This window comes from Agrobacterium vitis, assembly GCF_013337045.2.
Classification (GTDB): Bacteria; Pseudomonadota; Alphaproteobacteria; order Rhizobiales; family Rhizobiaceae; genus Allorhizobium; species Allorhizobium vitis_B.
Map to the genome: position 1 here is coordinate 576,715 of NZ_CP118261.1, position 57,671 is coordinate 634,385.

A 57,671-nucleotide genomic window follows, 5' to 3' on the forward strand; every position below is an offset into this window, starting at 1 on the left:
CGAGACCATCGAGGAGATCGCCTGCGATGAGGTAAGTGGCCCCCGCCGTGAGAGCCGGAACATCGGCTGGCTCCGGCAAGGGCGTCGGCACATGGCTCTCGACCCAGCAATAGCCATTGCGCAGCGCCATCACGGTCCTGTCGTCGCGCCAAGGGTGTGATAGCGCCTCAGCGAGGCCGTGCACAGTGGCACCTTCTGCCGATGGAAGATCGATGCTTCGGCAGGAAATGCCGGGAATGTCCTGCGGCAAGACGCGGAGCATGCCAAGCACCTTGGCCGCCTGCGCATCAACAACCTCCGCGCCAGTCACACCATGCAGGCCACATGCCAGAACGGTCAGAAGCGGCGGGCGGCTCTCGGTCGTGGTCAGGGCTTTCGCGAGCGCAAAACTGCTGGTGAAAGCTGTGTCCGGGGCCGCATTGGCATCAAGGGAGAAGCCATTGACGATCTGGGTCAGTGTTGCACCGTTCGCTGCAAGATCGGCAAGAACTGCGCTGTAGTGCTGCGGCTCAGCGGGGTCGATGTGATACGCCCCCCCGGCATTCTCATAGGCTATCCCAGACCGTACCCGTGTGACCTTGATCTGATCCGAAACCGGACCGATTGCCGCAAGGGTCTCATCGCCGCCAAGAATCAGCCAATGCTCGTGGCCGCTCGTTGTGAGATGCTCAAACGGCGCACGTTGCCAGACCGGCTGGTTGAACCAGTTCTCGATTGACGTGCGCCGGGCGGCTTTGTCGGGCATGGATTCGGTGGGTGCAATCCGCGCAATCGCGTAGGAACTGCGCTGGAAAGGGTAGGTTGGAAGTGGCACGCGGCGACGCGGACCTGCCTCTTTTTCGGCAACAAGCTCGACATCGATACCCGCAATCCAAAGCTCCGCCAATGCCAGCAGCGCGTGGTCGCAGGCATCCAGCGGTGCCTTCGCATCGGGCAGCGAAGTGGCAACGCGAAGCAGCGCTTTTCCCTGTTGGCGTGCAAGCCGGGTCAGTGTCGAGCCGGGTCCAACTTCGAGAAGAAACGGGGCCGGCAATTCAAGCGCCCGCGCAAGGCAGGGGCCAAACAGAACTGTTTGGCGCAGATGGGCCACCCAATAGGCCGGGTCGGTTGCCTCCTGCGCCGTCAGCCAATTGCCTGTCAGGTTCGAGACAATGTCAATCTGCGGCGGGTTGAGTGTCACCGTGGCGAGCACCTGCGCAAACGCTTCAAGCGCAGGCTCCATCATGAAACTGTGAAAGGCATGGGAGGTTTTAAGCTCATGCCTGCCGATACCGCTGCGATCAAACCGCTCCGCGAGTTCTGCAATCGCCTCTGCCGTGCCCGCCAGAACCGTGCTGCGCGGACCGTTGACGGCGGCAAGTTCCACGTATGGCGAAAGCGAAGCGCGCGCCTCCTGTTCCGAGAGCATAACGGAGAGCATGGCACCGGGAGGGCAGGCCTGCATCAGCCGCCCGCGGGCAACAACCAGCTTCACCGCGTCTTGCAGCGAGAAGACCCCGGCAAGGCAGGCCGCAACATATTCCCCGAGACTGTGACCGACCATGGCCCGTGGCTTGATGCCCTTGGCAAGCCACATCTGCGCCAGCGCGAATTCGACGGCGAACAGTGCTGGCTGCGTTATCTCTGTGCGGGAAAGTTGCTCTGTCGTTGTGCCATCGCCAAAGATGATGGCCGCGAGGTCAAGTTCGGTCGGCATCAAGCGCAGGCAGGCATCGAAGGCGGCGCGGAACGTGGCATCCGTCTCGTACAGCGCCCGCGCCATTCCCGGATATTGTGCACCCTGTCCGGGAAACAGCAGGATCAAACTTGCATCGCCAGCCAGCGGCTCACCCGCGACACAATCGGGGCCTTCACCGCTGCGGATGATATGCGCGGCCGCGTCTCGCTCCCTTGCGAGGGCGACAAAGCGATGCTCCATCTTTCGGCGGCCCTGCCGGAGGGTGTAGGCAATATCGGCAAGCTGTGCGCCATCATCGGTGCCAAGATGATCGGCCAGCGCGTTTCGCATCGCCGCCAGCGCGTCCGGCGTCTTGGCCGAGAGTGGCAAAAGATAAGGCCCGGTGGTGTCCACTTCGCGGTCCCGAACCGGAGGCTCCTCAAGGATCACATGCGCATTCATCCCGCCCATGCCAAAGGCGCTTATGGCCGCGCGACGCTTGCGCAACTCTGTCACCGGCCATGCCCGCTGCTGTGCCACGATGTCGAAAGGGCTTGACGCCAGATCAAGGGCCGGGTTCGCGCTGGTAAAATTGATGCTGGCGGGCAGAATCTGGTGCTTCAGCGCAAGAATGGTCTTGATCAGCCCTCCCATTCCGGCGGCCACATCCATATGCCCGAGATTGCCCTTCACAGAACCCAGACCGCAGCGGCGGCCCTGCTGTTTCAGCGCATCGCCATACACACTGGACAGGGCACGGATTTCGATGGGATCGCCGAGAGCCGTGGCGGTTCCATGTGCTTCGACATAGTCCACCTCAGAGGCTTCAAGGCGGGCGTCGGCAAGGGCTGCCTGAAGCACCGCCGTTTGCCCGGCAACGCTGGGTGCCGTCAGCCCGACCTTGGCGGAACCATCGTTGCCGATGGCCGATCCGCTGAGAACCGCATGAATTGTATCGCCGTCAGCAATCGCGTCGCTCAACCGTTTGAGAACGAGGACGCCGACGCCATTGGTGAAGACGGTGCCCTTGGCATTGGCATCAAACGGACGGCATGCCCCGTCCGGGGAGGCGATGCCTTCGCTCTTGTAGAGATAGCCTTCCGGGCGCGGCTGCCCGATGGCAACGGCACCGGCCAGCGCCATATCCGCCTCGCGTGCCAGAAGGCCGCGTGCTGCGAGATGAAGTGCCACGAGCGCCGTGGCACAAGTCGCCTGTACCCCAACCGTTGGCCCGGTGAGATCGAGGTGATAAGCGACACGCGAAGCAATCATGCCAAGCACATTGCCAAGGCCAGCATGGATCGGGTCCGTTGCCTCCCGGAGCGCCGGATTGGCCTGTATCTGGCTGAAATGATAGTTCAGTGCACCACCGGCATAGACGCCGATACGACCACCATACGTGGCGCTGTTATAGCCCGCATGGTCGAGAGCATTCGCTGCGCATTCGAGGAAGACACGATGTTGGGGATCAAGCAATTCCGCATCGCGCGGCGAATAGCCGAAGAAACCGGCATCGAAAGCCGTTGGATCATCGAAGCCACCCCAGACCCGGACATAATCCGACCGGGCCGCCATCTTGGGATCGACGCCAGCCTGTTGCAGTTCGTCATCCGTGACAGAGCGAAGGCCACTTTGACCTTGCTTCAGAAGGCCCCAGAACGCGTCGAGATCATTGGCTCCGGGAAAGCGCCCGGCCATGCCGACGATTGCCACGCGCTCGTCCTTCTCCCTTTGCGCCGCCTCCAGACGCGCGCGCGCGTCCTTCAAAATCGAGAGGATTTCATCCTGTTCAACGATGTCCGGTGTCGGGGTTTCAACGTCAGTCATAGGGTTTCTCTCGTTCAAATTGCGGATGCTGTGCTCAACGAAGCAATGCCTTCAGGGCAGCAAGTTCCGAGGTAATAGTGGAGCTGGCGACAGAGGAAGACGCGGGCGGGTTCTGAACCACAGGCCCATTGCTCTGGAGCTTTGCGTCCTCAAGAGACACGGTCTCCGATTGATCGTCTTCAATGAGGCCATAGAGATGGTCCGAAAGGGCCAGGATGGTGGGATGTTCGAAAATCAGTGTTGGGCGGACCGGCACGCCGAGTTCCCGCTCAACCGTCGCGCCGATATTGACGAGCGCCACAGAATCGAGACCAAGATCGAAGAAGCCAGCGGAATTTCCGGGCAAGTCGCCTTCGCCCAGCCGGGCAAGCATAGCCACTTCCTGCCGCAGCAGATGCCGGAGCGCTTCCTTGCGAAGCGCTTTGGGCGATTGCTGAAGCTGGTCGCGCCAGCTTCGTTGCTCGACAATTGCCGGGGCATTGAGCACGCTCTCCGGCTTTGCATCCCAGCGGGCAACGATGCGCAGATCACCCGTTGCGATCCCCTGTCGGCAAGCGAACCGGCGGACTTTTCCGCTCGGCGTGCGTGGCAGGCTGCTTGGCCGCAACAGCGCGATGACGGCGGCCCTGACATGGTGATTGCGCGAGACGGCACCGCGCACGGCGCGGATGACATCATCGCTATCAAGATCGCGCAGGCCCTCGCGGGTCAGCTCACAGACCACGCCCAATTGCTCCTCGCCATCGACCTCGATGGCAAAGACCCCTGCCCGGCCTTGTGCAAGCGCCGGATGGCTGGAGAAAACGGATTGCTCAATATCTTCCGGGTGATGGTTCTGCCCACGGATGATCACCAGATCTTTCAGCCGACCCGTGATATAGAGCTGCCCGTCACGGCGAAAGCCCAGATCGCCGGTCCGGCGCCAGCCGCGCGATCCATCCAGCATCTGATCAAAAGTCTCTGCGTTCAGCTTGGTGCGGCCCCAATAACCGGGCGTGACATTCGGACCCCGGATCCAGATTTCGCCGACCGTGCCATCATCCACACGCCTGCCCGCTTCGGGATCAACAAGCGCAAGGTCAAGCCCCTCCGCAGGGCGGCCGCAGGCGGCGAGGGCGAGCCTATCATGCTCGTCGCTAGCATCTGCTTCAACAGCGGCCCCGGCTTCGACAAGCGCCTTGCGGCTGACGGACAGGATCAACGGTGGATCGTCGGGACTGTTGCCCGTCTGGAACAGCGTGGCTTCTGCCTGCCCATAGCAACAATAAAAGGCCTTGCCACGGAAACCATGGGGAGCAAAGGCGGCTGTGAAGCGCTCGAGCGTTTTCGGGCGGATCGGCTCTGCCCCGTTATAGGCGATGCGGACGTTGGAGAGATCAAGTCCGGCGGCAGCCTCTGGTGAATATTTATCGACGCAGTGCTCGTAGGAAAAATTCGGACCGCCAATAACCGTAGCACGCACATGGCTTGCCAGCTCCAGAAAACGCAGGGGCCGACGCAGGAACGAGGCAGGTGCCATCAGCGCCACTGGAAAGCCGTTGAACACAGGCGACAGGATGCCGTCGATCAGCCCCATATCGTGATAGTGCGGCAGCCAGCAGGCGGATATGTCGGATGGGCCGTATTCGAAGGCAGTGCTGATCTGCCGCAGATTGACGATCAGGTTGCCGTGCGTGACCATCACGCCCTTCGGATCGCTCGTCGAACCCGACGTATATTGCAAGAAAGCGACATGCTTTGCCTCCGGCGCATGGAATGGCGCACCGTCATCTTCAAAGACAACCGGGGTTGCCGGATCGGCGGCCTTCGGGGCAAGCGCAAAGCCATGGCCGACCGCCTGTTGCAGAGGGCGAAGAACATCCAGAAGCTCAACAGCGCAGAGAATTCCGCTTATCCCGGCGTCTCGCGCAATATGCAACGATCGATTGATTCCATCGTTCCGCCGTGGGGCCGGGACAGGGACGGGAACGGCACCTGCGTAAAGGCATCCAAGGAAAGCCGCGATGAAGCCAAGGCCTGGCGGATAGACCACGAGAATGCGCGCGCCGGGGGTGATAGACCCCGTCTGCGCAATCTCGCCACCAACAAGCCGCGCCCGATCACGAAGCATGCGCCAGGTCCAGCAATCCGGCTTTGCCTTTGCCGTTGAGACGGCATCATCATGAAAGAAGCGCATGGCAACATCATCCGCCATATTCCGAGAACGATTCTCAAGCATATGAATTATTGACGTAAATTCCGTCACTCTTTCCGAGATTCGTTGCGTCCGTGACGTATCGTGCACTGCCATCCACTCCTTGCTGAAGAGCGCCGCGGAAAATCCGCCCATTGCCGAACCACACCCTTTTGCGTTCACCAAAGGGCATTCAGCCGCTTGAAATTTCGGTGATGGCAATCTGCGTTCGCCATCGAATTGGCACTTGCATATAATTCTTGAATATCTTAGTCAACAATATAAACACCCTTTTGACGACTGCTTAATCAAAATTCACAATCCAATCTGAGGTTGTAATGACTCTCAAAATAGCTCCGGACAAAGTCTTCCCAAAGACGGCCGTTTCCACACAGAAATCGTGTGGGCAACAGGTCCGGTGCGCGCTGCCGGAGGCATGCCGATGACTGCTCCCGAAACGGTGGAAGCGCTGCTGTCGCGCCTGTCGGAAAAAGGCATCCGCATCACATGCGTGGATGGGCGTCTGCGACTGTCCGGCTCCGAGAGCGTGCTCACGCAGGATATCACCGACGCGATCCGCGCCCGCAAGGCGGAGATTATTGCGAACCTCTCCCTGGACGCAGCGAGCCAAGACGCGACACATAACGAGACGATCCCGGCCCGTCATGCGGACGCACCGCCACTTTCTTTTGCCCAGCAGCGCTTGTGGTTTGTGGAACAGATGATGCCGGATGCTGGCCTTCACCACATATCGCTCGCTGTTGAGGCGCTCGGCAGCATCGATCTTTCCGCATTGCAGGCAGCGCTTCAGGCCGTCGCAGAGCGCCATGCAATCCTGCGCACCCGCATCAATATGCGGGATGGCATGCCCTCTCAACGCATCATCGCCGACAGCGATATTCCGCTGCAATTGATCGATCGGCAGGACGATATGCCCGATGAGGCGGAAATCGACAGGATACGGCAAGAGGAAGCGCGGCGACCCTTCGATCTTGCCTGCGAGCCACCGCTGCGTCTCACGGCAATCCGCCTTGGCTCCGAGCGAACCCTTTTGCTGCTGACGCTGCACCACATTGCCGGGGACGGTTGGTCGATGGATGTGCTGCTTGGCGATCTCTCAGTGATCTATCAGGCCAAGGTGTCGGGCGTTGATCTTGATTTGCCAGCGCTTCCCATCCAGTACGGCGACTTCGCTGCATGGCAGAGCGACCATCTGGCAGGCCCGGCGCTTGAGCGGTCCCTCGCCTTCTGGACCGATCATCTCGAAGCTCCGCTTCCCGCCACGCAATTGCCGGGGGATTTCACCCGGCCACCTGTTCAGGCCAATGCCGGAGCCTTGCATTCTATCGCTTTCGATGCTGGCACGACGGCCCGGTTGAAAGCGCTTGCGAAAGCGGAAGGTGCCACGCTGTTCGCCACGCTGTTTACGGCCTTCAACACCCTCGTCTATCGCTATACCGGGCAAAGAGATCTGGTGATTGGCACACCCGTCGCCAACCGCCGTCAACGGGAAACGGAAGGGTTGATTGGCCTCTTCGTCAATCCGCTGCCGGTCCGCTCACGGCTTACGCCCGCAGCGAGTTTCCGCGAGACGCTGCGCCAAAGCCAAGCGACCCTCTGGTCGGTGCTTGACCATCAAGACCTGCCTTTTGAGCAATTGGTGGAAGCACTGAAGCCGGAGCGCGATCCCAGCGTCCATCCGCTTTTCCAGCTGAAATTCCAGCTCGATACTGAGCCGCAGCAGAGGGTCGGACTTTCGGGCCTCACGCTGACCCGCCTGCCACGGCGCGACGGTGTTGCGAAACTCGATCTCAGCCTCAACCTGATCGATGCCGGAAGCACGATCCATGGCACTTTCGAATATGACACAGCCCTTTCCCGCCCTGAGACAATCGCGTCTCTTGCCGCCCATTTCGGTGTGCTGATCGAGGCGATTGCCATTGAGCCGGACACGGCCCTCGCTGTTCTCCCCTTGCTGGAAGCCGAGGAGCGTCAGCGCCAGATCGTCAGCTGGAATGCAACGGCAACGCCTTTTGATGAGAAGGCCTTTTTCCACACGGTTTTCGAGGCTCATGCGGCCCGCACACCAGACGCAATCGCGCTTGTTCATATCATTGATGGCGAGCGACACACACTGACCTATGACGACCTGAACCGACGCGCCAACCAGATCGCACACCACTTGCGTGGACTCGGTGCGGGTCCAGAGACCATTGTTGCCATCGCGCTTGAGCGTGGCTTCGATATGATTGCCGCATGGTTCGGCGTGCTCAAGTCTGGTGCTGCCTATCTGCCGCTTGATCCGGCCTATCCGCCGGAACGCCTCGCCATGATGCTCTCAGATTCGCAAGCCCGTTTGGTTCTCACCGAGAGCCGCCGGACATTGCCGGAGACGGTAACCCGCATTGATCTCGATACAGATTGGCCACGGGATGCGGCGACGGACAATCCTGATCTCGTCAACAGGCCCGATCACCTTGCCTATATCATCTACACCTCAGGATCGACCGGGCGGCCAAAAGGCGTGCTCGTCGAGCACAGGGGTCTCGTCAACCTGACGCAACACAAGATCCGTATTGGCGGGGTGAAGCCGGGCGATTGTGTGCTCCAGTTCTTCTCCTTCTCGTTTGATGCCTCGATTCCAGAACTCGTCATGGCCCTCGGCGCGGGCGCGTCACTGCTGCTGCTGCCCGCCAGCGAGCTTCTGCCCGGACCGGCGCTTGCCGAACACCTGAAAACGCAAGCCGTGACGCATGTGACAATGACACCCTCCGCGCTTATCGCGCTGCCAGCGGGCGATTATCCAGCACTGCGCATGGTGCTGACCGGCGGCGAAGCGCCAACGCCCGAATTGATCGAACGTTGGGGAACGGGGCGGCTGTTTATCAACGCCTATGGCCCGACGGAAACCACGGTTAATGCGAGCATGGTTCCCTGCGGCAACGGTCATCCCATTGAGGCGACCTTGCTGCCCGCTGCCAACAAGCAACTCTATGTGCTCGACGCCAACCTAGAGCCGGTTCCAGTCGGTCAACCGGGTGAACTCCATATCGGCGGGCTTGGCATTGCCCGTGGCTATCACGGTCGCCCGGCATTGACAGCCGAGCGCTTCGTGCCCGATCCATTTTCGCCAACAGGCGGCGTGCTCTATCGAACAGGCGACCGTGCCTGCCAACTCGTGGATGGCCGCATCCGGGTGCTTGGCCGCCTCGACGATCAGGTGAAAATCCGCGGCTATCGCATTGAGCCGGGTGAAATCGAAGCCATGGTGCTGGCGCATCCCACCATAGTGGCTGCGGCAGTGGCAATCCACGAGATTGATGGTGAAAAGCGCGTCATTGCCTACGGCGTCGCCAAGGATGCAACCCCTATCAGCGCCGTGGACATGAAGGCATTCCTCGCCGCACGTCTGCCCCGCTACCTCGTGCCGGATGCCTTTGTCTGGCTTGATCGCTTGCCACTCACCGTCAATGGAAAGATCGACACCAAAGCACTTCCGCTTCCGGATCTGGCGCAACAGGCTGGCCGTCCGCCGGAAGGAGAGACGGAAAAAGCAATTGCTGCGATTTTTGCGCAAATCCTCGGGTGCGCGCCTGTTTCTGCCACGGATGATTTCTTCGCAATCGGCGGTCACTCGCTGCTGGCCACGCGGCTATCGGCGCTTGCCAAATCGGCCTTCGGCCTCGACATCGCCATTATCGATCTCTTCGAGGCCCCGACGGTCGAAGCACTGGCGGCAAGAGTGAGCAACCGAAACCAGAGCCTCATGACGGAAGAGGAGATGTGCCGGGCCGATACCGAGCTTGATGCGGCCCTCCGCATTCCGGCGCGGATTGTGTCTACTCATCCTTTGAGCCATGTGTTTCTCACCGGAGCGACAGGCTTTCTGGGCGCGTATCTGCTCAGCGAATTGCTCAAGGACACGTCTCGCACAGTCTCGTGCCTCGTCCGGGGCGTGACTGGGGCGGATCGCCTGCGCCAATCGCTTCAATCCTACGGTCTGTGGCGGGATGAATTTGCGGAACGTATCAGAGCTCTGCCGGGCGATCTCTCACAACAGAGGTTCGGGCTTTCTGATGCTACGTACACTGCACTTGTCGAAAGCGTAGACGCCATCATCCACAATGGTGCGGAGGTTCATCACCTGCATCCTTATGAACGCCTCCGCGCTCCCAATGTTGGCGGCACGGTCGAGGCGATCCGGCTGGCGGCGGCAGGCCGGGGACGGCCCCTGCATCTTATCTCCTCGCTCAGCGCCCTGACACGGCGAGGCGCTGGCGAGGCCATTGCCGAAAGTGCTACGATCCGGGACTTTCCCTTGCCTTCTGGCGGATACAACCAGACCAAATGGGTTGCGGAGCATCTTGTGGAGGCCGCCAAAGAGCGCGGTCTTCCGGTGACGATCTACCGCCCCGGCGCGATTTCGGGCGACAGCCGCACCGGCACCTTTAACAAAGCCGACATCCTGTGCAGGCTCATGCAGGGCTATCTGCGCTCAGGCCTTGCGCCGGAGGGTGACACCCCGCTGGAAATGCTTCCGGTCGATACCGTTGCGCACGCGATCATCGCCCTTGCGGACAGGCCGTCATCGCTCAGTCAAACCTTCCATCTGGTCCATTCCTCTCCGGTCTCGTCTGCGCTGCTGTTTGAGGCGGCAGCCGCCGAAGGGCTCCATCTGCGACGCATTCCCCGGCTGGAATGGCGTGCCGAACTTGATCGCATTGCGCGGGAAGAGACCGATCATCCGCTTTACCCGCTGATGGGCCTTTTCGAACAACGACCTGCCAGTTCATCGCAGGGCGCAATCCGCACCGTTGAGCGCAGTGAAACACATCGCGCGCTGGCGGCTGTATCGATTGTCGAGCCCGCGCTCGATCTTCGCCTTTTTCGCTCCTATCTGCGCGCTTTCATTGTCAATGGCGCGCTCAACCCTTCCAAAGAAAATGAGCAGAGATATGCTTGAACAAGCAAGCAAATACGATCACTGGGCGTGGCTTTACAACCGCACACTTGGCCCCCGCTACGGCGCATACAAGATCGGTCCGATTGAGCGTGTGGTGCTGCCCCATGTGCCAACTGGTGGTGCTATTCTGGATCTGTGCTGCGGCACCGGCCAGCTCGCGGCGGCTCTCGCTGAGCGCGGTTTTAACGTGACTGGCCTCGACGGCTCCGCCGACATGCTCCGCCATGCCCGCGAAAACGCCCCGTCGGTGACCTTCACGGAGGGCGATGCCTGCAATTTCACCTTTGACACCCCCTTTGACGCCGTGCTCTGCACCAGCGCCTCGCTCAATCACATGCAAAGCGTCGATGATCTGGCCGCCGTGTTTTCGAGCGTCAGCCGCGCATTGACGCCGGGCGGCATCTTCGTCTTCGACGTCAACCATCCGGCCCAGATGTCGCGCTACTGGCGCGGCCATCCAACGGAGGGCGAGATCAACACCGACTTCGCGTGGTTGATTACCCCGCAATATGACCCGGCAGCAAACCGGGGTGCCTTCACCGTGGAGATTTACCGCCGTCCCGATGCGCATCCCGTTTCCGTGCTGGATCGGCTGTTCGTCCGATTGGCGCGGTTCAGGCGTATCCGCCTAGCGCTCCTCTCCCGCTTCAGCCGCTTGCGGACCCGGTGGGAGCATCATTCGGTCGTCAACCGAATCTGGGGTCACGATCTCAACGCCATGTCACGCGCCCTGCATGAAAGCGGCTTTTCCACCGAACTGCGCAGCACGCAAGGCGGGCCGGTCGATGACAGCCATGCCGCCTATTTCTTCTGCCGGAAAGCGCCCTCGGCCGAAATGCAGGCTGAGACTGCAAAGGAGACCGCCCTATGAATGCGTTGACGAGCAACCCAACGCCCGCCCAAGCGGCAGCCGCCATCATAGCCGCGTTCAACAGGAAGACAGAAAAGTCCAAGGCCGCAAGTGCGCAAAATCGGCACGTCCTCGCTGATAAATCAGCAATCGGCGTTCCCTTCTCGCTGATGGCCAAGGAGGCGCTCTACCCGATTGTGGTAGACCGGGCGGAGGGAACAGTACTGCACGATATAGACGGCAATCGCTATATCGATGTGCTGATGGGGATGGGCATCAACCTCTTTGGCCACAATCCGCCCTTTATCCGCGACGCGATTGAGGCACAGCTTGCCAAGGGATTTGCGCTTGGGCCGCAATCTGATCTGGCAGGCGAGACTGCTGCACTCTTTTGCAAGCTGACGGGCAAGGAAAGAGTAACCTTTACCAATACCGGGACCGAAGCCGTGATGACCGCCCTGCGGCTGGCGCGGGCGGCCACCGGGCGGCGGAAGATTGCGATGTTCGAGGGGTCTTATCACGGCCATTCGGATCAGGTTCTGAACCGCATTGCTGGTCCCGATGATGCCCGGACCGTGCCCGCCTTTCCCGGCATTTCGCCCGCGACGGCCGAGGATGTCGTTTTGCTCCCCTATAACGATCCGCGTGCACTGGAAATTCTGGAGCGGGATGGCGAAACCTTTGCCGCCGTGCTGGTTGAGCCGGTGCAAAGCCGCAATATCGACGTCCAGCCCCGTGCCTTTCTGCACGCGCTGCGCGACGTGACGCAGCGAACAGGTGCTGTCCTCATCTTCGACGAAATGATCAGCGGTTTTCGCGTGGCACCCGGCGGCGCGCAGGACCATTTCGAAGTTGAGGCGGATCTGGCGACCTATGGCAAGATTGCCGGTGGCGGCTTGCCGCTGGCGCTGATTGCGGGCAGCAACCGTTTGATGAACCATATCGACGGCGGCCCCTGGTCTTTCGGGGATGAATCTGTTCCCCCAGCCCAGCCGACCTTTTTTGCCGGAACCTATTGCCGTCATCCTCTGGCACTTGCGGCAGCGCGCGCAGCCGCGACGTACATGCTCCAGCAGGGCCGGTCTTTGCAGGATGGCCTCAACGCACGCACGCGCAGCCTTGTCGAGCGCCTCAATACATCGCTTGCGGCAGCGCGGCTTCCCGTTGTCTTCACGCAGTTCGGCTCCTTCTTCTCGATTGCGGTCAACCGCAGCCGCATTCCGCCGCTTGCACTGGGATTGCTGTCGCTCGAACTCCTCACCGCTGGCATTCACCTGCGCAGCGGCGACAAGGGCGGCTTCCTTTCCACCGCCCATTCGGATGGCGACATCACAGCCATCCACGATGCCTTCCTGAACGGCCTGCAATCGCTTGCAGGTTTCGGCCTCATCCCCCTATCCGATGGAACAACACCATGAGCAACCAGGACCAAACCATTGATTTTCCACACCGCGTCGTCATCAGCGACGAGGAGCGATACTCGATCTGGCCGACCTACAAGACCATCCCCCTTGGCTGGCGCGATGGCGGCTTCGAGGGGTCGAAACAAGCCTGCCTAGACCACATTGCTGCGGTTTGGACCGATATGCGCCCGCTTTCACTTCGTCGCCAGATGGACGGCGACATGTCCGTCAACCAATAAGGAGGTGCCGCCTTGAGCCAGTATCAACGCGCCCTCGACCCGGATGCCGCGCGCGAGGAGAGCCGTCCTGTCGAAAGCCCGGTTCGCGGCCAGATCACCCTGAAAGAGGTCAAGGCATCTGGTCCAATGGAGGCACCAGCCGATGATGGCTGGCTCGACCTTCCGCTTCCTGACGGACTGCCCGCTGAAACCCCGCTCAGCGAGATCGAGAAACGCCGTATGCATGACGTGCTTTCCGGTCTGCTTGAGGCGATGAAGCTTGACCATCCGCAGATCACCGCACAGTTGGACGCGCTGCTGACTGAGCTGGGCAAGGCGGCAGGCGAAAGGCCGGAAATCGAAACCACGGGGCTGCCGCTCACGCCCTTTCAGGCAACGGACTATGATCGCTATTTCCGCGTCAACCGTCAGTCTGCGGAAGAACCCGCCGTCGCCATGGTGCGGAGCCTCATTCAGACGGTGCGCGCCGTCACGCAGCTCTTTGCCCGCAGCCCGGACCTTCCCGTCGTCCACGTCCGCCACCAGATGGAAGGCTTTGAAAGCCACGCACATTTGCTCGCCCGGACCTTCGGTCTGGAGCCGCTTCGATGATCGCTCTCAGCCCTCCCTCTCCCTATGCGATCTGGCGGGAGTTTCACTGGGCATTCTTTTTGAACGTTCAGGGGCTCATTGTTTCGCTGCGCCGGTTCCAGCTGCTGGTGGAGCGCGGTCAGCTCACGTCTGCCGAGCAGGAGCTTAATACCGCCTCGACGCTGCTTGTCTCCTCGGCTGCGTCCATGGAACTCGCCGCGAGTTTTCCGAAAGACGTCTATGAGGCGACGGTGCGCGCCTCCATGACCCAGCCGCATGTGGAATCGGACGATTTTAGCGGCCTGATGTCGTGGGATCATGCCGTCCTCATCAGCATCTGGCGGGATCTCCGCCCGATTTTTGAAACGCTGCCGAATGAGCTCGTCAGCGCCCATTCCAAGTTTATTGCGGCCTATAAATATCTCGCCGAGAGCCATGCGGGCGTCTGCTCGCGCTTCGTGGATAGCGGAAGCCTGCGCTTCGAGGACCGCAATGCCGTCGATACGCTGCGCCGCTTTGAGCGCGGCCGGCTCGGCCTCATCGACCCCAAGGGCAAAGGTTGCCCGTTTCATTCCTGAGCGACCCCAATTCTTGAGTGACCCCAATTTTTGAGCGCCCCAAGAGAACAGATCAAGGAACCTTGTTATGAATGACCTGTCCGCCGCCCCTCTCTCTGATGACAACAGGCATCATATTGCCGTGATCGGCATGGCTGGCCGCTTTCCCGGAGCACCGGATGTCGAACGCTTCTGGCAAAACCTTGTAGATGGTGTGGAATCCATCGAGCGCCTCTCGCCGGAGGTTTTGAAGCAACGCGGCATCTCTGCGGAAATGGCGGCATTCCCGGATTTTGTCGCCGCCAGCACACCGCTGCCGGGTGCGGATCGCTTCGATGCGGGGTTTTTCGGCTATAGCCCTGCCGAGGCTGAAATTCTCGATCCGCAGCAGCGTGTCTTCCTCGAATGCGCCTGGCAGTCGTTGGAAGCCGCCGGTTATGTGGGTGATCGTCACAAGGGACCGATTGGCGTTTTCGCTGCCGCTGGCATCAACACCTATGTCTTCAACCTGCATGACAATAGCCGCATCCGCGAGACCGTCAGCCCCTATGAGCTGTTCGTCGGCAATGACAAGGACTTTCTGGCCACCCGTACAGCCTTCAAGCTGAACCTGCGAGGCCCGGCCATCACCGTGCAAACCGCCTGCTCCTCCTCGCTCGTTGCCGTCCACATGGCCGCGCAAAGCCTGCTATCCGGCGATTGCGACATGGCGCTGGCGGGCGGCATTGCACTGTCGCAATCCTCCGGCTACCGCGCTCGCGAGGGCGGAATCCTGTCTCCTGATGGCCATTGCCGCGCTTTTGATGCGGCCTCAAGCGGCACGGTCCCCGGCAGCGGGGTGGGCATCGTGGTTCTGAAACGGCTGGAAGATGCGCTTGCCGATGGCGATACGATAGACGCCGTCATCCTTGGCTCTGCGATCAACAATGACGGTGCGTTGAAGGCAAGCTTCACCGCGCCACAGGTCGATAGTCAGGCGGCGGTGATCGCCGATGCGCAGGCCATGGCAGGCGTGCGCGCTGACACCATTGGCTATATCGAGGCCCATGGAACGGGCACCAAACTCGGCGACCCGATAGAGGTTGCAGCACTGACCAAGGCGTTTCGTCGCGATACGCAGCGTCAGGGCTTCTGCGCGCTCGGCTCCGTCAAAACCAATATCGGCCATCTCGACACCGCCGCCGGTATTGCAGGCTTCATCAAGGCGGTGTTGGCCCTGAAAAACCGGCGGATTCCGGCAAGCCTCCACTACGAGAATGCGAATCCGCAAATTGATTTCGCAGCCAGCCCCTTCTTCGTCAATCAACGTCTGCGCGATTGGGACAACCAGATCGGCACGCGCCGCGCAGGCGTAAGTTCCTTCGGCATTGGCGGGACCAATGCCCATGTTGTGCTGGAAGAGGCCCCACCCAGCCCGGCATCAAAGGCAGGCAGCGGCCCGGAACTGTTGCTTTTGTCGGCACGAACCGAGGAGCAGCTTGCAGCCAGCAGCGAGGCCCTCGCAGCACACCTTACCGCAGGCTCAGATCATACAGCCGCCCCGACGCTTGCGGATGTTGCCCACACTCTGCGTCATGGCCGTCGTGATTTTGCCAAGCGCCGCTTCGTCATCGCACGCGATGCCAAAGAGGCTGTCAACAACCTGCGCAACCTCTCTCAAATCGGCACCGCCGCAGGCGAGATAGCGCAAGCTGTTTTCCTGTTTCCCGGTCAGGGCAGCCCGTATACGGCGATGGGCAAGGCGCTTTACGCCGACCTGCCAGCCTTTCGTACCCCCTTTGACGCCTGCGCATCTGAATTGGATCGGCTGATGGGGATCAACTTCAAAGCCTGCCTGTTTTCCAATGCGGATGACCTTGCCAGCACGGCATTTGCCCAACCGGCGCTGTTTGCCGTTGAATATGCGCTTGCGCAAGCCTTGATGAGCAACGGCGTAAAACCCGTGGCCTTGCATGGCCACAGCATTGGCGAATATGTCGCCGCCTGCCTTGGAGGTGTCTTCGACCACGAAACAGCGCTTCAACTCGTTGTTGCACGCGGGCGGTTGATGCAGGCGCAAGCACCCGGTGCCATGCTCGCGGTGATGCATGCGGATGAACCGATCTCGCCATGGCTTGACGGGGTCATTACGCTGGCCGCTGCCAATGCACCCGGTGTCAGCGTTGTCTCCGGCCCGGTGGAAGCAATCGCAAGCCTACAAGTGCGCCTGAAAGACAAGGGCATTGCCGCACGCCTGCTGAAAACCTCCCACGCCTTCCATTCGCCGATGATGACGAATGCTGCGGCACAGTTCCGCGATGTCGTTGCAGGCGTTCGCCTGTCGGCGCCGCAAATTCCTGTGATTTCCAATGTCACGGGAACATGGATGACGGCACAGGATGCCACCGACCCGGACTATTGGGCGCGTCACCTGTTGCAGCCCGTCCGCTTCGAGGACGGAACACGCACGCTGCAATCCCTTGCAGCACCTGTTTTCATAGAAATCGGCCCCGGTCGCGCACTCGGCACGTTGAGCGCTGCGGCGGGCGTGGATGCAAGCCGGATTGTGGCGACGCTTGCAGAAGGCAAGGATGAATCAGGGCAGGTTTTGTCTGCTGTCGGTCAGTTCTGGCAATTGAACGGCGTTCTGGATTCAGCCGAAGTGGCTGGTCGGCGGCGCGTACGGCTTCCGACCTATCCGTTCCAAAGTGAGCGTTACTGGGTCGATGCGGATAGCGAGCCTGCCACGCCCAAGAGGACGGCCGCGAAGGTTGAAGGCCCCGGCCTCTACCGCACCAATTGGCGGCGTGCGCAATTGAGCCACAGCCCTAATCGATTGAAGGGCCGCGTGCTTGTTTTTGACGATGGTCAGCTTGGCTCCATCCTTGCCTCTGAGCTTGAGCGGAGCGGTGCTGAACCCTATCGCGCAATGATCGGCACCGGTTTCAGTGAACCAGACTTCCGCTGCTTCAGCCTCCGCCCCACGATGAGCGAAGACTACGCCAGCCTTTTTGATAGCCTTGATGAGCGGGGAGCAAGCCCGGACCATATCGTCTTCGGCTGGCCTCTCACACCTAACGCACAAGAAGCGCCGGAAACTGCTGCACAAGCCCTTCTGGCGCTGGTGCGGGAACTGGCAAAGAACGACCGCGCGGTCACTCTGACGCTTCTGACTCGGTCGGCAGCCGATGTCACGGGTCTGGAAGACCTCGACATTCCGCAGGCTCTGACTGCGGGCACTCTTCAGGTGATCGCCCAAGAATATCCATCGCTCCATTGCCGTCATATCGACATCGACGCTGCACGGCCTGTTGATATCGCGAGGCGCATTCGCGACGCCCTGTCGGGGAAAGACGATGTGCTCGCCTTGCGCGGCGCGCATCGCTGGCTGCCGGAAACGGAACGGTTTGACGTGCCGCAAGGCGGCCCGGATTTCAAGCGGAACGGCGTCTATGTGGTGATCGGCGATATCGTTGATGGCGTTGGCAAGACCTGGGTTGATGCTCTGTCTGGGCTCGGCGCAGCCGTCGCTCTGCTTCAAGACTCTACGGCACCGGCTTTCGAACACCCGGCTCGTCTCAAACGGCAGCTCGATTGCGGCGATGCCGCCGCCTTGAAAGGCGCTCTGGACGATGTTTTGGCAGAACTGGGCCGGATCGACGGCATCTTTCTGAGCCTGCCGCAGTCGAACCATCAATCCGCCGCGCTGATTGGTGAGCTGGCGGATGCCCATTGGGCCTATAATATCGCGAGCAAACTGCGCCCGGTTCATGCGCTCAGTGAAGCTGTGGCGAAGCGGAAAATCGGCTTTTGCTGCGTTCAGTCCTCGCTCTCAACCCTCGTTGGCGGGCTTGGCCTTGGTGCCTATGCCGCCACGCACCACGCCATCGACCGGATTGTCGCCGAAGAGAACAAGAACGGCACCACGCCATGGTTCGCGATTGGCTATCCACTGATCGAGGCAAATCCCGGCACCACCTTGCAGGCAACGGGCCGTGCGAACGCCTTCGCGATATCGACGGAGGCCGCATGGGATCTGACGCGATGCCTGATTGAAAACGGCGCAACCGGACAGACCATGCTTTCGGGTGGGGCCATTCCCCCGGTCGCGTCCGACATCGACGCGCAAGAACCAGCCGCCAATGATGGCGGGCGTGGACGCCCCGCACTCAGTGTCGCCTACCGCAAGCCGGGCAATGACACCGAAGCGAGGATCATCGGCATTTTCGAAGAGATCCTTGGCCTGTCACCCATCGGGGCCGATGACGGCTTTTATGAACTCGGCGGCCATTCCCTGCTCGCCATCCGCGCCGTTGCCAAACTTCGGGAGGCCTTCCCCGTCGATATTGCCATGCGCGAGCTGCTTTTTGACAATCCGACAGCTGCGGCCATCGCCCAATCGATTTTGGAGCGCATGACGCAGAAGACCGACCTTTCTGCCCTCGCCGATCTTCTCAACGAGGTTGACACCCTGTCCGACGCCGATGTGAGCAGGCTTCTCGCCGGAGGAAATGCACAATGAACGAACTTTTCGCAAAGATCGCCGGGCTTTCGCCAGAGCGGCGGGCGCTGCTGGAACAGAAGCTGAAAGCACAGGGCATCACGGTTCCCGCCCCCTCCGGCATCCAGCCTCGGGCGGATCGTGAGGCTGCGGTTCCGCTGTCATCGGCGCAAAAACGCCTCTGGTTCATGCAGCAGCTGGAACCCGGCACCGTTGCCTATAACATGAACCTCGCACTTCGGCTGAAAGGCCCGCTCGATCGCGCAGCCCTGTCTCGCGCCTATGCCGCCCTGATTGCTCGGCACGAACCCCTGCGAACGCGATTTACGATGGGCGAGGATGGCCAGCCGCAGCAAATCGTCGAGGCATCCGGCGCGGCTGATATTGGCTATCACGATTGCCGACAGCATCCAGAGCCGGAAAAGGAAGCCCGTCTTCAGCTCAAAGCATTTGTCGAGACGCCCTATGATCTCACCCGCCCGCCGATCCGCGCGACGCTGGTTGCAATAAACGATGACGAGCATGTGCTGGCGCTCGGCATGCATCATATCATCAGCGACCGCTGGTCGATGGGTGTCTTTGCCCGTGATCTCTCAACGCTCTACCATGCCGAAGCCACAGGAACAGCAGCAACACTCGCGCCCCTTCCGGTGCAGTTTGCCGATTGGACGCTCTGGCAGCGCGATTTACTGGACGGACCCGCCCTTGCCAACCAGCTCGCCTACTGGACAGAAAGCCTTGCGGGCGAGCTGCCCGTACTGGAATTGCCATTGGATCGGCCACACAGCTTGAGCGCGAGCTTTAGCGGCGCGCATCTTCCCGTTCTGATCGACCGGGCATTGTCGCTCAGGCTGCGCGCACTTGCTGCCGAGCAGAATGTCAGCCTGTTCACATTGCTGCTTGCCGCCTTCAACGTGCTCTTGCATCTCTATACCGACAGCGACGATATCATCCTTGGCAGCGAGGTTGCCAACCGAGACCGGCCCGAGACACAAACCATGATGGGGCCGCTGGTCAATACGCTCGTCTTCCGCAACGACCTGTCCGGCGATCCGGCCTTCACGGGCCTGCTCCAGAAGGTAGCCGATGCTGTGCGCCGTGGCCTTGCCCATCAAGATATTCCGTTCGAGCGCCTTGTCGAAGCGATCAATCCAGAGCGCTCGCTCTCGGACCTGAACCCGCTCTTCAACGTGAAATTCGACATTCAGCACAGCATTGCCCCGCCGCCGGGCCTGCATGGACTGACGATTGAACCCTATCCGCTACGCGAAGTGGCAACAAAATATGACTTGCGCTTCAACCTCGAAGACGACCAGCCGGACATCAAGGGCAAGATCGAATATTCGAGCCAGATTTTCAATGAGAGCACCATCGCCTCTATGCTTGCCCGTTTTGAGCGCCTGCTGGAGCTTGTGGTGCGCGACCCCTCGCGGCGGCTCTCCACACTTTCTCTGCTGAAACCTGAGGAAGAAGCGGCCATCATCGCTTCCGGTTCCGGTCCAGTGCGGGATTATCCGGTGGACGAATGCCTGCATGATCTCTTCCTGAAACAGGTCGAGCAAACGCCGGATGCGGACGCGGTGACCGATGGCGACCTCACCTGGTCCTACCGCGACCTCGAAGCGCAGTCTTCGCGCATTGCCGCAAGTCTGGTGGCCGCTGGTGTGAAACCCGGCGACCGGGTGGGCATTTGCATGCGCCGCTCACCCCGGATGATCGCAGGTATCCTTGGCATCATGCGTGCAGGTGCGGCCTATGTGCCGCTCGAGGCCGATTATCCACCAAGCCGCCTCGCCTTCATTGCCGAGGATAGCGGGATTACCATCCTGCTCACTGATCACCGCCCATCCTTTGTCACGCAGGCGCAAACCCTCGTTGACGTCACGACATTGCCGGACATCCGACTGGAGGTGCCGCCCACAGTTTCACCGAACCATCTCGCCTACATCATCTACACATCCGGCTCGACGGGCAGACCCAAGGGTGTCGCGATAGAACATCGCTCTGTCGTCACCTTCATGTATTGGGCGCGGGAGCGGTTCACCCGCGAAGAGGTGGCGCGCATGCTGGTGCCAACCTCGATCAGCTTCGACCTGTCGATTTTTGAGCTTTATGCGCCCCTCGTCCTCGGCGGCACGCTCGTTGTCGCAGATCATTTTCTGGCACTGCCGCAGCTTGCCGCCAAGGTTGATGTGACTTTCATCAATACGGTCCCCAGCCTCCTGCAAGAACTGTTGCAAGAACACAGATTGCCAAACAGCGTGCAGACTGCAACCTTCTGCGGCGAGCCATTGCCAGCAGCGCTTGTCGCCATCCTGAAACGCGATTATCCGAACCTGCGTATCCTCAATCTCTACGGCCCTTCCGAGGATACCTGCTTTTCAACGGAAGTCCCGTTACAGGGCGATCATTATCAGGGCGGCGTCGTACCCATCGGCAAGCCATTGCCAAACACGCAAGCCTATATTCTCGACCGCACTGGCCGCCTTCGCCCGCCGGGTCTTTCCGGCGAGCTTTATCTCGGCGGTACGGGCCTTGCACGCGGCTATTTTGGCCGACCTGAGCAAACCGCTGAGCGGTTCATTGCCAACCCGTTCTCGAGTGAACCCGGCTCCCGTCTTTACCGGACCGGGGATCGCATCCGCCGCCGGGCCGATGGCAATCTGGAATTTTGCGGGCGGCTTGACCATCAGGTCAAAGTGCGCGGCTTGCGCATTGAAACAGGCGAGATCGAGCACAATCTCGAACAGATTACCGGCGTCGAAAAGGCGGTTGTGGCTGTCACGCAAGGCACTGATCGGCAGCTTGCCGCCTTCATCGAACCCCAAGACGGCGTAAGACTTGACGAAACCGAGCTGCGCCGGGCGCTGTCCGATATCCTCCCTGTGCATATGGTGCCGACGCTCTGGTGCTTCTTGCCGCGCCTGCCACAGCAGCCGAACGGCAAGATTGATCGCGCAGCACTGCCATCGCTGGCCGCAACAGTCGCCACCGGGTCCAGCCCGCCAGAGACCGAAACGGAACAGCGTGTCGCTGATGCATGGGCCGATGTGCTGGCCATCGATTCGATCAGCCGGGATGACAATTTCTTCCGGCTTGGCGGTCACTCGCTGCTGGCCATGCGCATGATTGCCCGGCTGTCGTCATCGCTTCCGACAAATGCCGTGTTGCGAAAACTGTTTGAGTTTCCCCGCCTCAGGGATTTCGCCGCCGCCCTTGCGCGTGACGAGACACCGATGGCGGCACCTTTAAGCGCCATCGATGCCCTCCCGGATGGTGCGCCGATACCTCTGTCCTTTGCCCAGCAACGGCTTTGGACATTGGCCGAGCTGGAGCCAGACAGTGCCGCCTACACGGTTCCCGCCGCAATCCGCTTTCATGGCGCGCTTGATCTGGAAGTGCTGCAACACGCGTTCACAGCCCTTACCGCACGCCATCCGGCATTGCGCACGCGGATCGTCAATCGCGATGGCCAACCTGCTGTCGAGATCGGTGCGACCGACATTCCAGACATCGCAATCGTAGATGTGAATGAGGCCACCCTGCCAGAGGCGCTTGCCGCTGCATGCAGGCAGCCGTTCGACATGGCGACGGGTCCGCTCTTCCGCGCCCGGATTTTCCGTCTCTCCACTGACGAGCATGTTGTTTTCGTAGCACTCCACCACATTGTCTCGGATGCGCAATCGCTTCAGCTGATGCTGCGGGATCTGACGCGGTTCTATGATGCTGGCCGACAGGGCAAAGTGGCAGACCTTCCACCGCTTACCCTGACCTATGGTGATTTTGCCGCTTGGCAGCGAAAGCAGCCGCTGGGCGAGCAGATCGACTATTGGCGCCGCCTGCTGGAACATGCCCCCCCGCTTCTGGAACTGCCGACGGATTTTCCACGCGGTGCGCGCCAAGAGTTCAAGGGCGGGAGCATTCCATTCCATCTCGATCATGCGCTCACGGCCCGTCTGGTCAATTTTGCCCATGAACGGGACGCCACACCTTTCATGGTGCTTCTCTCGGCCTTTTCGACCCTGCTATCGCGTTATTCCGGCGCGTCCGATGTCGTCATCGGAACCCCGGTATCCGAGCGGCCAAACCGCGCGCTGGAGGATGTCATCGGGCTGTTCGTCAACACGCTGGCGCTGAAACTGACGCATGATGCTGCAACAAGCTTCGAACAGCAAGTCGCGGCCACACGTTTGCTCGTTCTGGATGCCTTCCGCCATCAGGACGCGCCGTTTGAATGCGTGGTCGATGCCCTCTCAGTCGAGCGAAGCTGGAGCCACAATCCCGTGTTCCAAGTGATGGTCACCTGGCAAGCCGACGAGCCGCATAGCCCATGCCCCGATGGCCTGACGGTTACCCCGGTGGTGCTCGCACAGGAAACGTCGAAGGTCGATCTGACGCTGGATCTGCGCCATCGCGGCGATCAGTTTTCCGGCACCTTGATCTATCGCAGCGATCTCTTCCGCCAAGAGACGATCCACCACATGGCAGAGGCTTTCACGGCCTTGGTCGAGGCTCTTCTATCGGCCCCTGAGCGAGCACAGGTCGAAATAGACGGACTGCCCGAGCGCCAGCGCCAGCAGATCGCCGCTTGGAACGCGACGGCAAAGACCTATGATGCGGTGCCAGCAAGCCTGCATGGTTTCTTTGCGCGTTCAACCGAGCGCACACCAGATGCCATTGCCGTGACTGATCGGAACAGGAGCGCCACCTATGCAGAGCTTGATCGGCAAGCGGAGGCGCTCGCCCGGCATCTCGCCTCCCTTGGCATCGGACGCGGCAGTGCCGTCGGTATTTGCCTTGAACGTACCATCGACCTCATTGCTTCGATTCTTGCCGTCTTGAAGACGGGCGCTGCCTATGTGCCGCTCGATCCCAAATATCCGGCGGAACGGATCGCCTTTGTCGCAAAGGACGCAAGCCTCTCCCTGCTTTTGACGCAGGAGGAGCGCGATGACTTCGCCGACATCCGAACGCTCGATCCGACCACCATCTGGAACGGAACGCAGGCCGTCTCCGGGGCCCCTCTCCCCCATACGACCGAAGGCAGCGACCTCGCCTATCTCATCTACACCTCCGGCTCAACAGGGCTGCCAAAGGGGGTTGCAATCGAACATCGCAATGCAGTTGCCTTCACACACTGGGCGCTCGACACGTTCCCGGCGGAAAGCTTTGTCGGAATGCTGGCGTCAACATCGGTCTGCTTCGACCTCTCCATCTTCGAAATTTTTGTGACGCTCGCCGCCGGTGGGCGAATCTTCATCGTTGACGATCTTTTCGAACTGCCGGACGCAGAATTCGCAAACGAGGTCACGTTCATCAACACCGTGCCGACCCCGATGACCGAACTCATGCGGTTTGGCCCGTTGCCCGCTAAGGCAAAGACGGTCTGCCTTGCGGGCGAACCGCTGCCACCGAGCCTAGCACGCGCGATTCTGGACACTGGACAGGTCGAGGCGCTTTACAATCTCTATGGTCCCTCCGAGGACACAACCTATTCCACGGGATGCCGGATCGATGACGCGGGGCTGCCCATCCATATCGGCAAGCCCATCACCAACACCACCGCCCATGTTCTTGACGCAGCGCTCAATGAAGTGCCAATCGGTATGCCGGGCGAGCTTTATCTGGCGGGCGAGGGTATCGCACGCGGCTATCACAATCGCCCGGATCTGACGGCGGAGCGCTTCTTGCCGAACCCGTTTGACAGGGCTGGCCAAGCCCCTGTGCTCTACAAGACCGGCGACCGCGTTCGTCGGCTGGCCGACGGCAATATCGATTATCTCGGCCGCGCCGACCGCCAGATGAAGATCAGCGGTTTTCGGATCGAACCGGGCGAGGTCGAGGCCGTGCTGATGCGCTATCCGGGCGTGACAGGTGCTGCCGTCGATGCCTGGCGGGACAATACCGGCTATGCCCGCCTCGCCGCCTGGATTGAGGTGGCGGCACCTGTCGGTAAGGCGGCGCTCTCTGCCCATCTGAGCCGAGAACTGCCGCGCCATCTGGTGCCGACGTTTTTTGCGATGCTGGACAAGCTCCCGCGCCTGCCGAACGGCAAGCTCGACCGCAAGGCGCTGCCCGACCCATCGGATGAATCCACGACGGTCGCAGAAGACCAGACACCGCACCACGGCTATGAAGAGAAAATCGCCGCGATCTGGGCGAAACTTCTTGGACGCGAAGCGATTGGACGCAACGACAACTTCTTCGCGCTCGGCGGAGATTCAATCCTCGCTATTCAGGTCGTGGCTGCCGCCCGCCGCGTTGGCATTGCCATCAAGCCACGCGATATTTTCCAATATTCAACGCTTGCAGCCCTTGCCGCATCCGTCTCCGATCTGGCGACAGAATTGCCCGAGGCGAGACCGATGCGCGGAGACATTCCGCTTGGCCCGGCACAGCACTGGTTTTTTGAGCAGAATTACCCTGATATGGCCCATTGGAATCAGGCATTGGTGCTGAAACCCGGCAGAGTGATCAATGAGAAGACGCTTCAAAACGCCATGGACCTTCTCCACCAGACCCATGATGCGCTGCGCGGTCGTTTCTTCCAGCAAAACGGACAGTGGCGTCAGGTCGTGACGGAAGCCGAAGGAGCGCCGCCGCTGCGTTCCACCCGTTGTACGGCAACCGAAGCCGATGCCGTGCTTTCTCGCGAAGCGAATGCGCTGCAACGCCGCTTCAATCTCGCCGAAGGCCCGCTCTGGGGTGCCACGCTTGTGACCATCGACGGGTGTGAGCAACGGCTGCTGATCGCAGCGCATCATCTCGTGATCGACGGCGTCTCATGGCGCATCCTGCTTGATGACCTTCAAACATGCCTCGCAGCTGGCGAAGCCGGCCTTGAGATGAACTTGCCGCCCAGAACAACAGGCATTGATAGCTGGGTGCGCAGGCTGAAAGACAGCGCGGTGTTCGATGGTGAAAAGGACCATTGGCGCACGATGACCGAGGCCAAGACCGCAGCGATCCCCACGGACCGTTCGGGCAGCAATTGCGCTGGCGACACTGAGATCATTGATCTGACAATCGATCCTGACCTCACCGGACGCCTTCTCCGGGACGTGCCGTCCTGCTATCCAATCGATGCCGAAGAAGTCATGCTTGCGGCACTTTATAATGCAATCCGCGATTGGACCGGACACGACAGGCTCCGGCTGATCCTTGAAAGTCATGGCCGGGCAGACCTGTTCGAAGGCGTCGATCTGAGCCGCACCGTCGGCTGGTTCACAGGCCTTTATCCCGTTCTCTTCGATGTCACCGGGCGCGACACCCGAACCACTTTGCTCTCGGTCAAGGAAAGCCTCCGCCGTGTTGCGAACGATGGCATCGGCTATGGCGTCCTGAAATATCTGAAGGGCGTGGCATTGCCACGGCTGGAGGATATCGCCGAGATCCGCTTCAACTATCTTGGTCAGACGGACACGCTGTTTTCCGGCGATGCGTTGCTGTCACGCGCAACTGAACCGGCGGGTGATCCGCGAGGTGCTGGCAATCCGCGCGGGGTGCTGCTTGACATCAATGCAATCATCAGCGGCGGGCATTTGCGCATTCGCCTTGCCTATTCCCGGCAGGTTCACGATCGGCAGACAATCGAAACACTCGCAGCGGGGCTGCAAAACCATCTCGAAAGCCTAGTCGATTTCTGCCTGACTTCAACCGAAGCCGGCTATACACCTGCGGACTTCAAGCACATGACACTTGATCAGGATGACCTCGAAGCCATCCTGCGCAATCTCTGAGGACACCATGCAGAATGCGAGCCAGCGCTTTGAGCGCAACAACATTGCCGACATCTATCCGCTTGCCCCGATGCAGGAGGGCATCCTTTTTCATTCGGTGTCTTCCCCCGGCGACGGCCTCTACATGCCGCAAACGGCGCTGCGCATCACCGGACACGTCGATGCGGACGCTCTGAAGGCGGCGTGGCAAGGCGCAATCGACCGCCATCCGATCCTGCGTTCGGGGTTCTTCTGGGAGGAGCGCGACGAGCCATTCCAGATCGCCTTCCGCAGCCTTGCGGTGACATTCAATAGGCTCGACTGGACCGGCAGCGATGCTGCTAGTGAGCGTGAACGGCTGCAAGCGCTGTTTTCCGCCAACAGGGCCGAGCCGTTTGACCTGCGCCGTCCGCCTCTGATCCGGGTCCAATGGATTCGAACCGGACAAGACCAGTCGATCATGGTTGTCTGCTACCATCATATCATCCTCGACGGCTGGTCGATCCGTCAATTGCTCGACGAAGTGCTCTCGCTCTACCGACGCGCAACAGGCAAGGCCGAGCCAGCCCTTCCGCCCGCCCGCCCTTACGGCGATTACATCGGTTGGCTTAAAAAACGCGAGCGGGCCGTGTCGCTTCGCTTCTTGCAGGATCGACTTCAGGGTTTTGCGGGCACAACCCGGCTTCTGGCAGGGGAAGCGACAGGCCAGTTCGAGCGGCTCTGCCGGGAAGTCCCAAAGCCACTGCATGAGGCCGTGCTGGCCTATGGTGCCGCCCATGGGCTGACGCTCAACACACTGCTGCAAGGCGCGTTGAGTTTGCTGATTGCACGCCAGACCGGCAGCCGTGATCTGATTTTCGGCACAACGACAGCCGGGCGCCCGGCGACGCTGGAGGGCGCGACGACGATGATCGGCCTCTTCATCAACACGCTGCCCGTGCGTGTCCGCCTCGATGAGGGCCAATCCGTCTCGGACTGGCTTGCGACCATTCAGAAAGCCCATGCCGAAACGGGCGAGCACGACCATGTACCCCTCGCCGCTATCCAAGGCCCAGGCGTTTCGCTTTTCGACACGCTGCTCGTTGTTGAGAATTTCCCGGCGCAGGCGAAGCGGACGGATGCGCCTGCACTGCTCAAAACTGAAGGCATCGACTTTGACGAGCGAACCCATTTTCCGCTCACGCTCTGGGCAACACCGCACCCGACGGGCCTGACGCTGATGGCCGGTTTCAGCCGCGACATGCTCGCATCTGAGACCGCAGCAGATCTGCTTGAACGACTGGTTGATATTATCTCCATCATGATCCGCTCATCCACCACAGATGTGTGCGCAATTCTGGATGAACTGCCTTCGGCGATGGCGGTCGGCGGTCTCTCTGAAGGCGGTTCTGGGGACAGCACCCATTTGATGCCACTGAAACAGGCAGTATCGGGCATCCCGACATCCGCAACGCCTTCCGCGACTGAAATCACACTGGCGCAAATCTGGACGGAGGTGCTCAAATGTGGTCCCCTTGATGGGCAGGCTAACTTCTTTGAGCTTGGCGGCCATTCGCTGCTGGCCGTGCGCGTCGCCAGCCGACTTCGCGGCGCGTTTTGCGTTCCGGTGCCAATGCGCGTCCTGTTTGAGCACCCCGTCCTTGCGGAACTTGCGGCCTATATCGACAGCCTTCGCCCGCAGGAATCCCAGACCACAGACCATATCGAGATTGACATATGACTATAACGCCATCACGCCCCGTGCTTCTTTGCCTGCCGCCAGCAGGCACCGGGGCCGGGCTTTTCCGCAACTGGGTACAAACCGCGCCGAGCACGATGACGGTGCATCCGGTCGCACTGCCGGGCCGCGAAGCGCGCTATAGCGAACCGGCACCGAGGTCAATTGATGCGCTTGCCGATCAGCTGGCCGTTGAGCTTGAGCCATATATCGGCGGGCGGTATGCGATTTTCGGCTATTCGATGGGTGCTCTCCTCGGCTATGAAATCGCCCGGCGCTTCTTGGGAGCGGGTTTGCGGATGCCGGAAGTGTTTTTCGCGCTCGGCTGCAATGCGCCGGACCGTATGGTCTATGAGCGAGAGCCGTTCCACACGATGGAAGCCGCTGCCTTTCGACAAGCGCTCATTGATCTCGGCGGAACAGACGCTGAAATCCTCAATAATCCCGACGCCATGGAGCTTTTCGAACCCGTGCTGCGCAATGATTTCAGAATATGCGAGACCTATACCCATGACGCGACGCGCGGCACGCTCGATTGTCCCGCCCATATTTTCCTCTCTGATGGAGACGCCTTTGTAAACCGGCAGGCCGCCGCAGCCTGGTGTGATTTCGTGACAGGCGGCACGCGCCTGCATCAGGTCGCGGGCGCGCATATGCTGGAGCGCCCGGTACTTGACACGCTGCCCGCACGACTGGCAACTCTCTGGTTAGAAACTGGGGTTCGGAACTGGCGAAAATCGCCTAAGGCGTGAGGGTTAAGCGATGACGGCCGCGATCGACATACCAACATCGGAGGAGGCATTGGTCCGCCGCGCCCTTGATGCGCAGGCCGCCTATATGCCGGATGTCCGTGCGGATATCGGTCCGGCTGGCGCAGAATGGACGACGACCGAGGCATTCTTTTCCGACGATGCGGCGCTTGGCGAATTTCTCGCCTTCGAACAATCGCTGAACGAAGGCACCGACATCAAGACGGCTGCGGCGCTGTTGATGACCGACTACGGCTACATTCTGGCCGCCGCTACTGTGCCGATCTTCGCTGGTTTTGGCCTCATTCCTAACCTATCACCGGCCTGCGTCGCTCTTTCATTCTACACGACGCAAGAGCAACATGAGGGGGAGACGCACCGGGTGCGACGCGCCCATGTCCGTTTCCTCGAAGAGACATTCTGGCAGGGCCAATTGGGCGACACCGCTGCCGAAGAACGGTTCCGGGCCGAAATAGAGCGGCATTTTCGCCCCGTCATCGACGCGATCCACGCGCGCACGCGCCTTTCTCGCTCGGCGCTCTGGCGGCTCGCCGCTGATGCGATTGCCGGTCGCTTTCTCGATTCCGGCCGCCGTTTCGCCAGAGTCGAGGCGGCCAAGGCATCTGCAATGCAGATCCTCAAAGTGCCCGGTTCGCCGCTTGCCAACCGTCAGCTCCACTATTTCGATCTGAGTGTACTCGACAAAAACCAGCAGGAATTTTCATACACCTTCCGTCAACGCGGCGGCTGCTGTCGATTTTACCTCGTGAAGGGCGGAGAATACTGTCCGACCTGCGTCCTGAAGGCACCTGCAGAACGGGACGAAGAGTTGCGCCTGGCCATGCGTCAACATCTCGGCGTCGCTGATGAGAGTCTGTCAGGCTAAAATTGAACCTGACTGCCTTATCGATTTTTTTTAACGATCGGAGTCCCAAACCGGGAAAAGCAATCGTCTACCTCCCGAGCACAATGTGGAGTTGCTCCTTACGGTGGGCTGAAAAGCCTTGAGTACCGGAGAGTTTGGGGGTTCTATGACGAAGATTTTTTCCACTACACGCGAGGCCCGGGCGAGCCTCAGAGCCGTCCTTTTAGCAGGATCGGCGCTTGTGATGTTGACACCGCCCGTGCCGGCAATGGTGCGTGAGGCGCAGGCTCAAATGTCGCAGCACGCGATTTCCGTACCGGCCGGTCCGCTTACGCCGGCGCTCAACAGCCTTGCTGCACAGACGGGCCTCCAGATTCTGTTCGACGCGTCGGTTGCCCAAAACAAATCAACCCGCGGCGTGAATGGGACGTTGACACCCGAACAGGCCTTGAAGGCCGTGCTTGCAGGGACCGGCGTCGATGCGCGCTTTGCCGGCGAAAACCGCGTCACCTTGCAGAATGCGACTTCTGCCTCAGGAAACCCGGAGCAGGACGGGACCCTGCTCGAACCCATCGTGATCTACGGTGCCCGCAATGCGACCACCCTCGGCGGTACGACAAGCAGTGTCGCTATTCTCAAGGCCGAAAGCCTGGCGAACAGCCAGATCCGCACCACGCAGGAAACGTTTCGTCGCATGGCGAATACGATGGACAGCGCCACAGTCAACGCTGGTTTCGTGATCCGCGGCATGAGTTCCGAGGGTCTGGTATCGTCCGGTGGGCCAGCAGGCTCCATCTATATCGATGGCATCCTTCAGACGCGCTACAATGCCCGCTTCGGCGCACGCAATCTCTGGGACGTTGAGCAGGTCGAGGTCTATCGCGGCCCGCAATCGACGCTCTCCGGCCGCGCCGCCATGACCGGAGCCGTCTATATCAAATCGAAGGATCCGACCTTCGAGAAAGAAGTCGAGGTTTCCACCACCGTTGGTACCGATAATCTCGTGGGCACCGCCATCACGGTCAATACGCCTATCGTCGAGGATCAAGTCGCGCTACGGCTCTCCGGGTCCTATGAACGTTCGAAGGCCCAGCCTAGCTACTCCGATTTCAAGTCATACGACAATTACGACGATTTGATCACCGATATCAGCGGCATAGCGCGCGCCAAGCTGCTGTTGACGCCGTCAGAGCTGCCGGATACCCGCGCAGTGCTCACCTATTCCTATTCGAAGGACCGGCCGAACGACGCACTCGTCGGGCTCTATTCGGGACGGGGCGATTTCAATAACGCGCCTGTCACGTACACCGAATATCGCTGGACCGAGGCCCATAATCTCGGACTTGAGGTCACCCACGACATTTCTGAAACCCTGCGCTTCACATCGCAGACCGGCTATCAATATGGCATCAACAACCGGCGCTCCATTGATTATGGCACCGAAAATGTCGTCAACGGTATCACCGGCGAAGATGACAACTCCATCCTCACCCAGGAATTCCGCCTGAACTACGAAGGCGATCGCTGGAAATGGGTGACCGGCATCTATGGCAGCTACGAAAAGTGGGATGGTGCCACGGATATCGTTGCGTTCGATTATTACCAGCAGAATGACACGCAGCACCGCACAACCGCGAACCTGGCCATCTTCGGTGAAGCGACCTACGAATTTGCGCCGACCTGGTTTGCGACGCTGGGCGGACGCCTGGATTACCTGAGAGACAAGGACCACCAGCAGAATTATTCCGGTCTGATCGATGACTCCCCTGTCCTGACTGGTGACCCGACGTCCCTCACCGAGTATAATTTCGTTCCTAAAATCGGCATATCCAAGGAGTTCGGCAGCAACCAGAAGGTGGGGCTCACCTATACTGAAGGCTTCCGCTCGGGTGGGTCCTATCTCGACCGCGTGACGGGTGAACTCGGCACCTATGATCCCGAATACTCCAAGAACATCGAACTCTCGTACAAGGGAACGCTGCTGGACGACCGCCTGACGTTGAATGCCAATCTGTTCTACACCAAGTATTCGGATCAGCAGGTCGAGATCCGGCCTGACCCCTCGATCCCCGGTTATCGCATCATTTCGAACGCCGCCACATCTCGGTCCTGGGGTTTCGAAATCGAACCGTCCATGCAGGTCACGGACCAGTTAACGACCTTTGCATCGATCGGTTACCTCAACACCAAGTTCATCGACTTCAACCATGCCGCACTCAGCGAACCGCAGGACGGCAAATCCTTTCCCGAAGCACCGGAATGGAGCCTGGGCTTTGGCGGACGTTACGAGTTCCAAAATGGAGTTTTTGTCGGTGCCGATGCCAAATACACGACCAGCTATAATTCGCGCTTCGGTACGAATGGCATGTACAAGATCGATGCGCGCTTCATCGTCAACGCGCAGGTGGGCTTCAAGAAGAACAACTGGGAAGTGACGCTGTTTTCGGAGAACCTGACGGATGAAAAATACTTCACGTTGATTGATCCGGATTACTCTCTGCCTTACGGCCAGGCTGGCAAGCGTCGATCATTCGGATTGAACCTCCGGGCGAAGTTCTGATTATCTCGGGCTGCGGGGGCATTACCCCGCAGCCGTTTTCGATTTCCGGCGACAAAATGGTGGCCCTCTTGCGTTTCTGTCTGTTTCTCCTCGCGTTTCTTATGACCGGTTCACTGGCGCAGGCCGCCTGCCAGGGGACCTTTCTGACCGAGGACGTCTACAATCCGCCCCTCTGCATTCCGGCTGCGCCAAAACGGATCGTCACGCTCGACCCGCTGATCACACTTGGAATGCTGATCGAACTCAAGGCGCCTGTCATCGCCACCCCCTATATGGCAATCACGGAAAGCGAAGTGCTCGAGGTGGTCAGGGCCGAAAAAATGGTCGATCTCGGCAATCCCAGGGAGCCAAGCCTGGAACGTGTCGCAGCCTTGAAGCCGGATCTTATCATCGGTTCTGCGGAGGCTCATTCAGGCATCTTTGAGCAGGCTGCCAAGATTGCACCAACGGTGCTTTTCAAGCACATGGACTGGAAGGTCTATCTCCAGCGCCTTTCCGAAGTGACCGGTCGTGAAGGTGTGGCAAGGAGTGCCTTGACGGCCTATAATGACCGTGTCTCGGCCATTCGTGAACGCGTGAAAGACAAGAAACTCACGGTCTCCACCGTCCGTTTGGCCCCTGATCGGTTTGTCGTGTTTGTCGACGGACCGAACGCCTACGCCCCCTTTGCGGTGCTGCATGAAGCAGGCGTGAAGCGCACGGCCTATGAGACCGTGACCGACGGCACGATCGTGAAGCGGCCAGACTGGGAGGAACTGGCAAATCTTGATGGCGACGTGCTGCTCTATGTTTCCGCCAGCGGTTTCGAAAGCGGGCCGGATGACGCGTTGGAAAAGCAGGTAACGGAAAATCCCCTCTGGCAATTGCTGCCCGCTGTTCGCGAAGGTCGCGCCCATCGGGTCGATCGCGGCCCCTGGCAGAGCTTCTACGGCATCAGTTCGGCAAACCGTATCCTCGACGATGTCGAACGCTTCATCCTGACGGCCCCATGACCGACCGCACGGCTGGCTATATTGCAGAAACCGATGCTGGACGGATGCTTGCGCTTGCCGCATTGCTCTGTCTGCTCATGCTCGCCACCGTGTTCGCCATCTCGCTGGGCGCGGCGATGATGCCGCCCGCCAAAGTCATCTCTGCACTCTTCGCATCCGAGACGTCGCGGGATCACCTGATCGTCATGACCATTCGCCTGCCACGTGCCCTTGCGGCATTGCTTGCAGGCAGCGCACTGGCTGTCTCCGGTACCATCATGCAGGCAGTGACAAACAATCCCCTCGCCTCACCGGACCTGCTGGGCATCAACGCAGGCGCGGCCTTTGCAGTGGTCTCCATCATGGCCATTTTCGGCTCCGGTATCGGCGACATCTACGTTTGGTTTGCTTTTCTCGGCGCGGCCATCGCGGCGACCATTGTCTATGTGCTGGGCTTGTTGGGAAGGGTGGGGCAATCCCCGCTCAGGCTCGTGCTGGCGGGCGCCATCGTTGCGACCTTCCTGACCTCTGTGACTACAGTTATGTTGATCTTCGATCAGAGCACTCTTGATGCCGTGCGCCTCTGGACCGCAGGCTCTGTCACGGGGCGAAACATCGAGCAAGTCAAGACCGTTGCACCCTATATCATTGCCGGGCTCATCGCTGCCCTGCCCTTTGGCCGTCATCTGACAACAATCAGCCTTGGCGCGGATACGTCGCGCGCGCTCGGCCAAAACCAAATCCTCTGGCGCGGCCTATCGGTCGCCGTGGTCATTTTGCTTGCCGGTGGTGCCGTCGCACTTGCCGGACCGATTGGCTTCGTCGGGCTTGTCGTGCCCCATGTGGCCAGGATGTGCATCGGCGTTGACTATCGCTGGATCATTCCTTTTTCTGCACTTGGCGGTGCCTTGCTGGTGATCGTGGCAGATACGGCCGGACGATTGGTGTTTGGCAGCCAGAGCTTTCCGGTCGGTGTCACCATTGCGTTGATCGGCGCGCCGTTTTTCCTCTATCTCGCCCGCACACGGCTAAGGGACGGAGCATGATCCGGCTTGTCTTCGTCCTGATACTTCTGCTCTCAGTTCTCGTCGCAGCAAGTCTCGCCTTTGGCGACGTGTCCTTGGGTTGGCGTGAACTCTACGACGTGTTGATGGGCACGGGCCGTGCCCAGTTGCAGAGCGAAATGATTGTTTGGGATCTGCGCCTTCCGCGCGTTCTTTTGGCGCTCCTCGTTGGCGTAGCACTCGCGCTCGCCGGAACGGTCAGCATTGCCATCATGCGCAATCCGCTTGCTGATCCGGGCGTTCTGGGCATCAACAGCGGTGCGGCTGCCGCGGCCATGGCTGTCATTGTGTTGATCAATGATCCGCCTGTGGCGCTTCTGCAAGTGGCGGGCTTTTTGGGTGCCAGCGCCATGGCCCTTGCCGTCTTTGCGCTCGCCTGGCGCAGCGGCACGTCTTCGCTGCGCATCATCCTGATCGGCATCGGTCTTTCCGCCCTCGCTTCCGCCGGCACCACCTTCCTGTCAGCCTTCGGCGACATTGGCGACGTTCAGCGGGCGCTGGTATGGTTAGCTGGCAGCGTCTATGACGCCAACATGGTCAAGGTCCGGTTGCTTGCGCTCTGGCTCATCGTGCCAATCGCACTCACCCTTCTCGCCGCGCGGGAACTCGACCTCATCCGCTTCGGTGACAATAGTGCAAGGAGCCTCGGCCAGCCCGTCGATCGCATACGGGGCCTGATGATCCTGCTAGTGACCGTACTCTCTGGTGCCGCCATTGCCGTGTCCGGTCTCATCGGCTTTGTCGGCCTTGTCGCGCCACATATCGCGCGTCGGCTGGCAGGAGTGTCCCACGCTCGGATGCTTCCTGTCGCTGCCCTTGTTGGTGCCTGTCTGGTTGTCGCCGCAGATCTCATCGGTCGTGTCATCCTGCCTCCGGTGCAGATCCCCGCCGGAATCGTAACCGGGTTCGTGGGTGCTCCCTTCTTTGGCTATATTCTCTGGAGACGTCGCCATGACCACTAATCCGCAAGGCGCTGCCAGAATCACCAGCAAGGGCGTTGATATTGCCTATGGCAACCGGCGTATCGTCGAAAATCTCGATCTTGCCATTCCGCAACAGCGCTTTACAGCGCTGCTTGGCCCTAATGGCAGCGGCAAATCGACAATCCTGCGCGCTTTCGCAGCGTTGATGAAACCATCCGCTGGCAGCATTATCCTTGATGGCTTTGATGTATCGCAGCTTTCCACCCGCGAGGTGGCGCGAAAAGTGGGCGTGTTGCTGCAAGGGCCTGTTGCGCCGGAGGGGCTGACCGTTGCCGATCTCGTCCGTCAAGGGCGCTATCCGCACCAGTCGCTGTTCAGTCGCTGGTGTCTTGAGGATCAGCAGGCGTGCGACGAGGCCCTCATGCTGACGGGCACGACAGATCTTGCAAGCCGCATGCTGGATACGCTTTCCGGCGGCCAGCGGCAGCGCGCCTGGATTGCCATGACGCTGGCGCAACAGGGTGAGACCATCTTTCTTGATGAGCCAACAACCTATCTCGACCTCGAGCATCAGATTGAACTGATGAAGCTGATTACGATGTTGGTCGCAAAGCGCGGAAAGACCGTCGTGGCGGTGCTGCACGACATCAATCAGGCCGCACGCTACGCCGAACACATTGCCCTGTTGAAGGGCGGTCGGATCAGGGCTATCGGAACACCTGACGAGGTTATCAGTGCAGAAACGATCGCCGATGTCTTCAACGTCAAGAGCATGGTGATCCGTGATCCCGTTGCCGGAACGCCTTTGTGCATTCCGCTCTGAAGCAGCCTTCTCTGAGGCCGCAAGGAATGTCACCAAAATATCACACTTCTTGCTATTTTTGATAAGACCCGGTTTGCTTTGCCACCAGCAGGTGAAGGCGATCAGACGGATTCAGACAAGGAAATCAGACACAAAGATGAGTTTTAAAGTCTTCTTTTATCTCGCCGTAATAGAATGAAGCCCCATATTTCTAAAGCATTGCACTTGCACGTCTTTTCGGGATTGTCTAGCCATTCCCCATGACGGTTCAGCCGCGTCTATTCTGACCTACCGTCCGCTGGGAACCATGTGCAGATGTCGAGATCTTCCTCCTCGTCCCTTGTCTGGGACACCGTTGACAGCAGCGAGTTGCTCAATCGAGCCATGGAAGCACACTATGCTGATATCACCAATGCGGTGCGCCGACGGGGACACCCAAGCTCAACGGCCCGCGACGTCGTGCACGATCTTTATGTGAAGCTCGCCGCCAAACCAGAGGTTCTGCTGAACAAGCGGTCGATCAAGGCCTTTCTCTGCCGCGCCGCCATCAATCTCGGCATTGACCGCCAACGCCGGGAAACGAAGGAAACCCGGCTGTTCTCAGGATCGGAGCGGGAGGCCCTCTCGGCGCCAAGTACCGGGCACGCGCCGGACCACGGTCTGGAAATAGAAGCGCGGCTTGCAGCCCTTCGCGAAGCGATTGCGGAACTGCCAGAGAGGCGACGTGTCGTCTTCATTCTTCATCGCCTCCATCATCTGACACCAGACCAGATCAGCACCAGGCTCAACATCTCAAGGAACATGGTCGACCGGCACCTACGGCGTGCGTTTGCCCATTGCCTTGACCGGATTCTTTAGAGTCAGTCAGGTTCAAATTGAACCAGACAGACTCTCGTTTCTTTTGTTTTGGTTTGTCTTTTCGGGAAGACCGGTGACCACCTGTCCCTGACAAACTCTTGATCCCCAAAGAATCCCGTATCATGAACGCAGAACGGTCACATCCTTGCGATTGGACAGTTGTCAGTGTCCTAAACCGTGGATGTCAAACGTCTACTGTATACTGCCTTAAAGCGGAATCGATTTAAGGCGAAAATTATGCAGCGGATATAAAGCGCTACAGCGAACCTTTGTGCGCCATATATGGCGTATGACACTGTAGAGGTCGTAGGATGCGTCCGGAGTAAACTATGTCGGTCAAGGAATCGAGTGACAGTCAGAAAAGACGAAACCGCGAGGCGGCCGACTGGCTTTTGCGCAACGGTGACCCAAACCAATCGCCGGACGACCGGGCTCTCTTTGAGACATGGCTGAAGCGCGACCCGGAAAACTGTCGGACCTACAGGGCAGCCGAGTTTCTGATGGGCGACGCCAGCCGCGCGATTCAGTCCGATCCTGCTCTGGCCAATATCGACATGCGCCCCCGCAACCTGGCCAAGCCGATCATCGCAACACTGTTGGTGGCAGCCCTTGCAACCGGCGCCTTCTTCGCACTCGATGGGCCGCTGCGCATTCAAGCGGACATGATCGCCGGTACCGACGAAACCCCCGTTCGTACACTGGAGGATGGTTCCATTGTCCAGCTCAATGCCTCCTCGGCAATTGCCGTGGATTTTACCGAGGGTCACCGCATCATCCGCCTCCTGCGGGGCCAAGCGTTCTTTCAGGTCGCTCATGCGCCTGAACGACCTTTCACGGTTGTGGCTGGTGAGACAAAGGTGGTCGCACTCGGCACAGCGTTCGATGTTCGCTACGGCAAAGAGGATACCGAGGTGACAGTCACGGAGAATGCGGTGCAGCTTGAGCGCGATGGCGCGCACGCAGCCTCTCTGCGGGTGAACGAAGGCGAGCAGGCGGTCTACGATTACGCCAGGAAAACGACAGACGTGACACCAGTCGACGGCCTCGTCGCTCTCGCATGGAGGCGCGGACAAATCGCCGTGGACAACGCGCCTCTTTCCTATGTCGTTGAGGAAATGAACCGGCATTTCCGAGGCCGCATCGTCATTGCGAGCTCAGCGCTGGCACGTCGTCGTGTCAGCGGCACGATCAAGATTGCGGATACCAAAGACGCGCTTGCCTTCCTTAAAAAGGCGCTTGGCTTGGACGCCACACGTTTAGGTCCCTTGATCGTTATCCATCAGTCATAATATCCGCAGAACTCTGTTCATCACTGCTGTTCATAAACACTCTGGTTGACTTGCCTCCGCTTTGACATGGGGCCGCGGAACGCCTGTTCCCATTTTCCGGTCAGATGTTGCAAGTCTACGAACTCAGTCCGAACCTCGCTTTAAGCCAGACGAGAAGGTCATCTAAAAATGTGAACACCACTGGGATGACCAGGAGGCTCAAGAAGGTTGAGGTCAACAACCCGCCAATCACGACAATGCCCATCGGCTGACGAAAGCTCGAATCGCCAGCGACGAGGCTGAGCGCTGCTGGTGCCATGCCGCCAGCCATGGCGATTGTGGTCATAATGATCGGACGCGCACGTTTGTGACACGCATCGACAAGGGCATCGTAGCGAGACATGCCTCCTCGGCGTGCCTCAATCGCATACTCCACGAGCAGAATGGAGTTTTTGGAGACGATTCCGATCAAAAGGAGCAGACCAATCACCGCAGGCATCGAGAAGCTGGTGCCGGTGAGCACAAGCGGCAGCATAGCCCCGCCAAGCGCCAGCGGAATTGCCATCAGGATTGTGACCGGCTGCAGGAAATCATGGAAGAGGAGAACAAGAACGGCGTAGATGCAGAAGATGCCAACGGCTATCGCTGTCGCAAAACTGTTGAACAACTCAGTTTGGCGCTTCAATTCGCCCTGTTCGACAAATTTTACGCCTTGTGGCAAGTTTCTATAGCCTGGCAATTGGGCGGCCTCAGCGGTGACTTCGGACAGGCTCCTGCCATTCAGCTCAATGGTGAGTGTGACATTGCGTGATCGGTCGAGCCGATTGATTTCGCTTGGGCTGGACCCAATTGAAATATCAGCAATTGCCCCAAGGGCAACATTGCCAGCGCTGCCCTCAACCGGGATAAGAGATATTGCGTCCAGTGACTGGCGATTTGTTGTGTCCAGCATGACCCGGATATTGATCTGACGTTCTGGAAGATTAAGCTTGGACAGCGCGGTATCATACGCTCCTGCCGTCGCCACGCGAATAGCCTGAGCAATCGCCTTGGACGTCACGCCCAAGGACGCGGCTTTCGCCAAATCCGGTTTGATGATGATCTCTGGCGACTGCATGGCAGCAGAGGATGTCACGTTGCCAATGCCTGACAATGTGCGCAGACCCGTCTCGAGGCTAGCGGCTGCCTTTTCCAAAATTTCGGAATCATCCCCTGACAAGGTGAGCGTGAGCTCCGTGCCATTGCCACCAGTGCCTGTTTCGAGGCGCAGGCCCGGCACTTTTTCCAAAGCTTTTCGTAAATCGGCTTCGATTTGTGACTGCTTGACATCGCGCTCGCCAATCGGTGTCAGGTTGACAACAATCGTGGCACTGTTGGTGCTGGATGTTGTGGTGCTGCTTGCACCTCCTCCGGTGGAGGCTGTCCCTGTTGCTTGAAACACCGAGGTAACATGATCAACCTTGGCGATGATCTCGGACGCCTTTCGAGACGCTTCGTCCGTTGTCTCAATCGTCGATCCCGTCGGCGTCGTGATGGTGACCTTGGTTTGCGCATCATCAGATGCCGGAAAAAAGCCGGTCGACAAATGGCTCAGAAGCAGAAGCGTGAATGCCAAAAATCCGACAGTCCCCAGCACCGGTATCCAGCGACGCCGGAGCGCCCCTTTTACGAGCCAGAGATAGGACCGCATCAAACGACCGTCTTCTTTTTCTTCTGTACTGCCTGGCTTTAATATGTAAGCCGCCATCATCGGCGTGACCAATCGCGCGACCAGAAGAGAAGCAAGAACAGCCACTGAGGCCGTGATGCCGAATTGCTTGAAGATGATGCCAACCACCCCGCCCATGAAGGCGGTCGGCAAAAACACGGCGACCAATGTGAAGGTTGTGGCGATAACCGCCAAGCCGATCTCGTTTGCCGCTTCCATGGCAGCATCGAAGGGGCTTTTTCCCATTCTCAGGTGTCGCTCGATATTCTCGATTTCGACGATCGCATCATCGACAAGAATACCGACGACCAGGGACAGCGCCAACAGCGTGATCGTGTTCAGCGTGTAGCCACAAAAATACATGGCAAGGAATGTCGGTATAATCGACAGCGGCAGAGCGACCGCCGCCAGAAGTGTTGCACGCCAATCGCGCAGGAACATCCAGACCACCAAGACTGCGATGACCGCACCCTCGTAGATCATGTCCATGGACGATTCATAATTTTGCTCGGTCGGAACAATGGTGTTGTAGGCTTCCTCGATCGTCACCTGCGGATTGGCCGCAGCAAAGGCCTTCATTGCTGTACGGACATCATCGGTGACGGCGATATCGGAATAGCCCTTCGACCTTTTAATCTGCGCGGCAATGACGGGTTTGCCATTGAGATAGGCAAGCGAGGTCAAATCGCTTTGGGAATCGGTTACTGTGCCGAGTTCGTCCAGCCTGACCCAACTGCCCTTTGGCAGTGGGACAGGCATTGCGCGCAGTTCATCGGCAGTTTCTGCCGCAACCACGGTACGCACAGACTGGCTTTCACCGCCAATTCGTCCTTTGCCGCCAGACAGATAGGTTTGCACGGCTTCAAGCTGGGTGTTCACGTCATTGGCGGTCAATCCCAGGCTGTCGAGCATGTTAGAGTTGAGTTCTACCCTGATCTCCCGATCGATGCCGCCCAAACGGCCAACTTCACCCACGCCTTTGACAGCCATCAGTGCTTTTGACATGTCGTTATCGATAAACCACGACAGTTCTGCATCGTCCAGTTTGTCGGAATGCACCACGAAGGTAATCAGCGGAGAAGAATTCAACGATTGCTTTGAGACCGTTGGATCATCCATATCTTGTGGCAGGTCGCTTTTTGCTTGATCGACAGCGCTTTTGACCTCGTCCAATGCGGCTTGCGTGTCTTTCCCAACCTCAAAAGCGACTGAAATGCTTACTGAGCCGTCCGTGATCGTCGTGGTCACTGAATCCAGCTTGCTCAGGCCGGTCAGTTTGTCCTCGATCTTCCGGGCGACTTCCGTTTCAAGCTGGGCTGCTGCCGCCCCGTCCAGCGTCGCGCTGATATTGATGGTTGGAAGATCCATATCCGGGAAGTTTTGGATGTCGAGACGATTGAACGCCCAAAGGCCGCAGGCCGTCAACAATGCAAAAAGCAGCAACGGCGGGACGGGGTTGCGAATAGACCAAGAGGAGAAATTCACTTCGATTCCTCCTTCGTCACGGCATCATTGTTGTCTACAACGTGGACAATAGAGCCGTCTGCCAGGAATACACCGCCTGACGCCACAACGTCTTCGGTCTTCTCAATTCCTGAAGTTATTTCGACGCGATCATCCTGCCGCCGTCCAAGCTTTACCCGCTTGCGTGTCACCGTTTTTTTGTCTGCCGAGTTCAAAACGAACACATATGAGAAGCCGTCCTTGAGAATGACGGCCGCGGCGGGCACGGTGAGCGCATCCATGTGGTTGAATTCAAAGTAACCGCTGGCCAGAACGCCGATTTTTGGTGCTTCAATCCCTTGAGTGGGTTGCAGCGTCACATAGACGATCACGCGACCATTGTCGGTTGACATCGAAGGTGCCACCATCCTGACCTCACCGTGCGCATCGCCACGCGGCGTTGGGATGACGGCTTTTGTTCCGACCTTGACATCAGCCAGCCGATTAAATGGCAATTCTGCCTTCCATTCGATACGATTTTGCCGGATCAGCTTGAACAACTCGCCACCGGCGGTGACGACATCTCCAAGAGATGCGGAGCGTTCGGATATAACCCCGTCGTCCACTGCGTAAACCTTGGTCCTGTCCAAGGTGAGTTGGGACGATGCCAACGCAGCCCGCGCCGAAAAGAGGGAGGCTTTGGCTTTACGCTCGGTAATCAGATATTCTTTTATTTGTTGGCTTGATAATGCGCCAGAACTCGTCAATCCTCGGGCGCGGTCACCATTCGCTATTGCTTGATCAAGATCGGCTTCCGCTTTTTCAACATTCGCCTGTTGTTGCTCCAGGTCAGCTTGGGCAGATTCCGGCGCAAACTGCACCAGCAAATCGCCCTTTTTCACGTATGAACCAACATCTGCTTTAACATCGGTGACCTTCATACCGCTGGTTTCTGCTGCGATTGTCGCTTCATGCCAGGCGGCAAGACGACCACTTGCGGGGATAATCACGGGCCAAAGCAAAACCTCCGGCTTGACCAAGCTCACGCTCAGTGCGGCTGCTTGATCCGTCTTTTGTTCACTATCCTGGCTTCGGGCAGCGAAGGTGACCATGACAAAGGACCCCATGGCGAGGATCGCCGCGAGAGAGCGGATAGAAAATTTGCTCATCAATAAATTCCCATTGCAGAGGTCGGCGTACCCACAAGGGCGATGCATTCGCCTCCCGGAGACGTGCGGGGTGCGACCCAAGAGCGGACGATGTCGCGCTTGATTTCAATGAAGGTGATAGCAGGAGGGCACGCATCGCTATGTGGTGCGTTCACTCGAAAGCACGCCGTATTAACGTCGATAGCAGTCGCCCAAAAATCAGGCGTTATCGCAATATCAGAATCCACAATAGCGTCGTCACTCAACTGCTTGTCCGAAAGACTTTCGCGTCCCTTCAAACTTAGCAATGCCGTGGTGGCGAAGATCGATATGGACTTGATAATGGTACTCCGCTTGAATTGGTGGTGCCCTAGCATTCGGGCGCACTATAAGCATCTTCGTGTTAATGTCAGTTAAGAATATGTAAAAATATGTAAAGATGCCCGATCTGGTGTCTGCACACCTAGTAATGTAGCTGTGTTGCTCCTGTTGCCCAGTTGCCAGGTTTAGCAGTGATGGTACCTATGCCAGGAGTATCATCTCCCGGCCTTCTGGAAATATGCGTTTGCGAGATCGTTGCAGTCATTATTCCATCGCTCTATCAGGCAGCCAACCTTAAAATTCCTCGGTCTTCATAAACTCTAGCTGTACCGAAAACCGTCTGCGATCACGCGACTGCATGTCGCCACAAATATGGCGCCATTCGCCCAAGGCGTCGGTCTGAACTTCCCGCCTGTCTGCTGGAGGTTTCCAACCCCGCAACGGTGCCACAGCGGCATACGATCCCAAAGTTTCCATTGGTAGTCCGCGTGATGATCGCTCGGTGCAAAAGGCCATCGCCGAAGCTGTTTTTCATCTCGAGAACGCAAAATACAGAAATTGGAGCAAATGAGTTGGAACACTCAACGCTAGATCGTTGTTAGGTCAATACGACAATCATGGAGGTTCCAATGAAACATCTGGCTATAGCGTCGCTTGCTCTCATCCTTGCGGGACCCGCCCTGGCACAATCTGCAGCCGAGACGTCCGGCGTCAATTCCCTGATCGGCGTTGCCCCGAAGACAGAAGATTTCGTGAAGGAGGCAGCCACCAGCGACATGTTTGAGATCGCCTCAAGCAAGCTTGCAATCGAGCGCGGTGATGCCTCGACAAAGGCATTTGCGCAGAAGATGCTGTCCGATCACCAGAAAACCACTGACGAACTGAAGGCATTGATCGCCAGCGGAAAGGTCAAAGCCCCACTTCCTCAGGCGATGACATCAAGCCAGCAGACCATGCTCGACAAGCTGAATGGCTTACAAGGTGAAGACTTCAACAAGCAGTACCACGCCGATCAGGAATCCGTCCATGAAGATGCGGTCGATCTTTTCAAGCGTTACGGTGAGGAAGGCGATAATGCCGATCTCAAGACCTGGGCCGCGACAACACGACCGGCACTGGACCATCATCTCATGATGGTGAAGGATCTCAACACGTAAGCGGTTTGACATGAACGCTGGCACGGCTGGCCGATGAAGAGGCCAGAGCGCTGATGCTTATCAGATCTGGGACCAGTGAAAATCCCGGCCAGCCAAATCAGGAGTGGTAAGATGCAGACTAAAGATCAGAAATCGAAAGTCGAGCAGGATGCGCGCGGCCAATCCGAAAGCAACCATGCGGGTGGCTCGAACGATGGAGTTAGCAGCGCAAAACCACGCGTCATTACCCATTCGGATGATGCCACCGTGAACAGCAAGCCCCCTGGTCGCAAGCAAGCCAAGGACTGGGATATCAATTACGATGATCGCGACATGAACGACGGCGAGTTTCGAGGGTAACGCACCCCCCTGGTCCGCAAGGCGCAAAATTCTGGAACGGCGGTAAAACGCGATGCTATGCGCTACCGCCTGTCTTTCTGCGTGGCCATGATTGATCTCGCCATTGGCCGTTCAACCGTCCGATCAATAACCGCTGGCCAGTCTACATTATCGGGTTTTTGCTCTCATTTTGGCTGTCACCATTCGGATTTGCGCCGACTGGACCACCGCGATCCACTAATCATTCGAGGAGATATTTTATGAAAGCACTGTGCTGGCATGGCAAGGGCGACATCCGCTGCGACAGCGTTCCAGATCCACAAATTGAAGACGGCCGTGACGTCATCATCAAGATGACCGCATGTGCAATTTGCGGCTCAGATCTGCATCTCATGGACGGCTACATTCCCTTTATGGAAAAGGGTGATATTCTTGGCCACGAGTTCATGGGCGAGGTCGTTGAAGTCGGTCGCGACAACAAGAAACTGAAGGTCGGCGACAGGGTCGTCGTACCCTTCACTATCTGTTGTGGTGAATGCCAGCAGTGTCTTAAAGGCAACTGGTCTGTCTGCGAACGCACCAACCGCACTGCCGATAACGCAACCAAGGCATTCGGTTATCCGACCGCCGGTCTGTTCGGCTACTCGCACCTGACTGGCGCCTATGCCGGCGGTCAGGCTGAGTATGTTCGCGTTCCCTACGCCGATGTTTCCCCAATCGTCATTCCCAATGGGATGACCGATGAACAGGCACTGTTTCTGGGCGACATTTTCCCAACCGGGTGGATGGCCGCAGCCAACTGTGAGATCGAACCGACGGATATCGTCGCCATCTGGGGCTGTGGCCCGGTTGGCCAGTTTTGTATCAAAAGTGCGTTTATGCAGGGGGCGGCACGCGTTATCGCGATCGATAACGTTCCTGAGCGTCTGGCGCTGGCGCAGCAAGCCGGAGCAGAGATCATCAATTTCGACGATGAGGACGCAACCATCCCGGATCGGATCAAGGAAATGACCGGTGGTCATGGCGCCGATAAATGCATTGATGCCGTTGGTGCGGAATCGCACGCGACGGCCTCGTTCGATGCAATTGTTGATAAAGTGAAGGCAGCCACATTGCTTGGCACGGATCGTCCACATGCCCTGCGAGCCGCGATCATGGCCTGCCGTCCGGGTGGAATCGTGTCAGTTCCTGGCGTTTATGGCGGTTTCCTCGACAAGATCCCTTTTGGGGCTGCGATGAACAAGGGCTTGACGATCCGCACTGGCCAGACCCATGTGAACCGGTATTCGCTCGATCTGCTTCGCCGCATCGAGGAAGGGGAAATCGACCCGAGTTTCATCATCACGCATCGGGCGAAGCTCGAGGACGGCCCAGCCCTCTACGAAACATTCCGAGACAAGAAGGATAACTGCATTAAAGTCGTACTGACGGCGTAAGACGGTGGATGCTGGGGCGGACGCCCTCAAGGACGTGCCTCAAAGTTTCGATGCCAAAGCATGGCATCGAAACTTTCCTTTAAAAAGTGTTGGCTACGGCCCCGTCTCTCATCAAACCCTTCATCTTCAGGGCGTTCTCAATTGCAGCGCCGGACGCGGTATTATCGAAGACGCACCAGCTATCCGGGGCTAGCAGCTTTGAAAACGAGCTTATCTCGTCGTCCTTGTAGCTCGAATAGTAGATTTTCGGCTTACCGTGCAAACGGACATAGCAGGGAGCTTCTTTAAAGTCTTCTAGCGGCCACACCGGCGCCGGGTCGGCAAGAACGCGACCTATCTCGTATGTCTTGAGCAGGTCTGTCACCTCCGTCGATGTCCAGCTTTTATGCCGTACCTCGATCACGATCCGTCCGGAATCGGCGTCCCGCATTGTCTTAAATGCAGCTTCGATCTTCTCGCCATTGAACGATAGAGATGGCGGCAATTGGCAAAGCAACGGACCGCGTTTCTCTCCAAGAGGCGCTATATCCTCGAGAAATGTCCCGAACGGCTCCTCAATATCTTGCATAGCCCGGGTATGGGTGATCTCTTTGGGGATCTTGACCGAAAATCGGAAACTGTCGGGCACGGACTCGGCCCACCGCACGAAGGTCGATGTCTTGTGCCGTCGATAGAAGGTCGAGTTGATTTCCACGCCGTTGAATATTGACGCATATCTCGTCAATCCGCTGCCTTCCTCGGCAAATCGGTCGGCAACTGTTTTCGGAATCGACCAGGCAGCGGTTGCTATGATCGGCATATCGATTATCTCCTAATGAGCCGTTCACGCTTGCTTTCCCTAGGGGAACCGTCGACGCCATCACAGAGTTCCAGAACTGTTTGGCAGCCGACGGGAATGAGTATGCTGGACGTTTGAAGAACGAGTTCAAGCGTGGGTTATGACTGACACGCGAAAAATGATGCTTCCTCCAACACGCGGAACGACCAGGCGATTGGGAGAGCGGCGATGAGCCAACAAAGGCAGGCGTCTCAAGGCGCATCGATGAGTTGAAGTCATCGCTCGACGTGGAACTAGGCAAGCGTGTCTATACTGATATGGATGGGGTTGAGGCCATCGACCTTACTCCATAAGATCGTCATCGGTACCGTTGGGCTGCGCCGGCGTGATCTCGCTTTGCACGGCATATCTACTCAGCAGTCCAGCATCTTCAAGCGCTTCGATGTCTGGCAGGTCACGCAATGTCTCCATATCGAAGGCGGACAGGAAGTGTTTGGTGGTTACATAGGTATAGGGCGCACCAGGGGTCGGACTGCGAGGCCCTGAGGCAATGAAGCCAGCGCCCCGGAGCGCTGCAATGGTATCGCGGCTGACCTCCTTGCCGAAGATCTTGCTCAGTTCCGACCGGGTAACCGGCTGGAAATACCCCACCGCCATCAACACCATCGCCTCAAACTCCGACAACTTCGCTGATGCGCCGCGCGTTGGAGCAGTTGAGGCGCGTATCGTCTCAGCGTACCGCACCCGAGTTCGGTGTTGCCAACCACCGGCGACCGACACAAGTTCGTAGGGTCGGGAACGAAGTTCCTCGATGAGATCGTCAATCAGCAGATCGATGCTGCACTCTTTTCCCACCACCCGCGCCAAAGTCTCCCGGCTGACCGGCTCGGCTGAGGCAAAGATCACCGCCTCGATTCTCAGCATCCATTCCCGCCAGCGCAGTTCCGGCGGCAGGTCCTTTAGCTCCCGATCAAACAGCCGTTCGGCTGCGGCGTTCGCCCTTTCCTTGCGGGATTGTTTGGCTGTAGGGGATCCGGCCATCATTACAGTCCAAACACCCGGAAAGAGGAACGACCGGAGAGTTCGCGCACCGCTTCAAAGCTTTCCAGCCGCTCGAACAGCCGGTTGGCCGCCCAGCGGGAGAGACCGCTGCCAGGCGCCGAGGCCAGCACGGCATCTTCGTTCAGCAATCTGCGGATCACCGGATCGGCACCTTTGGTGCGAACCTTCGGTGCGACAGCCAGCAGCTGTGCCGCGCGTCGATCAACATCAACGGCGGAACGGAGTGCTGCGTCAACTCCATCGACCAGTGCCAGGCAGATCGCCTTTGGATAAGTTGGCTCGCCCGGACGAACGCGACCCCGACCACCGATTGTTCGGAAGGACGGACCAAAACGTTCAGGCAGTAGCACTGGTACGGGTTTTGGCCACTTCAGTTTTTGGGAAAGAACGACGTCGGCCAACCCAAGGGCCAGCACTTCAGTGTCCGGGCGGAGTGCGCAAATCGCTACTATCAGGTCCACTGCCACGAAGGGCACCGCTCGCCCGGATTGAATCGCAGAATCCACCACGTCGGCAATAGAGGCAAGCCCGTTGTCCCGGTGAAGATCCAACAGCGCGGCAAGCTCTTGTATAAATGGTGTGGTGATCGTCCCGGTTTGGCGCGACAGCATTCGTGTAGCCAAAAACAGCTTACCGGCGGGGCCCGGATCGTCACCGGGTGCCGTCAATAAAAGCGCGTCACGCAACGCGTGTTCGTCCTCGCTGCGGCCATACATTCTGGCGGCGATGGCAGCCGACTTCAGGGCAAGGCGGTCGCGCCAGCAGCCGAGCCAAGGCGGATCGCCCCGTATCAGATCGTCAAGCGATTTCAGAGCGATACCGGCAGAGAACGCCGCGTCGGATTCGGGAATGTCGCGATCACGCAAGAAGGCCCAGCCTGGAATACGAGGTGACCAGCTCGAGGGCGGCTCTGAGGTGGGGGTGCGCGAATCCATGTGAAAGAGGATAGATCAGGGGCGCGGTTTAATCCAGAGAGATTGCCATAACCGCACATTCTTTCGTGCTGGTTCCAACTCGATAATCAACATTCGGAACTTCTTGCCCGGCTAAAGGGTTGTGGGGATGTAACAATCCTCACCTCAATATGCAGAACATCCAGGTAATGGAGTTCCCCTGTCTGAAAGACACGATCATGAACAAGGTTCTTGCAAGCGCGATTACCGTGACGATGACATGGATGATGACTGCGGTCGGTGCTTACGCCGACGAGTCCGCTTTCTTGAAAACACTGGCGGGAAGCTGGAGCGGCAAAGGAACGGTCAAGGTGCGCACGAATGCACCCACGATCAACGTCACCTGCAGATTCAAATCAAACACAACGGCTCAATCGCTGGCATTGAATGGACGCTGTACGAGCCTCGTTGTGTTTTCTCGCGCCATCAGCGCCGATTTGAAGATCAACGGCGTGACCTATAGCGGCTCTTACGTGGGTGCGGGTACGGGCGTCGCGGGCCTGAACGGCAAACGCGGTGGAGATGCCATAAACCTTGCAATCAATTGGGCGAAAGAGGTCAATGGTGATCGACGCGCGCAGATGACAATCGAAAAAGTTGGAGCTTCCGGCATGCGCCTGACGACTGTGGATACCGATCCGGCTACAGGGAAGTCGATCGTTACCAGTCGGATCGACCTGCGTCGGGGCTGACCACTTCATCACGGAAGCGGGGTCATTCTGAAACGAAAAAGCTCGCTAATTCGGCGCGAAAATCAACAACGGCCCTTGCAACGCGCCAAGCGTTTCGTGGTAATACGGGTTTAAAAACTCCCTGCCAGATTGACCTGCGCTGCGCTTGACCGCAGACCTTTGCCAAACTCGCCGGAATAACTGAACGTCAGGCGGGCCGACTTCGAAAGCCTGGTGGAAATCCCGAACTTCGCCAGCAGAGCATCCTTTGGCATTTCCACGCCTTCGACGACAAATGGTGTGCCGCCAGCAAATGCAAGATTGGAATACGGCGCCACGTCGCCTTCGATATGCCGCCAGCCCAGCATGCCGGAGACGGCAACAGGGAAATTGTCTTCCGGCCACCTCCAAGACCAGCGCAGGCCGATCGTGGAGATTGCAATCTCGTCACTGCTTTTTGCTGCCAACAGGCTCGCATCGCCGCCATTTTCGCGGAAAGCATCAGTCTTGAGATTGACATAGGCTAAGTTGCCGAAGGGCTGGAGCTTGATCGTATCAAGTTCATGCGTCCAAGAGAGATCTGCGAAAACCTGGCTGGTGACACTGGCATAGTCAGCGGTGAGCTGGCTGGAAATCGTTCCAAAGGAGATATCGCGCAGGGTTGATGCGTCGTTATGGGAAAAGATGGCGCCGCCAATAACGTTCAAGGCGCCAATATCACCCGTAGCATAGAGACCTGCGTGATAGGACTCGGTCTTCCCCTGCTCGAACGAGTCATGACTGTAACCCACCAAGCCGCCGAGACGCCACGGGTCGGAGACCGACGCATCCACTCCCATGACGACGCCTGCGGTGCGGGTATCGATTCCGGCTGCATTTCCATTCCCTGACCAACTGTTGGACGATAGAAAGCTGTTGCTCCAGACCGTCACATCCTCCTTGCGCTGATCAAGATCCAAGGCCATTTCGTCAAGCACCGCGTCGCGTGCAAAACGGCTCTCCCACAGCAGCGCGGTTTTGAGCGAGGCATGAACTTCACCGCTCAATTGCGAGAAGGCGCTGTTCGCAGTGGAGGAGTTCAGTGATAGGACCGCATCGTAAATCGAGTTTCCTGTCCCCAAGGCTTCAACGGCAACACCGGTTGCCTGGCCGTTTGCGGTATCCGCGACATCTTCGAATGCTACACTATTGCGGTCGAGCTGCATGTCTATCGTGGTGACACCATAGGTCAACGTTGGCGTCAGGAAAGCGAAATCACTTGAAACGCTGTCGAAGGTGCCAGTGATGCGGCTTGCAGTCAGGATGGTATAGGTGGTTGTCAGCCCGTAATTGCCACCTGCCGCTCTAATTTCAAGCGTTCCCCCTTGGATGGAGACCGTGCCTGTCGCATCCACCCGGTCAGAGGCACCGTTGGCATTGATGTCGATCTGGTAGATCGACCCTGTGCGAAAGGTCACATCACCATCGACGGTGAGCGTTCCTATGTCTCGCCCAGGGGAAAGTATACCGCCTGCGTTGACGAAAAGCTCGCCAATGGTCCCGTTGCCTGAAAGAAGTCCGCCCTCATCGATGACGACTGCTCCGGCGACGGTTCCATCGTTGATCAGCGAACCGCTTGCAATCGTGGCCGTTCCATCAATCGTGCCGGTATTGGAAAAGATGCCGCCAGTGTTGACGAGCGCGGCGATTGTTCCGTCGTTCGAGGCGCTGCCAGAATTGGTAACCGTGCCTGCCACAGCGCCATTGTTGTTGATGAATTCGCCCGCCGCCTCATTATCGACATCAGCCAATGTGGCATTGTTGACAACACGACCTCCGCTGACCGTCGTTGTACCCGTAACGGTACCGCCAGAATTGTTCGTGAAAGTACCGTCATCGTTTTGAAGCGCCGCGACGGTCCCCGCATTGGTCACCGTGCCAGAGTTTTTTATAGTGCCAGCGGTTGCTCCAGAGTTGTTGACGAATAGTGCGGCGACAGCAACGTCCGCATCGGTGATGACGAAGTTGTTGGTGACGGTTCCGCCTGTGATTGTTGATTTGCCGGTAATCGTACCGCCTGCATTGTTGGTAAAATTTCCAGCCGTATTGGTCAGGCTCTCGATGGTCCCGGCATTCGACGAATTGCCTGCATTGACGACGACACCGGCGGTGGCACCGCTGGCATTGGTGAATGTTGCACCTGCTGCAACATCGACGTTGTGAAGCGTGGCGTTGTTCGTCACGCTGCCACCGGTAATAGTGCTATCCCCCGTAACCACCCCGCCGACATCATTGGTGAATGTACCGGCATCGTTCTGTAGCGAGGCAATGGTTCCCGCATTGACGACGGTGCCTGAATTCCTGACTGCGCCGGCTGTTGCACCGGTGTTGTTGACGAATGCCGCCGCCGCCGCGACATCGGCTTCGGTAACGACGAAATTGTTGGTGACGGTTCCACCCGAAACCGTCGTCTTTCCCGAAATTGTCCCGCCGGCATTATTGGTAAAATTTCCGGCGGTATTGGTCAGGCTTCCGATCGTTCCGGCGTTGGATGCCGTCCCGGCATTGGTAACTTCGCCCGCGGTTGCGCCGCTATTATTGACGAAGGTCCCGCCTGTGGAGATATTGACCTCGTCAACAGTGCCATTGTTGGACAGCGCGGTCCCTGTCTCTACCATGGCACCACTGAGCTCACCGTTTACGGTGACGTTGCCGTTGTTGAGCGTCAACTGGCCATTGAGGTTGCCATTGATGGAAAGGCTACCGCCATCAAGGCTGACGTTCGAGTTCATCACCCCGCCCGCATTGACGCTAACGCTGCCTGAGGTGATCGTGGTGCCGTTCGTGGCGGTCAATGCACCTGTGTCGGTGATGGTGACGTTTCCTCCATCAACGTCCAGACGATTGACTGTCACCTCGTTGGTGACTTGTGGAGAGCCTGTATCGACATGCGCATCATCGCTAGCCCCTGGCGCCGAGGGGATCCAGTTCGATGCATTGCTAAATTCGTTGTCAGCGTTTCCGGACCATGCCGATTGCGCGAAGCAATGCGTGGGCAACACAGTGGAGGCCAGTGCTGTGAACACACATAATCGGTGACGGAATGCTGGCAGCAATGGTTTCATCTCGATCGGCCAACGTTAGCGGACGCCCGTATACATCTACGGGACGGTTAACGATTGTTATCCGAGCTTGGTTAATGAAATCCTCCATTTTCCATCGGGAGATCATCTTCGATGATTTGGAGTGATCGGTCACGATGCACAACCGATCTGACGTAAGCAGCGTTAGGCTAGCCCTTGGATATCGTTTGTTTCTTCAGCCATTTTAGCACTTGGATCTCGCCTTCGTCCATCCATTGAAGAAGGCGTTCACTCGTGGTTTTCAACTTAAGGACATCACGAAGCGTACCCGTTTGGAAGTCTTCGAACACGGCGGGATGTATGTAGGAAGACCGACAGACAGATCGTGTATTGACCAGCTTCGCAGCGACTGCGTCAATCGCTTCATTGAGTTGGCGGGCCAGTTCGCGTTTCGTCGTAGCGGGCTCGGCAGAAGCCAGTGCCTCCACTGCCATGCACGTTGCGCCCCACGTCCTGAACTGGCGTGAACTAAAATCGTCACCTGTCATCTCTCGGATATAGGCATTCACATCATGCGAGGAGATCGGTCTGCATCCGCCTTGATCGCAAACGTATTGAAAAAGATGCTGCCCTGGAAGTTCCTGTAGTTTTCGCAGGACATTGGCGATCCGCCGGTCACTATGGGCAAGGTTCCATTCCTTGCCGGATTTGCCTTTGAACCGAAACTTAACGCTGGCGCCTTCGACCCGCACGTGACGACTGCGCAACGTGGTCAGGCCGAACGACTTGTTCGCCTCTGCATAGGCAGCGTTTCCGATCCTGATATAGAGGTTATCGAGCATCCATACGACGGTTGCCAACGCCTTGTCGAGGTTAAGGCCACGCGAACGAAGATCGATGTCGACCCTCTCGCGCAGGTCTGGAAGTCGGGACGCGAAATCGGCCAACCGTTCGAACTTGGCTTTACCTCGTTCGGCGTGCCAGTCTTTATGATATCGATATTGCCGACGCCCTCTCGCATCCGTGCCGATTGCCTGAAGGTGTGAGAACGGATTGGTCGAGATGACGACGTCTGTATAGGCGGGCGGTATTGCCAGCGAATTTAGACGAGCAATCTCATCAGCCTGGGTAATTCGCCGCCCGTCTGGCCGGTAATAGAGGAAGCCTCTGGCACCCATCTTCCGGGTTATCCCGGTCTCCAATCCTGCAACATAAACGAGCCCGGACGTAAGCTCGGCTTCGGTCGCGTTTCTATCGATTTCGGTGGTGATCTGGTTCATTCCCGAAATAACTATGGAACGGCCTGCGGGTTCCATGATCAGGCTGACGCAGACAGCGATCGGCATTTCAATTGCCGGGATGACGCCAACTGGCCGAACGGCGGCGGGTTCTTGTAAGCAGCTTTTGACACGTCACGCCATAGCTCTCTACCTGCGAGGGCGGCCTATATTTGAGCACGCATTTTGCTTCAAGCCCGAAATTTGAACAAAAACCACAAAAACCACATAGAGAATTGTCGCAAACGCCATCTGAATCGGTGATGTGGTTGCGTGGCACGCAAATTGCTTTGACTGATTTGACCGTTTTGGCGGTTCTGTGAGTTTCTATAAGAAAAGGGGAACCTATGAGTTCAGAGATCAATCGCCGTCGCTTCCTGCAAGGAACCGTCGGGGCGGCCGCTGCCGCAGGCTTTATGCAGATGAACCCCGACTTCTTCATTTCCTCCGCCTTTGCCCAGTCGGGCAAGGTCATGACGTTTCTCTCTGCCGAAAATATCACCGGCAACTGGGACCCGACGGCCCACACGACGCTCTCGCAGAAAAATATCGAGGGGTTCGTCATGGGCTTTCTGACGCGCTCGCCAATGAAGCTCGATAATCCCGGTGAGGTGGTCTACGAACTGGCAACCGACATCAAACTGCTGGATGCACATCGGTTGCAGATCAAGCTGCGACAGGGCATCACGTTCCATGATGGCAAGCCTTTCAAGGCCGAAGATGTCAAGGCCACTTTTGAATATGGCTCCAGGGCCGATCGTCCGGCCCAATGGTATCCAGGGCCGACCGAAACCCTCACGATTGAGACACCGGACGATTACACCGTCATCATCGACACGTCCAAGGGTGGTTATCCGGCCCATCTCTTCATCTTCCTCGCCTCTTTCCTTCCCATCATGTCGGCAAGAGACGTTGCAGGCGGTCCAGGTGGTGTTCTCTCTCAACGCTTGAATGGCACGGGACCGTTCAAATTCGTTGAGCAGCGCGGCAATGACACGGTAATGGCCGCTTTCGATGGCTATTTCAAAGGCAAGCCAGGCATTCCCGGCATCAACTTTACCTTCACTGGCGATTCCACCACGCGTATGCTGTCGCTGATGAATGGTCAGGCTTCGATTGTCGAGCGTCTGGAGCCAGAACAGGTGGCGACGCTGAAAGGCAATCCGCAAATCGCCATCAACGAGGTTGTTTCGGTTGAAAACAAATATCTTTGGTTCCGGTGCTCCAAGCCGCCTTTCAACGATCCGCGGGTGCGGCTGGCAGCTTGCCACGCCATCGACCGTGACATGATCCTCGAAGTGCTCGGATCGGCAGGTCATGCGTCGTCCAACTTCGTGTCGCCAGTCAAGTTCGGCTATGTCGATCTGGAAAATTATCCGAAATACGATCCAGAAAAGTGCCAGGCACTGCTTGCTGAAGCAGGCTTTCCAAACGGCAAGGGCTTGCCACCGCTCGAATATATTACCTCGGTTGGGTTCTATCCCAAGACCAAGGAATATGGCGAGGTGCTGACAGGCATGCTGAACGAACAGGGCTTCCCCGTCAGCCTGACCGTGCTGGAGCCTGCGGCATGGAACGAACAATTGTACGATCGCCCAGGCGGCGGACCCGGCCATATGGTCGATTGCGGCTGGTCAACGGCATCACCGGAGCCCGATCTTGTTCTGCGAACGCACTTCCATTCAAGCTCCAAGCGCATTTGCGGCATTGTCGACAAGGACATTGATGCAAGCCTCGACAAGGAGCGCAATGCTGCAACCCTGGAAGAGCGCAAGAAAGTTCTGCAATCCGAAACGATGCCTTTGATCGCTTCGAAAATGCCGGCCCTATCGCTGTTCACCTCTGTCATGATCCACGCCATGCAAAAGGAGTTCAAGGAAGGCCTCTACATTTATCCAGACGGGTCCATGGACGCTTCAAAGCCCGCTGCATGATGCTGCATCGGACGTAAGACTGGCCGCACGCCGGAGATTTCAGCGTGCGGCGACCATCAGGACCGAAGCGGAGTGCATGCCGATGTTCGCATTGAATTTCCTCGTCAGACGGCTGTTTCAAGGTGCGATTATTATTTTTCTGGTGTCTTTGCTGATCTTCACCCTGCTTCGGGTGGTGCCAGGCGATCCCGTGCGCATGATGGCGGGCGGCATGGCCCCTGAAGCCCTGATCGAGAAAATCGCCAAGGATATGGGATTGCGTGATCCGATCCTCGTTCAGTTCGGGCGCTATATGTCTGGCGTGGTGCAGGGTGATCTTGGCGAATCCTTTGTGCGCCCCGCCAATGGCGCGGCAACAGGCGGCTCGAGTTTCAACGATACAACGCGCGGCGAGCGCGCCAAGGTTTTCACTCTGATTTTTGGTGCCTTGCCCATGACCTTGCAACTTGCAGCGGTCACGCTTGTCATCGCCCTGATATTTTCCAGTATTGTCGGCATGGCCGGAGGGTTGGCACCGGGGCGATGGCCGGACAAGCTGGCCTTCTATATCTCCTCGATCTTCATATCCCTGCCGAATTTCTGGCTCGGAATCGTGCTTGCCTTGCTGTTTTCGGTCAAGCTCGGCTGGCTTCCGGCCATCGGCTATCAGGGTTTTGCCTATACGATCCTGCCCGCCATCGTCCTGGCTGTCGAACTTGCGCCGGTGTTGATCCGCACGCTGGTCAGTTCCGTCTCCGCCCAGATGATGGAGCCTTACGTGTCGGTTGGGCGGGTTCGCGGCCTGAGCAACAGCCGCATCATTGCCAATCATGCGCTGCGCAATGCGTCCGTGCCGCTGCTCAATCTGCTGGGCGTGCAATTTTCCAGCCTGCTCGGCGGCGTGATCATCGTTGAATATATCTTCGATTACCCCGGCCTTGGCCTGCTGACCATCAACGCCGTGCTGCAACGGGATTTTCCGCTGATCCAGGGCATTGCCATCGTTACCAGCGCCATCTTCGTGCTGATCAACATCCTCGTTGATCTTGTTGCCACCACCATTGATCCGAGGCTCGAATACTGATGACCTTCACCAGCCCAGCCCCTTCGGCCATCATGGCACCTGCCCTGTCCCGATCGATCCCCCGACGGATCTATGACAAGGCCTCTTCCACACCGGGTTTTCGCATTGGCGTTGCCATCTTTCTGCTGCTGGCTCTCGCAGCGGCACTCTATCCCGAACTGAGCGGTCTCGACCCGACAAAAATGAACGTGCGTGCCCGGCTGCTTCCCCCCCTGTTCATTGGTGAGACCTGGAGTTTTGCCCATCCACTTGGCACCGATCAGATTGGTCGTGACATGCTGGTCCGCTCACTGGTGGGCTTGCGCTATTCGTTTCTGATTGGCGTATCCTCTGTCGTGGTGATGCTGATTATCGGTTGCGCGCTTGGCACGCTTGCCGGCTATTTTGGCGGACGCACCGATGCAATCATCATGCGCCTGACCGATGCGCAACTATCGATCCCGATGATCATTCTGGCCATCTCGGTTCTGGGCGTATCGCGTCCGACCATTCCGGCGATCATTCTTGTACTAGGGCTATCCAATTGGCCGGTCTATGCCCGCATCATGCGTAGCATTGTGATGACGGAGCGACAGGGGGAATATGTCCGTGCCTCAAAGCTCGGTGGCTCCACAGACCTGCGCATTATCCTGACGCTGCTCGTGCCGCTACTGCTGCCGCCCGTGCTGTTCATCTCGGTGCTGGATGTGGCGCGGATGATGATTTTCGAATCCATTCTGGGCTTTCTTGGCCTTGGTGTTCAGCCACCGACGCCGACCTTTGGCAATATCATCGCGGATGGACGCAAATATCTGCTCAACGCCTGGTGGATTGCCACCATGCCCGGAATTTTCCTCGGCCTGACGCTCACCAGTATCAATCTGGTTGGCGCATCGCTGGAACGGGCAAGAAACACCATTCACGGAGGCGCTGAATAATGACACCCCCGCTTCTTGAACTCAAAGATCTAGTGGTCACGGCTGGCCACGCCGAACAGCGCCGGATTCTTGACGGCATATCGTTCAAATTACAGCCCCGCGAGATCGTTGGCGTTGTTGGTGCCAGCGGTGCGGGCAAAACGGTATTGTCAAAGGCCGTGGTCAACTGGTTGGAGCCGCCGCTGAGCGTGCAGTCGGGACAGGTGCTG

36 protein-coding genes (2 of these 36 only partly in view) are annotated in these 57,671 nt (G+C 58.4%); 27 read left to right on the forward strand and 9 right to left on the reverse strand.

The genetic code is table 11. From position 1 onward, the window contains the following. Window positions 1-3,484, reverse strand: the 5' portion of a protein-coding gene (locus tag G6L01_RS25550) for a type I polyketide synthase (RefSeq protein ID WP_070166134.1). Its footprint begins 1,106 nt before the window's first position; only the first 3,484 of its 4,590 coding nucleotides appear in the window; it begins with the start codon at window positions 3,482-3,484; its stop codon lies off the left edge, out of view. A 34-nt stretch (window positions 3,485-3,518) separates the two neighbouring features. Continuing rightward, window positions 3,519-5,660, reverse strand: a complete 2,142-nt coding sequence (locus G6L01_RS25555) for an AMP-binding protein (RefSeq protein WP_234891860.1) — start codon at window positions 5,658-5,660, stop codon at window positions 3,519-3,521. 439 nt (window positions 5,661-6,099) lie between these two features. Here G6L01_RS25555 and G6L01_RS25560 point away from each other — a divergent pair, with 439 nt between their 5' ends. The 18 genes from G6L01_RS25560 (at window position 6,100) to G6L01_RS25645 (ending at window position 38,235) form a co-directional block, all read left to right on the forward strand. Continuing rightward, the gene (locus G6L01_RS25560; protein ID WP_070166135.1) at window positions 6,100-10,620 is read left to right on the forward strand and encodes a non-ribosomal peptide synthetase; all 4,521 of its coding nucleotides are present in this window, start codon (window positions 6,100-6,102) and stop codon (window positions 10,618-10,620) included. Further along, a complete protein-coding gene (locus G6L01_RS25565; RefSeq protein ID WP_234613921.1) occupies window positions 10,613-11,491 on the forward strand; it encodes a class I SAM-dependent DNA methyltransferase in 879 nt (292 codons plus the stop codon). The genes G6L01_RS25560 and G6L01_RS25565 overlap by 8 nt, the downstream gene beginning before the upstream one ends. Next, window positions 11,488-12,888 carry an aspartate aminotransferase family protein gene (locus tag G6L01_RS25570; protein ID WP_060720012.1) on the forward strand — a complete coding sequence of 467 codons (1,401 nt, stop codon included), beginning with the start codon at window positions 11,488-11,490 and terminating at the stop codon, window positions 12,886-12,888. Before G6L01_RS25565 ends, G6L01_RS25570 begins: the two co-directional genes overlap by 4 nt. Further along, entirely contained in the window at window positions 12,885-13,112 is a 228-nt protein-coding gene (locus G6L01_RS25575) for an MbtH family protein (RefSeq protein ID WP_060720011.1), read from the forward strand. The genes G6L01_RS25570 and G6L01_RS25575 overlap by 4 nt, the downstream gene beginning before the upstream one ends. A gap of 12 nt (window positions 13,113-13,124) precedes the next feature. Next, a complete protein-coding gene (locus G6L01_RS25580) occupies window positions 13,125-13,703 on the forward strand; it encodes a hypothetical protein (protein ID WP_060720010.1) in 579 nt (192 codons plus the stop codon). Further along, window positions 13,700-14,260: a siderophore biosynthesis protein gene (locus G6L01_RS25585; protein WP_070166136.1), complete on the forward strand. Its 561-nt coding sequence runs from the start codon at window positions 13,700-13,702 to the stop codon at window positions 14,258-14,260. The genes G6L01_RS25580 and G6L01_RS25585 overlap by 4 nt, the downstream gene beginning before the upstream one ends. 67 nt (window positions 14,261-14,327) lie before the next feature. Beyond that, window positions 14,328-18,740: a type I polyketide synthase gene (locus G6L01_RS25590; RefSeq protein WP_060720008.1), complete on the forward strand. Its 4,413-nt coding sequence runs from the start codon at window positions 14,328-14,330 to the stop codon at window positions 18,738-18,740. Beyond that, window positions 18,737-26,458, forward strand: a complete 7,722-nt coding sequence (locus G6L01_RS25595; protein WP_071207303.1) for a non-ribosomal peptide synthetase — start codon at window positions 18,737-18,739, stop codon at window positions 26,456-26,458. The genes G6L01_RS25590 and G6L01_RS25595 overlap by 4 nt, the downstream gene beginning before the upstream one ends. A 7-nt stretch (window positions 26,459-26,465) precedes the next feature. Then, window positions 26,466-28,157, forward strand: a complete 1,692-nt coding sequence (locus G6L01_RS25600; RefSeq protein ID WP_070166138.1) for a condensation domain-containing protein — start codon at window positions 26,466-26,468, stop codon at window positions 28,155-28,157. Continuing rightward, the gene (locus tag G6L01_RS25605; RefSeq protein ID WP_081089193.1) at window positions 28,154-28,906 is read left to right on the forward strand and encodes a thioesterase II family protein; all 753 of its coding nucleotides are present in this window, start codon (window positions 28,154-28,156) and stop codon (window positions 28,904-28,906) included. Before G6L01_RS25600 ends, G6L01_RS25605 begins: the two co-directional genes overlap by 4 nt. A gap of 10 nt (window positions 28,907-28,916) precedes the next feature. Beyond that, on the forward strand, window positions 28,917-29,789 hold the full coding sequence (locus tag G6L01_RS25610; RefSeq protein ID WP_060720004.1) for a ferric iron reductase: 873 nt from the start codon (window positions 28,917-28,919) through the stop codon (window positions 29,787-29,789). A gap of 223 nt (window positions 29,790-30,012) precedes the next feature. Beyond that, entirely contained in the window at window positions 30,013-32,328 is a 2,316-nt protein-coding gene (locus G6L01_RS25615) for a TonB-dependent receptor (RefSeq protein WP_234891861.1), read from the forward strand. 101 nt (window positions 32,329-32,429) lie between these two features. Beyond that, complete coding sequence (locus tag G6L01_RS25620; protein ID WP_234613923.1) at window positions 32,430-33,320, forward strand: iron-siderophore ABC transporter substrate-binding protein; 891 nt, start codon at window positions 32,430-32,432, stop codon at window positions 33,318-33,320. Then, a complete protein-coding gene (locus tag G6L01_RS25625) occupies window positions 33,317-34,345 on the forward strand; it encodes a FecCD family ABC transporter permease (protein ID WP_060720001.1) in 1,029 nt (342 codons plus the stop codon). The genes G6L01_RS25620 and G6L01_RS25625 overlap by 4 nt, the downstream gene beginning before the upstream one ends. Then, window positions 34,342-35,325 (forward strand): FecCD family ABC transporter permease, encoded by a 984-nt coding sequence (locus G6L01_RS25630; RefSeq protein WP_060720000.1) that lies wholly within the window; start codon window positions 34,342-34,344, stop codon window positions 35,323-35,325. The genes G6L01_RS25625 and G6L01_RS25630 overlap by 4 nt, the downstream gene beginning before the upstream one ends. Next, entirely contained in the window at window positions 35,315-36,109 is a 795-nt protein-coding gene (locus tag G6L01_RS25635; protein WP_060719999.1) for an ABC transporter ATP-binding protein, read from the forward strand. Before G6L01_RS25630 ends, G6L01_RS25635 begins: the two co-directional genes overlap by 11 nt. Window positions 36,110-36,403: 294 nt before the next feature. Then, window positions 36,404-36,946, forward strand: a complete 543-nt coding sequence (locus G6L01_RS25640) for an RNA polymerase sigma factor (protein WP_060719998.1) — start codon at window positions 36,404-36,406, stop codon at window positions 36,944-36,946. A 329-nt stretch (window positions 36,947-37,275) separates the two neighbouring features. Beyond that, on the forward strand, window positions 37,276-38,235 hold the full coding sequence (locus G6L01_RS25645; RefSeq protein WP_060719997.1) for a FecR family protein: 960 nt from the start codon (window positions 37,276-37,278) through the stop codon (window positions 38,233-38,235). Between the two features lie 115 nt (window positions 38,236-38,350). On the opposite strand, the gene G6L01_RS25650 is transcribed toward G6L01_RS25645, so the two are convergent. Together G6L01_RS25650 and G6L01_RS25655 are read right to left on the reverse strand one after the other, a co-directional pair. Next, window positions 38,351-41,407, reverse strand: coding sequence for an efflux RND transporter permease subunit (locus G6L01_RS25650; protein ID WP_070166140.1), 3,057 nt, complete (start codon window positions 41,405-41,407; stop codon window positions 38,351-38,353). Then, the gene (locus G6L01_RS25655) at window positions 41,404-42,534 is read right to left on the reverse strand and encodes an efflux RND transporter periplasmic adaptor subunit (RefSeq protein WP_070166141.1); all 1,131 of its coding nucleotides are present in this window, start codon (window positions 42,532-42,534) and stop codon (window positions 41,404-41,406) included. Before G6L01_RS25655 ends, G6L01_RS25650 begins: the two co-directional genes overlap by 4 nt. A 929-nt stretch (window positions 42,535-43,463) precedes the next feature. Here G6L01_RS25655 and G6L01_RS25660 point away from each other — a divergent pair. The 3 genes from G6L01_RS25660 (at window position 43,464) to G6L01_RS25670 (ending at window position 45,745) form a co-directional block, all read left to right on the forward strand. Beyond that, on the forward strand, window positions 43,464-43,991 hold the full coding sequence (locus G6L01_RS25660) for a DUF4142 domain-containing protein (RefSeq protein ID WP_070166142.1): 528 nt from the start codon (window positions 43,464-43,466) through the stop codon (window positions 43,989-43,991). A 111-nt stretch (window positions 43,992-44,102) separates the two neighbouring features. Continuing rightward, window positions 44,103-44,330: a hypothetical protein gene (locus tag G6L01_RS25665; RefSeq protein WP_070166143.1), complete on the forward strand. Its 228-nt coding sequence runs from the start codon at window positions 44,103-44,105 to the stop codon at window positions 44,328-44,330. Window positions 44,331-44,569: 239 nt separating this feature from the next. Further along, complete coding sequence (locus G6L01_RS25670) at window positions 44,570-45,745, forward strand: zinc-dependent alcohol dehydrogenase (RefSeq protein ID WP_070166144.1); 1,176 nt, start codon at window positions 44,570-44,572, stop codon at window positions 45,743-45,745. A gap of 79 nt (window positions 45,746-45,824) precedes the next feature. Here the strand turns inward: G6L01_RS25670 and G6L01_RS25675 are convergent, their stop codons facing one another. The 3 genes from G6L01_RS25675 to G6L01_RS25685 form a co-directional block, all read right to left on the reverse strand. Next, a complete protein-coding gene (locus G6L01_RS25675; RefSeq protein WP_060719991.1) occupies window positions 45,825-46,544 on the reverse strand; it encodes a DUF72 domain-containing protein in 720 nt (239 codons plus the stop codon). A 321-nt stretch (window positions 46,545-46,865) separates the two neighbouring features. Next, window positions 46,866-47,564: an SMC-Scp complex subunit ScpB gene (gene scpB / locus G6L01_RS25680; protein WP_070166183.1), complete on the reverse strand. Its 699-nt coding sequence runs from the start codon at window positions 47,562-47,564 to the stop codon at window positions 46,866-46,868. Between the two features lie 2 nt (window positions 47,565-47,566). Further along, the gene (locus G6L01_RS25685) at window positions 47,567-48,520 is read right to left on the reverse strand and encodes a DUF1403 family protein (protein ID WP_070166145.1); all 954 of its coding nucleotides are present in this window, start codon (window positions 48,518-48,520) and stop codon (window positions 47,567-47,569) included. A gap of 197 nt (window positions 48,521-48,717) precedes the next feature. Between G6L01_RS25685 and G6L01_RS25690 the strand changes: the two genes are divergently transcribed. Further along, complete coding sequence (locus G6L01_RS25690) at window positions 48,718-49,230, forward strand: hypothetical protein (protein ID WP_060719989.1); 513 nt, start codon at window positions 48,718-48,720, stop codon at window positions 49,228-49,230. A 110-nt stretch (window positions 49,231-49,340) separates the two neighbouring features. On the opposite strand, the gene G6L01_RS25695 is transcribed toward G6L01_RS25690, so the two are convergent. Then, on the reverse strand, window positions 49,341-52,103 hold the full coding sequence (locus G6L01_RS25695; protein WP_337692738.1) for an autotransporter outer membrane beta-barrel domain-containing protein: 2,763 nt from the start codon (window positions 52,101-52,103) through the stop codon (window positions 49,341-49,343). A 377-nt stretch (window positions 52,104-52,480) separates the two neighbouring features. Beyond that, a complete protein-coding gene (locus G6L01_RS25700; protein WP_060720105.1) occupies window positions 52,481-53,551 on the reverse strand; it encodes a DNA topoisomerase IB in 1,071 nt (356 codons plus the stop codon). Between the two features lie 170 nt (window positions 53,552-53,721). On the opposite strand from G6L01_RS25700, the gene G6L01_RS25705 reads away from it, so the two are divergent. The 5 genes from G6L01_RS25705 to G6L01_RS25725 all read left to right on the forward strand — a co-directional run. Further along, a complete protein-coding gene (locus G6L01_RS25705; protein WP_156545127.1) occupies window positions 53,722-53,871 on the forward strand; it encodes a hypothetical protein in 150 nt (49 codons plus the stop codon). 24 nt (window positions 53,872-53,895) lie between these two features. Further along, window positions 53,896-55,482 (forward strand): ABC transporter substrate-binding protein, encoded by a 1,587-nt coding sequence (locus tag G6L01_RS25710; RefSeq protein ID WP_060719987.1) that lies wholly within the window; start codon window positions 53,896-53,898, stop codon window positions 55,480-55,482. 82 nt (window positions 55,483-55,564) lie between these two features. Then, window positions 55,565-56,545: an ABC transporter permease gene (locus tag G6L01_RS25715; RefSeq protein ID WP_070166184.1), complete on the forward strand. Its 981-nt coding sequence runs from the start codon at window positions 55,565-55,567 to the stop codon at window positions 56,543-56,545. Then, a complete protein-coding gene (locus G6L01_RS25720) occupies window positions 56,545-57,462 on the forward strand; it encodes an ABC transporter permease (protein ID WP_070166147.1) in 918 nt (305 codons plus the stop codon). The genes G6L01_RS25715 and G6L01_RS25720 overlap by 1 nt, the downstream gene beginning before the upstream one ends. Further along, window positions 57,462-57,671 carry the start of an ABC transporter ATP-binding protein gene (locus tag G6L01_RS25725; RefSeq protein WP_060719985.1) on the forward strand. 1,632 nt of this gene lie beyond the right edge of the window, so 210 of the gene's 1,842 nt are visible here — the first part of the coding sequence; the start codon lies at window positions 57,462-57,464; the stop codon falls past the right edge of the window. The genes G6L01_RS25720 and G6L01_RS25725 overlap by 1 nt, the downstream gene beginning before the upstream one ends.

Bases quoted from the DNA above. Each gene is read 5' to 3' on its own strand.
- G6L01_RS25710 (WP_060719987.1), top strand. From the start codon at position 53,896: ATGAGTTCAGAGATCAATCGCCGTCGCTTCCTGCAAGGAACCGTCGGG.
- G6L01_RS25640 (WP_060719998.1), top strand. From the start codon at position 36,404: ATGTCGAGATCTTCCTCCTCGTCCCTTGTCTGGGACACCGTTGACAGC.
- G6L01_RS25615 (WP_234891861.1), top strand. From the start codon at position 30,013: ATGTTGACACCGCCCGTGCCGGCAATGGTGCGTGAGGCGCAGGCTCAA.
- G6L01_RS25575 (WP_060720011.1), top strand. From the start codon at position 12,885: ATGAGCAACCAGGACCAAACCATTGATTTTCCACACCGCGTCGTCATC.
- G6L01_RS25625 (WP_060720001.1), top strand. From the start codon at position 33,317: ATGACCGACCGCACGGCTGGCTATATTGCAGAAACCGATGCTGGACGG.
- G6L01_RS25620 (WP_234613923.1), top strand. From the start codon at position 32,430: ATGACCGGTTCACTGGCGCAGGCCGCCTGCCAGGGGACCTTTCTGACC.
- G6L01_RS25630 (WP_060720000.1), top strand. From the start codon at position 34,342: ATGATCCGGCTTGTCTTCGTCCTGATACTTCTGCTCTCAGTTCTCGTC.
- G6L01_RS25605 (WP_081089193.1), top strand. From the start codon at position 28,154: ATGACTATAACGCCATCACGCCCCGTGCTTCTTTGCCTGCCGCCAGCA.
- G6L01_RS25555 (WP_234891860.1), bottom strand. From the start codon at position 5,660: ATGCGCTTCTTTCATGATGATGCCGTCTCAACGGCAAAGGCAAAGCCG.
- G6L01_RS25635 (WP_060719999.1), top strand. From the start codon at position 35,315: ATGACCACTAATCCGCAAGGCGCTGCCAGAATCACCAGCAAGGGCGTT.
- G6L01_RS25600 (WP_070166138.1), top strand. From the start codon at position 26,466: ATGCAGAATGCGAGCCAGCGCTTTGAGCGCAACAACATTGCCGACATC.
- G6L01_RS25655 (WP_070166141.1), bottom strand. From the start codon at position 42,534: ATGAGCAAATTTTCTATCCGCTCTCTCGCGGCGATCCTCGCCATGGGG.
- G6L01_RS25670 (WP_070166144.1), top strand. From the start codon at position 44,570: ATGAAAGCACTGTGCTGGCATGGCAAGGGCGACATCCGCTGCGACAGC.
- G6L01_RS25595 (WP_071207303.1), top strand. From the start codon at position 18,737: ATGAACGAACTTTTCGCAAAGATCGCCGGGCTTTCGCCAGAGCGGCGG.
- G6L01_RS25585 (WP_070166136.1), top strand. From the start codon at position 13,700: ATGATCGCTCTCAGCCCTCCCTCTCCCTATGCGATCTGGCGGGAGTTT.
- G6L01_RS25720 (WP_070166147.1), top strand. From the start codon at position 56,545: ATGACCTTCACCAGCCCAGCCCCTTCGGCCATCATGGCACCTGCCCTG.
- G6L01_RS25565 (WP_234613921.1), top strand. From the start codon at position 10,613: ATGCTTGAACAAGCAAGCAAATACGATCACTGGGCGTGGCTTTACAAC.
- G6L01_RS25715 (WP_070166184.1), top strand. From the start codon at position 55,565: ATGTTCGCATTGAATTTCCTCGTCAGACGGCTGTTTCAAGGTGCGATT.
- G6L01_RS25665 (WP_070166143.1), top strand. From the start codon at position 44,103: ATGCAGACTAAAGATCAGAAATCGAAAGTCGAGCAGGATGCGCGCGGC.
- G6L01_RS25675 (WP_060719991.1), bottom strand. From the start codon at position 46,544: ATGCCGATCATAGCAACCGCTGCCTGGTCGATTCCGAAAACAGTTGCC.
- G6L01_RS25660 (WP_070166142.1), top strand. From the start codon at position 43,464: ATGAAACATCTGGCTATAGCGTCGCTTGCTCTCATCCTTGCGGGACCC.
- G6L01_RS25590 (WP_060720008.1), top strand. From the start codon at position 14,328: ATGAATGACCTGTCCGCCGCCCCTCTCTCTGATGACAACAGGCATCAT.
- G6L01_RS25685 (WP_070166145.1), bottom strand. From the start codon at position 48,520: ATGGATTCGCGCACCCCCACCTCAGAGCCGCCCTCGAGCTGGTCACCT.
- G6L01_RS25570 (WP_060720012.1), top strand. From the start codon at position 11,488: ATGAATGCGTTGACGAGCAACCCAACGCCCGCCCAAGCGGCAGCCGCC.
- G6L01_RS25560 (WP_070166135.1), top strand. From the start codon at position 6,100: ATGACTGCTCCCGAAACGGTGGAAGCGCTGCTGTCGCGCCTGTCGGAA.
- G6L01_RS25645 (WP_060719997.1), top strand. From the start codon at position 37,276: ATGTCGGTCAAGGAATCGAGTGACAGTCAGAAAAGACGAAACCGCGAG.
- G6L01_RS25610 (WP_060720004.1), top strand. From the start codon at position 28,917: ATGACGGCCGCGATCGACATACCAACATCGGAGGAGGCATTGGTCCGC.
- scpB (WP_070166183.1), bottom strand. From the start codon at position 47,564: ATGGCCGGATCCCCTACAGCCAAACAATCCCGCAAGGAAAGGGCGAAC.
- G6L01_RS25700 (WP_060720105.1), bottom strand. From the start codon at position 53,551: ATGAACCAGATCACCACCGAAATCGATAGAAACGCGACCGAAGCCGAG.
- G6L01_RS25690 (WP_060719989.1), top strand. From the start codon at position 48,718: ATGAACAAGGTTCTTGCAAGCGCGATTACCGTGACGATGACATGGATG.